The 57,199-nt window shown below is 69.6% G+C and carries 51 protein-coding genes (2 of these 51 cut by a window edge); 25 read left to right on the top strand and 26 right to left on the bottom strand.

The genetic code is table 11. The features are described from left to right. The 3 genes in view from SK803_RS24705 to SK803_RS24695 are tightly spaced (at most 24 nt apart) and all read right to left on the bottom strand, a layout consistent with a single transcriptional unit that may run on beyond the window. A protein-coding gene (locus tag SK803_RS24705; RefSeq protein WP_319968459.1) for a flavin reductase family protein crosses the window boundary here: on the bottom strand, positions 1-148 show its 5' end (the start). Its footprint begins 371 nt before the window's first position; 148 of the gene's 519 nt are visible here — the first part of the coding sequence; its start codon is at positions 146-148; its stop codon lies off the left edge, out of view. A 10-nt stretch (positions 149-158) separates the two neighbouring features. Further along, positions 159-2,240 carry a tetratricopeptide repeat protein gene (locus tag SK803_RS24700; RefSeq protein WP_319968458.1) on the bottom strand — a complete coding sequence of 694 codons (2,082 nt, stop codon included), beginning with the start codon at positions 2,238-2,240 and terminating at the stop codon, positions 159-161. Positions 2,241-2,264: 24 nt separating this feature from the next. Continuing rightward, positions 2,265-3,470, bottom strand: coding sequence for a hypothetical protein (locus tag SK803_RS24695; RefSeq protein WP_319968456.1), 1,206 nt, complete (start codon positions 3,468-3,470; stop codon positions 2,265-2,267). Positions 3,471-3,771: 301 nt separating this feature from the next. Between SK803_RS24695 and SK803_RS24690 the strand changes: the two genes are divergently transcribed. The 3 genes from SK803_RS24690 (at position 3,772) to SK803_RS24680 (ending at position 7,244) form a co-directional block, all read left to right on the top strand. After that, complete coding sequence (locus tag SK803_RS24690) at positions 3,772-4,728, top strand: threonine ammonia-lyase (protein WP_319968455.1); 957 nt, start codon at positions 3,772-3,774, stop codon at positions 4,726-4,728. A 148-nt stretch (positions 4,729-4,876) separates the two neighbouring features. Continuing rightward, positions 4,877-6,172: an MFS transporter gene (locus SK803_RS24685; RefSeq protein WP_319968454.1), complete on the top strand. Its 1,296-nt coding sequence runs from the start codon at positions 4,877-4,879 to the stop codon at positions 6,170-6,172. A 265-nt stretch (positions 6,173-6,437) separates the two neighbouring features. Continuing rightward, positions 6,438-7,244: an RCC1 domain-containing protein gene (locus SK803_RS24680; protein WP_319968453.1), complete on the top strand. Its 807-nt coding sequence runs from the start codon at positions 6,438-6,440 to the stop codon at positions 7,242-7,244. On the opposite strand, the gene SK803_RS24675 is transcribed toward SK803_RS24680, so the two are convergent. The 4 genes from SK803_RS24675 to SK803_RS24660 are packed head-to-tail and all read right to left on the bottom strand — an operon-like array spanning position 7,228 to position 12,607. Further along, complete coding sequence (locus SK803_RS24675; RefSeq protein WP_319968452.1) at positions 7,228-9,609, bottom strand: bifunctional salicylyl-CoA 5-hydroxylase/oxidoreductase; 2,382 nt, start codon at positions 9,607-9,609, stop codon at positions 7,228-7,230. The two genes, SK803_RS24680 and SK803_RS24675, sit on opposite strands and share 17 nt — an antisense overlap. Next, on the bottom strand, positions 9,606-11,195 hold the full coding sequence (locus tag SK803_RS24670) for an AMP-binding protein (protein WP_319968451.1): 1,590 nt from the start codon (positions 11,193-11,195) through the stop codon (positions 9,606-9,608). Before SK803_RS24670 ends, SK803_RS24675 begins: the two co-directional genes overlap by 4 nt. Positions 11,196-11,216: 21 nt before the next feature. After that, the gene (locus tag SK803_RS24665) at positions 11,217-12,104 is read right to left on the bottom strand and encodes an acyl-CoA thioesterase (protein WP_319968450.1); all 888 of its coding nucleotides are present in this window, start codon (positions 12,102-12,104) and stop codon (positions 11,217-11,219) included. A gap of 20 nt (positions 12,105-12,124) precedes the next feature. Further along, positions 12,125-12,607, bottom strand: coding sequence for a cupin domain-containing protein (locus tag SK803_RS24660; protein ID WP_319968449.1), 483 nt, complete (start codon positions 12,605-12,607; stop codon positions 12,125-12,127). Between the two features lie 40 nt (positions 12,608-12,647). On the opposite strand from SK803_RS24660, the gene SK803_RS24655 reads away from it, so the two are divergent. From SK803_RS24655 to SK803_RS24635, 5 genes are all read left to right on the top strand, one after another. Then, positions 12,648-13,061 carry a RidA family protein gene (locus SK803_RS24655; protein ID WP_319968448.1) on the top strand — a complete coding sequence of 138 codons (414 nt, stop codon included), beginning with the start codon at positions 12,648-12,650 and terminating at the stop codon, positions 13,059-13,061. A 33-nt stretch (positions 13,062-13,094) separates the two neighbouring features. Next, a complete protein-coding gene (locus SK803_RS24650) occupies positions 13,095-13,976 on the top strand; it encodes a fumarylacetoacetate hydrolase family protein (protein WP_319968447.1) in 882 nt (293 codons plus the stop codon). Continuing rightward, positions 13,973-14,848, top strand: coding sequence for a PaaX family transcriptional regulator (locus SK803_RS24645; protein WP_406601575.1), 876 nt, complete (start codon positions 13,973-13,975; stop codon positions 14,846-14,848). Before SK803_RS24650 ends, SK803_RS24645 begins: the two co-directional genes overlap by 4 nt. Before the next feature lie 84 nt (positions 14,849-14,932). Continuing rightward, positions 14,933-15,643 carry a Scr1 family TA system antitoxin-like transcriptional regulator gene (locus tag SK803_RS24640; RefSeq protein ID WP_319968446.1) on the top strand — a complete coding sequence of 237 codons (711 nt, stop codon included), beginning with the start codon at positions 14,933-14,935 and terminating at the stop codon, positions 15,641-15,643. Positions 15,644-15,660: 17 nt separating this feature from the next. Then, a complete protein-coding gene (locus tag SK803_RS24635) occupies positions 15,661-15,870 on the top strand; it encodes a DUF397 domain-containing protein (RefSeq protein ID WP_319968445.1) in 210 nt (69 codons plus the stop codon). An 80-nt stretch (positions 15,871-15,950) separates the two neighbouring features. Here SK803_RS24635 and cyaB read toward each other — a convergent pair whose 3' ends face one another. The 3 genes from cyaB to SK803_RS24620 are packed head-to-tail and all read right to left on the bottom strand — an operon-like array spanning position 15,951 to position 19,714. Further along, positions 15,951-16,502 carry a class IV adenylate cyclase gene (gene cyaB / locus SK803_RS24630; RefSeq protein WP_319968444.1) on the bottom strand — a complete coding sequence of 184 codons (552 nt, stop codon included), beginning with the start codon at positions 16,500-16,502 and terminating at the stop codon, positions 15,951-15,953. Beyond that, positions 16,499-17,557 carry an aldo/keto reductase gene (locus SK803_RS24625; RefSeq protein WP_319968443.1) on the bottom strand — a complete coding sequence of 353 codons (1,059 nt, stop codon included), beginning with the start codon at positions 17,555-17,557 and terminating at the stop codon, positions 16,499-16,501. The genes cyaB and SK803_RS24625 overlap by 4 nt, the downstream gene beginning before the upstream one ends. Positions 17,558-17,575: 18 nt before the next feature. Further along, the gene (locus tag SK803_RS24620; RefSeq protein WP_319968442.1) at positions 17,576-19,714 is read right to left on the bottom strand and encodes a B12-binding domain-containing radical SAM protein; all 2,139 of its coding nucleotides are present in this window, start codon (positions 19,712-19,714) and stop codon (positions 17,576-17,578) included. A 166-nt stretch (positions 19,715-19,880) separates the two neighbouring features. Here SK803_RS24620 and SK803_RS24615 point away from each other — a divergent pair, with 166 nt between their 5' ends. After that, complete coding sequence (locus tag SK803_RS24615) at positions 19,881-21,116, top strand: helix-turn-helix domain-containing protein (RefSeq protein WP_319968441.1); 1,236 nt, start codon at positions 19,881-19,883, stop codon at positions 21,114-21,116. A gap of 11 nt (positions 21,117-21,127) precedes the next feature. Beyond that, on the top strand, positions 21,128-21,784 hold the full coding sequence (locus tag SK803_RS24610; protein WP_319968440.1) for a YdcF family protein: 657 nt from the start codon (positions 21,128-21,130) through the stop codon (positions 21,782-21,784). Between the two features lie 169 nt (positions 21,785-21,953). Here SK803_RS24610 and SK803_RS24605 read toward each other — a convergent pair whose 3' ends face one another. Beyond that, complete coding sequence (locus SK803_RS24605) at positions 21,954-23,210, bottom strand: toll/interleukin-1 receptor domain-containing protein (RefSeq protein WP_319968439.1); 1,257 nt, start codon at positions 23,208-23,210, stop codon at positions 21,954-21,956. Positions 23,211-23,360: 150 nt separating this feature from the next. Here SK803_RS24605 and SK803_RS24600 point away from each other — a divergent pair, with 150 nt between their 5' ends. From SK803_RS24600 to SK803_RS24585, 4 genes are all read left to right on the top strand, one after another. Beyond that, a complete protein-coding gene (locus SK803_RS24600; protein WP_319968438.1) occupies positions 23,361-24,077 on the top strand; it encodes a spermine/spermidine synthase domain-containing protein in 717 nt (238 codons plus the stop codon). 34 nt (positions 24,078-24,111) lie between these two features. Continuing rightward, on the top strand, positions 24,112-25,242 hold the full coding sequence (locus tag SK803_RS24595; RefSeq protein WP_319968437.1) for a VanZ family protein: 1,131 nt from the start codon (positions 24,112-24,114) through the stop codon (positions 25,240-25,242). Further along, complete coding sequence (locus SK803_RS24590) at positions 25,217-25,615, top strand: SRPBCC family protein (RefSeq protein WP_319968436.1); 399 nt, start codon at positions 25,217-25,219, stop codon at positions 25,613-25,615. The genes SK803_RS24595 and SK803_RS24590 overlap by 26 nt, the downstream gene beginning before the upstream one ends. Positions 25,616-25,755: 140 nt before the next feature. Further along, a complete protein-coding gene (locus tag SK803_RS24585; protein WP_319968435.1) occupies positions 25,756-28,374 on the top strand; it encodes a SpoIIE family protein phosphatase in 2,619 nt (872 codons plus the stop codon). 3 nt (positions 28,375-28,377) lie between these two features. Here the strand turns inward: SK803_RS24585 and SK803_RS24580 are convergent, their stop codons facing one another. Next, complete coding sequence (locus SK803_RS24580) at positions 28,378-29,049, bottom strand: hypothetical protein (RefSeq protein WP_319968434.1); 672 nt, start codon at positions 29,047-29,049, stop codon at positions 28,378-28,380. A gap of 307 nt (positions 29,050-29,356) precedes the next feature. Between SK803_RS24580 and SK803_RS24575 the strand changes: the two genes are divergently transcribed. Continuing rightward, positions 29,357-31,324 (top strand): sensor histidine kinase, encoded by a 1,968-nt coding sequence (locus SK803_RS24575; protein WP_319968433.1) that lies wholly within the window; start codon positions 29,357-29,359, stop codon positions 31,322-31,324. Next, positions 31,312-31,944 carry a response regulator transcription factor gene (locus tag SK803_RS24570; RefSeq protein WP_319968432.1) on the top strand — a complete coding sequence of 211 codons (633 nt, stop codon included), beginning with the start codon at positions 31,312-31,314 and terminating at the stop codon, positions 31,942-31,944. The genes SK803_RS24575 and SK803_RS24570 overlap by 13 nt, the downstream gene beginning before the upstream one ends. Here the strand turns inward: SK803_RS24570 and SK803_RS24565 are convergent, their stop codons facing one another. The 4 genes from SK803_RS24565 to SK803_RS24550 all read right to left on the bottom strand — a co-directional run bounded on the left by SK803_RS24565 (position 31,945) and on the right by SK803_RS24550 (position 36,640). Further along, positions 31,945-32,445 carry a hypothetical protein gene (locus SK803_RS24565; protein WP_319968431.1) on the bottom strand — a complete coding sequence of 167 codons (501 nt, stop codon included), beginning with the start codon at positions 32,443-32,445 and terminating at the stop codon, positions 31,945-31,947. Continuing rightward, positions 32,435-33,313, bottom strand: a complete 879-nt coding sequence (locus SK803_RS24560; protein ID WP_319968430.1) for a hypothetical protein — start codon at positions 33,311-33,313, stop codon at positions 32,435-32,437. Before SK803_RS24560 ends, SK803_RS24565 begins: the two co-directional genes overlap by 11 nt. A 148-nt stretch (positions 33,314-33,461) precedes the next feature. After that, complete coding sequence (locus SK803_RS24555; RefSeq protein WP_319968429.1) at positions 33,462-35,570, bottom strand: alpha/beta hydrolase; 2,109 nt, start codon at positions 35,568-35,570, stop codon at positions 33,462-33,464. Next, complete coding sequence (locus SK803_RS24550; protein ID WP_319968427.1) at positions 35,567-36,640, bottom strand: class I SAM-dependent methyltransferase; 1,074 nt, start codon at positions 36,638-36,640, stop codon at positions 35,567-35,569. The genes SK803_RS24555 and SK803_RS24550 overlap by 4 nt, the downstream gene beginning before the upstream one ends. A 105-nt stretch (positions 36,641-36,745) precedes the next feature. On the opposite strand from SK803_RS24550, the gene SK803_RS24545 reads away from it, so the two are divergent. Next, positions 36,746-39,433: a helix-turn-helix transcriptional regulator gene (locus SK803_RS24545; protein WP_319968483.1), complete on the top strand. Its 2,688-nt coding sequence runs from the start codon at positions 36,746-36,748 to the stop codon at positions 39,431-39,433. On the opposite strand, the gene SK803_RS24540 is transcribed toward SK803_RS24545, so the two are convergent. Both SK803_RS24540 and SK803_RS24535 read right to left on the bottom strand, forming a co-directional pair. Continuing rightward, positions 39,401-40,051, bottom strand: coding sequence for a glyoxalase (locus SK803_RS24540; RefSeq protein ID WP_319968426.1), 651 nt, complete (start codon positions 40,049-40,051; stop codon positions 39,401-39,403). The genes SK803_RS24545 and SK803_RS24540 overlap by 33 nt on opposite strands. Positions 40,052-40,136: 85 nt before the next feature. Further along, entirely contained in the window at positions 40,137-40,925 is a 789-nt protein-coding gene (locus SK803_RS24535; protein WP_319968425.1) for a PaaX family transcriptional regulator, read from the bottom strand. 92 nt (positions 40,926-41,017) lie between these two features. Between SK803_RS24535 and SK803_RS24530 the strand changes: the two genes are divergently transcribed. The 5 genes from SK803_RS24530 to SK803_RS24510 all read left to right on the top strand — a co-directional run bounded on the left by SK803_RS24530 (position 41,018) and on the right by SK803_RS24510 (position 46,104). Further along, positions 41,018-41,896: an SDR family oxidoreductase gene (locus SK803_RS24530; RefSeq protein ID WP_319968424.1), complete on the top strand. Its 879-nt coding sequence runs from the start codon at positions 41,018-41,020 to the stop codon at positions 41,894-41,896. A gap of 11 nt (positions 41,897-41,907) precedes the next feature. Beyond that, positions 41,908-42,807, top strand: a complete 900-nt coding sequence (locus tag SK803_RS24525; protein ID WP_319968423.1) for an amidohydrolase family protein — start codon at positions 41,908-41,910, stop codon at positions 42,805-42,807. A 137-nt stretch (positions 42,808-42,944) separates the two neighbouring features. Then, positions 42,945-43,403, top strand: a complete 459-nt coding sequence (locus SK803_RS24520; protein WP_319968422.1) for a MaoC family dehydratase — start codon at positions 42,945-42,947, stop codon at positions 43,401-43,403. 9 nt (positions 43,404-43,412) lie between these two features. Next, positions 43,413-44,729: an MFS transporter gene (locus tag SK803_RS24515; protein ID WP_319968421.1), complete on the top strand. Its 1,317-nt coding sequence runs from the start codon at positions 43,413-43,415 to the stop codon at positions 44,727-44,729. Next, complete coding sequence (locus SK803_RS24510; RefSeq protein ID WP_319968420.1) at positions 44,668-46,104, top strand: acyl-CoA synthetase; 1,437 nt, start codon at positions 44,668-44,670, stop codon at positions 46,102-46,104. The genes SK803_RS24515 and SK803_RS24510 overlap by 62 nt, the downstream gene beginning before the upstream one ends. Here SK803_RS24510 and SK803_RS24505 read toward each other — a convergent pair. Beyond that, the gene (locus SK803_RS24505; RefSeq protein WP_319968419.1) at positions 46,073-46,705 is read right to left on the bottom strand and encodes a TetR/AcrR family transcriptional regulator; all 633 of its coding nucleotides are present in this window, start codon (positions 46,703-46,705) and stop codon (positions 46,073-46,075) included. The genes SK803_RS24510 and SK803_RS24505 overlap by 32 nt on opposite strands. A gap of 97 nt (positions 46,706-46,802) precedes the next feature. Between SK803_RS24505 and SK803_RS24500 the strand changes: the two genes are divergently transcribed. Beyond that, entirely contained in the window at positions 46,803-47,573 is a 771-nt protein-coding gene (locus SK803_RS24500; protein ID WP_319968418.1) for an SDR family NAD(P)-dependent oxidoreductase, read from the top strand. Here SK803_RS24500 and SK803_RS24495 read toward each other — a convergent pair. Next, complete coding sequence (locus tag SK803_RS24495) at positions 47,483-48,160, bottom strand: TIGR03086 family metal-binding protein (RefSeq protein ID WP_319968417.1); 678 nt, start codon at positions 48,158-48,160, stop codon at positions 47,483-47,485. The genes SK803_RS24500 and SK803_RS24495 overlap by 91 nt on opposite strands. Positions 48,161-48,206: 46 nt before the next feature. Between SK803_RS24495 and SK803_RS24490 the strand changes: the two genes are divergently transcribed. Further along, positions 48,207-48,656 (top strand): MarR family winged helix-turn-helix transcriptional regulator, encoded by a 450-nt coding sequence (locus tag SK803_RS24490; RefSeq protein WP_406601572.1) that lies wholly within the window; start codon positions 48,207-48,209, stop codon positions 48,654-48,656. Here SK803_RS24490 and SK803_RS24485 read toward each other — a convergent pair whose 3' ends face one another. The 3 genes from SK803_RS24485 to SK803_RS24475 all read right to left on the bottom strand — a co-directional run bounded on the left by SK803_RS24485 (position 48,657) and on the right by SK803_RS24475 (position 54,080). Further along, complete coding sequence (locus SK803_RS24485; protein ID WP_319968482.1) at positions 48,657-51,116, bottom strand: ABC transporter permease; 2,460 nt, start codon at positions 51,114-51,116, stop codon at positions 48,657-48,659. Next, positions 51,116-51,862, bottom strand: coding sequence for an ABC transporter ATP-binding protein (locus SK803_RS24480; RefSeq protein ID WP_319968415.1), 747 nt, complete (start codon positions 51,860-51,862; stop codon positions 51,116-51,118). Before SK803_RS24480 ends, SK803_RS24485 begins: the two co-directional genes overlap by 1 nt. Before the next feature lie 142 nt (positions 51,863-52,004). After that, the gene (locus SK803_RS24475) at positions 52,005-54,080 is read right to left on the bottom strand and encodes a 2Fe-2S iron-sulfur cluster-binding protein (protein WP_319968414.1); all 2,076 of its coding nucleotides are present in this window, start codon (positions 54,078-54,080) and stop codon (positions 52,005-52,007) included. A gap of 66 nt (positions 54,081-54,146) precedes the next feature. Between SK803_RS24475 and SK803_RS24470 the strand changes: the two genes are divergently transcribed. Then, positions 54,147-54,761, top strand: a complete 615-nt coding sequence (locus SK803_RS24470; RefSeq protein ID WP_319968413.1) for a TetR/AcrR family transcriptional regulator — start codon at positions 54,147-54,149, stop codon at positions 54,759-54,761. Here the strand turns inward: SK803_RS24470 and SK803_RS24465 are convergent. The 3 genes from SK803_RS24465 to SK803_RS24455 all read right to left on the bottom strand — a co-directional run. Further along, positions 54,758-55,705 (bottom strand): SDR family NAD(P)-dependent oxidoreductase, encoded by a 948-nt coding sequence (locus SK803_RS24465; RefSeq protein ID WP_319968481.1) that lies wholly within the window; start codon positions 55,703-55,705, stop codon positions 54,758-54,760. The two genes, SK803_RS24470 and SK803_RS24465, sit on opposite strands and share 4 nt — an antisense overlap. A 79-nt stretch (positions 55,706-55,784) precedes the next feature. Next, complete coding sequence (locus SK803_RS24460; RefSeq protein WP_406601571.1) at positions 55,785-56,396, bottom strand: TetR/AcrR family transcriptional regulator; 612 nt, start codon at positions 56,394-56,396, stop codon at positions 55,785-55,787. Positions 56,397-56,406: 10 nt separating this feature from the next. Further along, positions 56,407-57,199 carry the 3' portion of a fatty acid desaturase gene (locus SK803_RS24455; RefSeq protein WP_319968412.1) on the bottom strand. 608 nt of this gene lie beyond the right edge of the window, so only the last 793 of its 1,401 coding nucleotides appear in the window; its start codon lies off the right edge, out of view; its stop codon occupies positions 56,407-56,409.

Below are 57,199 nucleotides of genomic sequence, written 5' to 3'. Positions count from 1 at the left end.
ACGAGCAGATCGACGAGACGAGCAACCCGCACGGCTGCCCCGTCGGCTGGCGCGTGGTGACCACGGCCAGGCCGGAGACCAGCCTGCTCATGGCCTCGGTGAACGTGGCCACCGGCAGTCCGGAGGCCACGTTCTCCGTTGCGGTCACGGCGATCCTCCTACCTGGCCGTCGCGACGGCGCAGAGTTCCCTGCGCTCCCGCGCGTCCTCGTCGTCGGTGACGGCGAGCACCGCGTCGTAGTCGACGATCGCCGCGTCCAGCTCCCCGGACTCCTCGTAGGCGACCGCGCGGTTGAACCGGGCCTCCGGGTTGTCGTCGAGCGTGATGGCCGTGCTGAGGTAGCTGATCGCGTCGGTGAGCTCGCCGGACGCCACCGCGATCGTGCCGCGGATCGCCCAGGCCTCTGCCAGCCGCTCGTTGCGTCGCACCGCCTCGGCCAGCGCCTCCGACGCCGCCGCGTACTGATCCTGTTCGACGAGCAACTGGCCCTTGAGGCACAACAGGTGGGCGTTGTCCGGTGCCAGTTCGAGAGCGGCGGCGACGTCGCGCCACGCCGACTCGACGTCGCCAAGAGCGAGCAGGAGGCCGGCGCGGTTGATCCTGGCGTCGACGTGCCGCGGATCCAGTTCGATGACGTACCCGAAGTCCGCCAGGGCACCCTCGGTGTCGCCGAGCGCGAGCCGTGCGTCACCGATGTTGTAGTACGCCTCCGGGAACGGCGGTGAGAGGCGCAGTGCCTCGCGGTAGGCGGCGATCGCTTCCTCGTCGCGGCCCAGCCTGCGCAGGATGTTGCCGACGTTGAAGTGGTGCTCCGGGAAGTTCGGATCCCGTTCGAGGACGTAGGAGTAGTCGGCGAGCGCGTCGTCCAGCCGGCCCATCCCGCCGTAGACCTGGGCCCGGTTGTACCGCAGCACCAGGCGATGCAGCTCGTGCTCGTGCGGTTCCAGGTCCCGGTCCAGCCTGGCCATGCCCTCGTTGACCAGTGCGAGCGCCACCTCTGGCTTCTTCTCCCGCACCTCCACCAGCGCGAGCCCGTTGCGGGTGAACACGGACTGGAACGCTTCCTTCTTCGGGTCGGTCACCAGTGACGCGAAGGCGATCGCCTGGTTCATCCACGCGCGTGCCCGGACGTAGTCCCGTTGCGTCTCCGGATAGTGCCGCGCGTGCAGCATCGCGGTCGAGTACGCCATCTCCAGGTGCACGGCCGGATCCGTGGACGCGGCACGTCCCTCGACGTAGAGCGCTTCGGCCTCGTCCGCACGCCCGACCGCCGCCAGCACGATCCCGGTCTGCAGCACGAGGTGCCACCACGTGTCGGGGTCGGCCTCCAGGTCGGCGACCGCCCGTCCGCGCAGGCCGTGGTCCGCGGCGGCCTGGTAGAGCCCGGTCTTGTGGCAGTGGTCCAGGGCGGCGCGCAGGGCCGCGGTACCGGCTCCTGAGGGGTCGCTGCCGTGCTCCAGGTGGTACGGAATGGCGCCCAGGTGCAGCGAGAACTCCGTGGAACGCGCGAGCTGCTCGGCTCGGGCGTCGTGCAGTGCGGCCCTGGCGTCGCCGGGCAGGGCCAGGTAGGCGGCGAGCAGGCGCGGGTCGTCGTCCGTGCCGTCACTGTCCACATAGGCCTGTGCCGGGTTGTCGGGCAACGGGTGTTCCGCGGCTGGGGCTTCCACCACCTGCGCGTGCACGGCGATGGTCTCCGCCAGCGACACGTCGATCTCACCGCGCGGGTCCGCCAGCGGCTCCCGGCCGGTGCCGACCACCACCGTGAGACCGGGGATGTCGGTGCGACGCAACAACACCGCGATGAACTCCTGGTCCGACGGGTCGGCCTGGTGCGCGTTCTCGATCACCAGTGTGCGCGGTCCTCCGCCGAGGGCGGCCAGGTAGTCGCGCAGCACCTCGGCCAGGCCGTTGGCGATGTTGCGGGTGTGCAGCCGCGAGTAGTACCGGGTGCGTTCGTTGTCCTGCACGGCCCATTCGAGCGTGTGCCACGGGCTGGGCACCCTCCCTGCCAGCTCCGGCGTGCTCGTGAGGAGCTCGATGTTGTGCCGCTCCCCCAGTTCCGGGCACCGGTCCAGCAGGTCGTCGGCGATCATGCGCAGCAACGACCCCGCCGCGGTGTACGGCCCGCGCAGCCTCCGGTGGGCGTCGACAGTCGCCCAGATCGGCGGCAGCTCCAGTGCGGCGAGCGCGTGCGTCCGGTCGCGTCGCTGGTCGGCGCGGATCCAGTAGCGGCTGTCCATGGTGCGTCCCTTTCCGTGAATCGCTCAGTGGATGACGTGCTGCAGACGACGGTCGCGGCGCTTCTGCACGCGTTCGCGGACCATGAGCCAGCCGAGCACCGCGCATTGCGCGATCGCCACACCGCCGAAGACGATCGAGTCGAGCAACAGGGCCGTCGGCACGCCGTCACCCGTGATCCGGCCGATCACGCCGGTGGCGAACCGGTAGGCGACGGGAGCGCCGGCCAGCACGAACGTCGTCAGGCTCGCCGTGTAGCCGACGACGACGAGCCACGAGTACCAGCGCGCCACCTTGCGGTCCACGGGATGCAGTTCCGACTCGTCCGTCTCGCTGCGGCCGAGCAGTCGCCTGAACCGGTTGCGGACCATCTGGCGGGCGGCCCCGTGCAGGTCGACGCAACCGAGCACCGTGCTCACGAGCACGTAGATGTCCGTGCGCAGGTAGAAGAAGAACTGCCAGACGACCCGGAGCAGTGCGGCGAACGCGACGGCCAGCAGGAAACGCCCCGCACCCGACAACGTGCCGTCCGGGTGGCGCGTCAGGTCGGCGGCGATGGTGCACACGGCGATCCCGATGACGTCGGCCAGCAACCCGGCGACGATCGGCAGGTACCGCTTGCGCCGCGGCACCGCCACGAGACCGTCGAGCGACGTCTCCAGCACGATGAAGTAGAGCCGCCGCCCGACTCTCAGCCGCGACTTGACGCCGAGCCTGCGCCCGGCCAACGCGTGAAAGGACTCGTGCATGAGCAACAGCGGAATGGCGGCGATGAACAGTCCGACCTGAATCACCATGTAATAGTCGGAGAAGAATATGTTGTGATAACTCGGCCTGAGGCCTGAATCGAACACCATGAGGATCAGCGCCCACCCGGCCAGTGCCGCGTAGACGACCCAGGCCAGCGGCGAGAACAGCGCCGCGCCGAGCCGCGTGAAGCGCACCGGGGTGGTCTCCGCGGCGAGTTCGCCGGACCTGCGGATGAGGTCGAGCTCGTCCAGTCCCGCGACGACGTCCTCGATGTCGACGTCCTCGCCGTAGGTCCGCTCGAACCAGTCGGCCGCCTGGCGCGGCGTGTCGCCCGCGACCAGCCTGCGCACGAGTTCGGCGCCCTCACCGGGGAAGATGCCGTACGAGTCGACGTCGGCGCGGCCGATCGTCACCTCGTCGCCGTCCTCCAGGAACACCAGCGGGTGCAGCGGCACCGGCCGGTCCAGATCGAACTCGGTCACAACGCTCCTCCTCCGGCGAGATGCGCTGGGCACGAGGCCCAGCGCACTCACGCCGAGCCTTAGACCGGCTTGGTGTTGTACTGCGAGCAGGCGGCCGCCGTGAGGCGAACCGGGCCCACCTTGCGCACCGTGATCTTCTTCATCTTCGACGTCTTGGTCTTCTCCATGAGAGCACCTCCTCAGGCTGGAATACCGACACGAGCGAGTCTGCCCGTGCTCTCCAAGAAATCTCCAAGAGCGCTCCAAAATGGAATTGTGCGCCGACGAGATGAACAATTCCCCGATTGGTTAGGGTGGCGGCATGGCTGAGCTGCTGACCATCGACGACGTCCGGGCCGCGGCCGAGGTGATCGACGGACGGGTGCTGCGCACGCCGACGTTGCCCTCGCCGGGGCTGTCCGCGCTGCTCGGCGTCCCGACGACGGTGAAGCTGGAACTGTTGCAGCGCAGCGGATCCTTCAAGACGCGCGGTGCCTTCGCGAAGATCCTCTCCCTGTCCGGCGAGGCACGGGCGGCGGGCGTGGTCGGGGTCAGCGGCGGCAACCACGGCATCGCGCTGGCCAACGCCGCCCAGGAACTGGGCGTGGCCGCCACCGTCGTGATGCCCTCCTCCGCACCCGCCCGGTCGGTGGACATGGCACGCGCTTCCGGTGCGGACGTACGGCTCACCAATGACCTGCCGTCAGCGTTCGCGCTGCTGAACGACCTGGTGGCGGCGGGCGCGACCCTCGTGCACCCCTACGACGACCCGACCGTGGTCGCCGGCCAGGGCACCGTGGGCCTGGAGTTCGCCACCGACGCCCCGCATCTCACCGACGTGCTGGTGAGCATCGGCGGCGGAGGGTTCATCGCGGGCGTCGCGACGGCGTTCCACGCGCTCGTGCCCGGCGTCCGCGTGTGGGGCGTCGAGGTCGAGGGCGCCGACGCGATGCACCAGGCCCTGGCCGCCGGCGGACCCGTGGAGATCACGCCGACGTCGATCGTCTCGACTCTCTCGGCACCTCACGTTTCGCAGCTGACCTACGACCACGCCGTCGCACTGCTGGAGGACGTCCTGGTGGTGTCCGATGCGGAGGCCGTGCAGGGCTCGATCACGTTGGCGGAGAAGCAGAAGGTGTGGGCCGAGCCCGCCGCGGGCTGTCTCGTGGCGGCGGCGCGCACGGTGCTCGAACAGACCGGGCCCGACGTGCGGCTCGGGATCGTGGTGTGCGGCGGCAACGCGACGGTCGCCGACGTCGTGCGGTGGTCCAACGGCTGAGCCGGGAATTCTTGCGGCAGGCCATACCTGAACCACTGTCGCCAGGCTTGCCTGTACAGCGGCGACGGTCACGGCGGAAGGTGTTCGTGCCCGATCCGCCGCCCGGCCACGCTTTCGCGGCACCGGACGCACTGGAGGTTGAAGTGACATGGCTCCCCCACCGCGCAAGGTAGCGCTCGCGACCCTCACCGGCGCGACGCTGGAGTGGTACGACTTCTTCCTGTACGGCACCGCCTCCGCGTTGATCTTCAACAAGCAGTTCTTCCCGTCGCTGTCCCCCGCGGCCGGCACGCTCGCGGCGTTCAGCACGTTCGCCGTGGGCTTCGTCGCGCGCCCGCTCGGCGGCCTGGTGTTCGGCCACTTCGGCGACCGCGTGGGCCGCAAGTCGATGCTGGTGGTTTCGCTCGTGCTGATGGGCATCGGCTCCACGCTGATCGGCGCGATCCCGAACTTCGCCGCGATCGGCGTGTGGGCCCCGATCCTGCTGGTGGCGTTGCGCGTCGTGCAGGGCATCGGGCTGGGCGGCGAGAACGCGGGCGCGAACCTGATGGCGATGGAGCACGCGCCGTCCGATCAACGCAACAGGTACGCGGGCTTCCCGCAGATGGGCACGCCCGCCGGTCTGGTGCTGGCGAACACGGTGTTCCTGCTGACCAGCACGGCGATGTCACCCGCGGCGTTCTCCGCGTGGGGCTGGCGGATCCCGTTCCTGCTCAGCGCGGCGCTCGTGGTGGTGGGCCTGGTGATCCGCCTGCGGGTGACCGAGACACCGACCTTCGCGACCGCGGTCGACCGGCACGACATCGTCCGGTTCCCGTTGCGGCGGGCGTTGTCGGTCGGCGCCGGTCGCCTGGTGATCACGCTGCTCGCGATCGTGGCGAACTCGGCGGTCGCCTACCTGTTCATGGTGTTCACCCTGTCCTACGGCACGTCACAACTGGGGCTGGGCAGGCAGTTCCTGGTGCTCGCGGTGACCGGGGCGTCGGTGCTGTGGCTCGCGACCATTCCACTGTGGACAGCGGTCGCCGACCGCCGGGGCAGGCGCACCATGTTCGTCGTGGGCTCGCTCGCGCTGATGACGTGGGGCGCGGCGTTCTTCCCGCTGCTGAACACCGGCGACCCGGCCGTCGTGCTGCTCGCGCTGGCCGGCATGGGCCTGATCATCCCCATCACGCACAGCGTCCAGGGAGCGATCGTCGCCGACACGTTCCCGGCGAACGTCCGCTACTCGGGGTCTTCACTGCTGCTGCAACTCGGCGCCTTGCTCGGTGGCGGACTGGCGCCGCTGATCTCCACGGCCCTGCTCAACGAGACAGGGTCGTCCTCCGGCGTCACCGCCTACATCGTCGCGGTGTGCGGGATCAGCTTGATCGCCTCGCTCGCGCTGTTCCGGCTGCGTCCGGTGGGCGCGGTGCCCGTGGTCGCACTGAGCGCGGCGTCGTGACGCGGCAGCCCAGGGCTGGGTCTCCCGCGTCGCGGTAAGTAGTCTGCGACCGACGATTCATCGGTCACCAGGCGTTGTTCGGCGGTTCTGAGGGTCCGCCGCCGCCCGAGGCCGTGGTCGGGGGCTGGGGGGCTGATGGCTGGGCGGTCGGGTTTCTTGGACGTGACCATCGACTCTCACCGCGTCACCATCGCGGCAGCTCACCGTCGTCCGCGGCGCCGTCGAGGGCTGGAGCGACAAGGCGGGCGACTGGGGCTGGGAACCCGTGGAGATCCCCGCCGGCGCGTCCAGCGGCGTGATCGCGATCGACGCGGGCAGGAGCCACGTGCTGGCGTTGAAGTCGGACGGTTCCGTCCTCGCCTGGGGTGAGGACTGGGGGTATGGGCACCTCGACGTCCCTCCTGAGGCGCTCAGCGGAGTGGTCGCGATCTCCGCCAGCGCGCGCAACAGCGTCGCGTTGAAGTCGGACGGTTCCGTCATCGCGTGGGGTTCGCCGGACACGGGGCTGAACGACGTACCGGCAGCGGCCCGGCAGGGTGTGGTGCCGATCTCCGCCGGAGAGAACCACGGCCTGGCGTTGAAGTCGGACGGCTCCGTCGTGCAATGGGGCTGGAACTACGAGCAGCCGAACGTGGTACCGGCGGAGGCACTGAGCGGCGTCACCACCATCTCGGCCGGCCCGTATCACAGCATGGCCTCGAAGGCCGACGGCACGATCGTCATCTGGACCCAGCACTCCAACACTCCGTGCTGGTTCACGAGGATCGTGCGCAACGCGGTGGCCGTGGCCGGGGGATACCAGTCCTGTCAGGTCTTGCTGAACGACGGCTCGGTGATCTCGGAGAGCTGGCCGGACGGCCTCAACAACGGTCCGTTCCCCGTACCGCCCGCCGCGCAGAGCGGTGTCGTCTCGGTGAGCAGCGGCTACAACCACAACCTCGCGATCAAGGCGGACGGCACCGCGTTCGGCTGGGGGCACAACGCCGACAGCCAGGCCACGGTGCCCGCCAAGTACCGCGACGTCATGGCCGTCGCGCCCGGCAAGGACTTCAGCATCATCCTGCTGGAATGACACCACTCACGAGCGGGCGGTGCGGAGTCCAGCGCAGGTGCACGTTGCGGTCCGGCGCGTCCGCCCGCAGCAGGGACAGGCGCGGGCGGACGGCGTCGGTGCGCGCGGTCGGCGGCTTGCGGCTGCCCGCCCGGTACTGAACGGGCCACTGCACGTCGCGGTAGTCCTGTTCGGCTGCCGCGTGCAGAGTCCAGTGCGGGTCGTACAGGTGGGTGCGGCCGATCGCGCACAGGTCGGCGCGGCCGGCCAGCAGGATGGAGTTGACGTCGTCGTAGGAGGCGATGGCGCCGACGGCGATGACCGCGGTGCCGGTGGCCGCGGCCGCTTCGTGACGGATCCGGTCCGCCAGCGGGGTTTGGTAGGAACGGCCGTACGCCGGACGTTCGTCCGCCGTCACCTGGCCGGAGGAGACGTCGATCGCGTCCGCGCCGTGGGCGATGAAGGCGCGGGCGATCTCCACGGCGTCGTGTTCGGTGTTGCCGCCGTCGGCCCAGTCGGTGGCGGAGATGCGCACGATCATGGGGCGCTCGGCCGGCCACACCGCGCGGACGGCGTCGAACACCTCCAGCGGGTAGCGCAGCCGGTTCTCCAGCGAACCGCCGTAGGAGTCAGTGCGCTGGTTCGAGATCGGTGAGAGGAACGACGACAGCAGGTAGCCGTGCGCGCAGTGCAGTTCGAGGAGATCGAAGCCCGCGTCGGCACCTCGGCGGGCGGCGGCCACGAACTCGGCGGTGATGCGGTCCAGGTCGTCGCGGCCGACTGGGCGCGGGACGGGTGAGCCGGGGCCGTACGGCAGCGGTGACGGACTGATCGTCTCCCAGTTGCCGTCGGGCAGCGGCTCGTCCATGCCCTCCCACATCAGCCGGGTCGAGCCCTTGCGGCCGGAATGGCCGAGCTGGAAACCGATCCGGGCGGTGCTGCGCTCGTGCACGAACGACACGATCCGCGCCCACGAGTCGCGCTGCTCGTCGGTCCACAGACCGGTGCAGCCGGGCGTGATGCGGCCCTCCGGCGAGACGCACACCATCTCCGTCATCACCAGGCCCGGCCCGCCCATGGCCTTGGATCCCAGGTGCACCAGGTGGAAGTCGCCCGGCACGCCGTCGACGGCCGAGTACATGTCCATCGGCGAGACGATCACGCGGTTCTTCAGTTCCAGCTGTCCCAGGCGGAACGGCTGGAACATCGCCGGCGCGGTGGTCTCCAGTCCCTGGGAGGCGGCGAAAGCGGCGTCGACGCGGTCGGCGAAGTCCGAGTCGCGGGTGCGGAGGTTGTCGTAGGTGATGCGGCGGGACCGGGTCAGCAGGTTGAAGCAGAACCGGGTCGCCTCCTGCCCCACGTACATGCCGATGTTCTCGAACCACTCCAGGGACGCCTGGGCGGCTCGTTGCGTGGACTCGACGACAGGGCGCCGTTCGGCCTCGTAGGCCGTCAGCGCGGTCTCGACGTCCCGGTGTTCGTGCAGGCAGGCGGCGAGGGCGAGCGAGTCCTCCATCGCCAGCTTGGTGCCGGAGCCGATCGAGAAGTGCGCGGTGTGCGCGGCGTCGCCGACGAGGACCAGGTTGCCGTCGTGCCAGCGTTCGTTGCGCACGGTGGTGAAGCTGAGCCACTTCGAGTTGTTCGCGAACACCTGGTGCCCGGCCAGTTCCGCGGCGAACAGCTCGCGGATCCGTTCGACGGCACGGTCATCGGAGACACCCGGCGGGAACTCCTCGGCGGTGTCGAAACCGGCGCGGCGCCAGACGTCCTCGTGCATCTCGACGATGAACGTGGAACCGCTGTCGGAGTAGGGATAGCCGTGGACCTGCACGGTGCCCCACTCGGTGTCCTTGATGAAGAACTGGAACGCCTCGAAGACCAGGTCCGTGCCGAGCCACATGTACTTGTTGTGCCGCCGGTCCAAAGTGGTCCGGAAAACGTCCGAAGAGGACTGCCGGACCAGCGAGTTGACGCCGTCCGCGCCGACCACCAGGTCGTGCGACGCGCGCAAGGCACCCACATCCGGAGCGGGCGTCGAGTAGTGCACCACCACGCCCAGATCGCGGCACCGCTGTTGCAGCAGGCCGAGCAGCTCCTTGCGGCTCATCGCGGCGAACCCCTGCCCGCCGACGGTGTGGCTCTCGCCTCCGACGTGGATGTCGATGTCCGTCCACCGGGCGAACCGGCGGGACATGGCGTCGGCGAACTCCGGGTCGGCGTTCTCGATGCCGCCGAGCGTCTCGTCGGAGAACACCACGCCGAACCCGAAGGTGACGTCCGGGGCGTCACGTTCCCAGACGGTGATGTCGTGCGCGGGGTCGAGCTGCTTCATCAACGCGGCGAGGTACAGGCCACCGGGGCCACCGCCGACGATCGCGATCTTCACGCCGGCTCCTCGTCCTCGACGATCTTGCGCAGTGCGAACCGCTGCAGCTTGCCGCTGGCGTTGCGCGGCAACGAGGTGCGGAACCGCACGTCGCGCGGGTACTTGTAGGGCGCGATGGTCCGCTTCACGTGGTCCTGGATCTCCCTGGCCTTCGCCGCGTTCCCCTCCACGCCGTCACGCAGCACCACGAAGGCACACACGATCGAACCGCGTTCCTCGTCGGGCTTGGCGACGACGGCGGATTCCAGCACGTCGGGATGGGTGTCGACGGCCTCCTCGACCTCCGGGCCGCCGATGTTGTACCCGGAGGAGACGATCATGTGGTCGTTGCGGGCGTGGTAGTGGAAGTAGCCGTCCTCGTCGCGGTGGAAGACGTCGCCGGTGACGTTCCAGCCACCCACCACGTAGTCCTTCTGGCGCGCGTCGTCGAGGTAGCGGCAGCCGACCGGGCCGATGACGCCGAGCCGGCCCAGCTCGCCGGGGCCGAGCTCCTCACCGTCGAGACCGAGAACGGTCGCGCGGTAGCCCGGAACCGGCTTTCCGGTGGCGCCGGGCCGGATGTCGTCCCCGGCGGCGGAGATGAAGATGTGCAACAACTCCGTGGCACCGATGCCGTCGATCACCTTCAGCCCCAGCCGGTCGTGCAGCCGTTGCCAGGTCTCCTGCGGAATGTGCTCGCCGGCCGACACCGCGGCCCGCAGGCCCCTGAGCTTCTCTTCGATTCCATCGCGCAGGATCGCCTTGTACGCCGTCGGCGCCGTCGCGAGCACCGTGACTCCGTGCTGCTCCACCAGATCCGCGACCTGTGCGGGGGTGGCGGCCTCGGTCAGCAAAGCGCAGGCACCGGCGCGCAACGGGAACACGACGAGCATGCCCAGGCCGAAGGTGAAGGCGAACGGCGCGGTGCACGCCACGAGGTCGTTCTCGTTCAGCCGCAACACGTGCCGGCCGAAGGTGTTGTCGATGGACAGGATGTCGCGGTGGAAGTGCACGGTGATCTTGGGTGTTCCAGTGCTCCCGGACGTCGGAGCCAGCAGCGCCACGTCGTCGGCCGCGGTGTCGACGGCGGTGAACTCCCCCGACTTCGTCCCAGCACGTGCCGCGAGGTCGTCGTATCCCACGACCTTCAGCGACGACAGGGCCTCGTCCAGGTCCTCGGCGAACCTGTTGTCCACCAACGCGATCGACGGGCGGGTCCGCTCGACGATCGGCGCGAGTTCACGAGCCCGCAAGGCGGCCATCGTCGTCACCACGACACCGCCCGCCTTGAGCACACCGAGCCAGGCGGCCACGGTCCACGGGTTGTTGGGCGAGCGCAGCAGGACCCGTTGTCCTGGCAGGAGATCGAAGTCTTCGGTCAGCACCTGCGCGACCTGGTCGGCGCGGGTCCGCAACTCGCCGTAGGACCAGACCTCCCCGGCCGGCGTCCGCACCGCGGGGCGGTCGGGGCCGAACGTCGCGACCGGCACGTCGATCAGTTCGGTGGCGGCGTTGAGGCGTTCCGGGTAGCTCAGCTCCGGCGTCGTGAACTCGATGGTCGGCCACAGCGCCGATGGAGGGAGGTGGTCGCGAGCGAAGGTGTCCATGGTGAGTCCTTCCCGGGCGGGTCAGGAAGCGCGGATCATGCCCTCCTGGGCAACGGTGGCGAGGTGACGGTGATCGCGGGTGAAGAAGCGCCCGCAACCCAGGCCGCGGCCCGAGTCGGCGGCGACCGCTTCCTGCACGTAGAGCAGCCAGTCGTCGACCGATCCCTTGCGGTGGAACCACATCGCGTGGTCGAGGCTCGCGGTGACCAGGCCTGGCCGGGCCCACGGCAGGTCGAGCACCCGCAGCACGGGTTCCAGGATCGTGTAGTCGCAGACATAGGCAAGCGCGGCCAGGTCTCGCTGGGCGTCGGTCAGTCCCTCGACCGGGCGCAGCGGGTCGAACGGCCTGATCCACACCGCCTGGTGCGGGACCTTCTCACCCTCGACGGCGAGGTAGACCGGGCCGGGCACGTGCCGCATGTCGAAACTGCGCCCGCCGGACCAGTAGGCCTTCGACACCTCGGTCATCGAGCCGCCGGTCAGGTCGGCGAGGTAGTCCGCCGAGCTGGGCAGGTCGTCCGGGTCGGGCAGCTTCTCGGTGAACTCGGCCTGGAAGGTGCCGCTCGGTTCGCCCGCGGCGAAGTTCGCCAGGCAGACGTAGAGGGGCTTGCCGTTCTGGTAGCCGCGAACCTGGCGGGTGCTGTAGCCCCGGCCGTCGCGCAGCACCTCCACCTCGTACCGCACCTCCGCGCCGATGTCGGCCGGGCGCAGGAAGTAGCTGTGCATCGAGTGCATCGTCTTGCCGTCGGTCACCGACCGCATGGCCGCGGCCGCCGCGGCGGCGACCAGATCGCCGCCGTAGGCCTTGGGCCACGGGCAGGGCTGGGTGACGGCGGTGAAGGCCAGGTCGAAGTGCTCCGGCTCGGCCTTCCGCAGCGTGATGGCCTCGGTGAAGATCCCGGAAGTCATCCCGGAAGTCATCGCCGGGGTCATCGGGTCAGCCAGTCGCGGAGGTCCTCGTCCGGGACGTCGTCGAGGTTCACGACGATGTTCTCCGGCGTCCGCGTCGTCATCCACGTCAGCGGGTTGTTGCGGTCGAGGTTGCACTCGATGTGCGGCAGGAAAGGCGGCACGAACACCCAGTCGCCCTCCTCCATGTCGAGGTAGTCCTCGAACTTCTCGCCGAAGTAGATCCGCGCCCGGCCAGAGAGGACGTAGCCGCCGGTCTCCGCCTCGCCGTGGTGGTGCGTGACCGAGCGGTAGCCGGGTTCGTTGGTGACCTTGCCGAACCACAGCTTCGTGGCCGGGGTGTGCTGGGCGCTCACCCCGGAGATCCGGATCGCGCCACCGGAGTTCGCGGTGTCCGGGTTCTCCGCACCACCGCGCGTCACCACGGGCGCGACGAGCCCGCTGGGCAACCGGTACATCGAGTTGTCGCCTTCGAGCTGGTACTTGCTCAGGTCGGGCTCCATATCTCGTATTCTTCACGACCGTCAGATAGTGTCAATACTCATGAGGCCTGTAGCAGTGAACCCGGCCAGCCTGCCCGCTCCGCGCGGCTACTCGCACGGCACGCTCGCCGGCAACACGCTTTACCTCGGCGGGCAGACCGCCCTCGACGCCGACATGAAGATCGTCCCCGGCGGGATCGTCGAGCAGTTCCGCCAGGCGTTCGGCAACGTGCTGACCACCCTGCGCGAGGCGGGCGGCGAGCCGGAGGACCTGGTCAGCATCACGATCTACCTCACCGACATCCCGGACTACCAGGCGCACGGCAAGGAGATCGGCAAGGTGTGGCGCGAGCTCGCCGGCCCCGTCTACCCGGCCATGGCGGGCATCGGCTGCACCGCGCTGTGGCAGCCGGAGGCCCTGATCGAGATCCTCGGCGTGGCCGTCATCCCGGACGACCGCCTGGCCAAGCCGTAGCGTTTTCATGATCAGCGAAATGGGGACGCAATAGTGAAGCTCGCTTCTCTGACCGTCGGCGGCGTGCGCCGGGCCGGTGTCGTGGACGAGGCGGAGCAGTCGATCACGCTGCTGACCACCACCGTCGACGACATCGTCCGCGGCGGTTCACCCGGTGAACGCGGCGAGGTGCTGCGGCTGTCCGAGGTCCGCCTGGAGTCGCCGTTGCACCGCTTCAACCGCGACGTCCTGTGCACCGGCTGGAACTACCTGGACCACTTCGAGGAGTTGAAGGGCAAGCGCGGAGGACAGGAGCCCGCGTCCCTGCCCGAGCGCCCCACCTTCTTCACCAAGGGCCCGGACACGGTCATCGGCCCGGTCGACGACATCGCCTACGACCCGGACATGTCCGCGAAGTGGGACTACGAGGCCGAGATCGCGATGGTCATCGGCCGCGACGGCCGGTCGATCCCTGAGGAGAAGGCCCTGGACCACGTGTTCGGGTTCCTCGTCGCCAACGACGTGTCGCAGCGCGATCTCCAGCGGGCGCACGGCGGGCAGTGGCTCAAGGGCAAGAGCCTCGACGCCACCATGCCGCTCGGCCCGTGGCTGACCACGGCCGACGAGATCGACGACCTCACCGGCCTGCGGGTGCAGTGCGAGGTCAACGGACAGCTGCTGCAGAACGCCTCCAGCGGGCAGATGGCGTTCTCCTTCGCCCGGATCATCGCCGAGCTCAGCCACGGCATGACGTTGCGTGCCGGGGACGTGATCCTCACCGGCACCCCCAGCGGCGTCGGGAACGCCCGCGAGCCCCAGATCTTCCTGCGCGACGGCGATCTGGTGGTCACGCGGGTCAGCGGGCTGGGCGAGCTGCGCAACACCGTCAGGCGGACGGATCTCAGCGGGCCGGGCGATAAACTCACCGGAAGCTGATCACGGGGAAGGACGAGCCACTGAACGTCGCGGACACGACCGCGGAGCTCGACTCGCCGGCCCTCGCCGGGCGCGACCGGCTCGGCCCGCTCATCATCACGATCTTCGGCCTGTACGCGCGGGGCGAGCACAACTGGCTGTCCGTGGCGTCCGTCGTGCAGCTCATGGCGGACCTCGGCGTGGAGGGCCAGGCCGTCCGGTCCTCGATCTCCCGCCTGAAGCGCCGTGGGGTGGTCCGCAGCGACCGCCGTGACGGCGCCGCGGGGTACGCCCTCGCCGAGCCGACCCTGGAGACGCTCGCGGAGGGCGACGCGCGGATCTTCGAGCGCCGCCGGGCGACCGCAGAGGACGGATGGCTCGTGGTCGTGTTCTCCGTGCCCGAGTCCGAACGGGAGAAGCGCCACGCGCTGCGCACCAGCCTGACCCAGCTCGGTTTCGGCACAGCGGCGCCCGGCGTGTGGGTCGCACCGGGCAACCTCGCCACGGAGACCCGCCGGACCCTGGCCCGCCGCGGGCTGGCCGAGTACGTCGACATCTTCTCCGGCCACCACTTCGCGTACGGCGATCTGCGCTCGAAGGTGCGCGCGTGGTGGGACCTGGACGAACTGGCCGACCTGTACGCGGACTTCGTGCGCCGCCATCGCCCCGAGCTCGACGCCGGCGCCATGACCCCGGAGCAGGCGTTCCAGATGTACGTGCCGATGCTGACCCAGTGGCGGCGCCTGCCCTACAGCGATCCCGGTCTCCCCCTCTCGCTGCTGCCGCCGGGGTGGAACGGCGTGACGGCGGAGGCGTTGTTCGAGGAGCTGAACACCAAGCTCAGCGCACCTGCCCGTGAACACGCGCTGGCCGTGATCCACGGTCGCGGCTGATTTGCCGCATCATCGTGTTGATCGACCCCGGACTCAGGCGTCTAACTGGTGTCGGGGGTTGGGTGGCTGACGGCAAAGGACACCATGAGGTCGGTACGCGGGGGACAAACCTCGCCGGTGCGCGTGCAGGAGCTTTTCGACCAGCACTACCTGGGGCTGGTCCGCATCGCGGCGAGCGTTGTAGGTGACCGGGAGACCGCGGAGGACGTCGTGCAGGACGTCTTCGCGGCGCTGCCCTCGAACATGGACAACCCGCGCGGCTATCTGACGACCGCGGTCTTCAACAAGTCCCGGTCGGTGCTGCGCAGGAGGAAGGTCGCGCTGCGGTACCGGGTGGTGCCCGACCAGCCCCCTGCCGAGAGCGCCGATCAGCACGCACTGCGTGCCGACGAGCGCGAACGGGTGCTCGCCGCCATTCGCGGGCTGCCTGATCGCCAACGGCAGGTGACGCTGGTTCTCCACGAGAACGCGGTCTTCACCATCGCCGGAGATCGCGAGACGACGGCATCTCAGGCTCGGCACGCCTTGGACCTGGCTGAACGAGGAATGATCGCCCTGCGGCTGGTCGAGAGAGAAACCCCTTTGACGATGGCCCTTCTGATGCCGTTCACCATCTTCGTCGAGGCCGGAACCGGCGAGATCTCAGCCTGGAACGACAGCCTCACCGACACGACGCGAGCTGACAAGCCTGGCAGCGTGGATCATCTCGTCGCGGCGTTCGAGGACGTCCTGGACAAGTCACTTCCGTCCGAAGCGTCGTTGGCTCGGCTGGCTAACCTCGTCACGCAACTGTGACACCCAGCAGAGGAGGGATGCGATTGATCCCGGACACGAAAGGAGCAGCGGACGGGTGGCGCTGGCGCAAGGCCTCGGCCAGCGGTAACACCAACGGCGCCGACTGCGTCGAGATCGCCGACCAGCGCGACTTCTTCGCGGTCCGCGACTCGAAGAACGCCCATGGCGCGATCTTGACGTTCGAACCGGACGCGTGGACTGCCTTCCACGCCTGGCTCGTTCGCTGATGATCGCCCTTTGCCAGCGGAGCCGCGTCAGCGCTGGCTGACGCGGCTCTCCGTTCAGAAGCAGCTCTCCACGCAGTTGGTCAGCGTTGGCGACCGAGCAGGATGTGCGGATACCCGCGCTTGATCTGCTCGCCGAGTTCGACGTCAAGCTCGGCGATGAACTGGTCGAGGTACGCCAGAGCTCCCTCTGGAGTCTGTTCCGCTTCCTCGGCCTTGTACTCGAACTCGACGAACGTGCCCGCGCCTTCGACGTGGTCGAAGGCGATCTCCATGTCATCGAGAGTCCAGGCCTCGCGGGTCTTGTTCACCGTGACCAGCGGCGGGAAGCCGAGGGCTTCGAGCATCCGGCGGATGGCTTCGACATCGCCGACCGAGGACTCGAACTCGTCGGCGTGCGCGCGGCCGGCGGGCCAGAGCTTGTAGTTGATGGAGGCGTTGCCCTCGTTGTCGGTGCGTACACGCAGCCACTCCGAGATGGCTTCGGGCTCGGTGAAGTCACGGTGCGGCGCGTTGTGGTAGGAGTCGACCTGGTTGGTCGGATCGCCGGCCTTGGCTCCGCGGTTGACCAACTTTGCCTTGAGGTCTTCCGCGTCGGGCAAGGCGTACTTCTTCTCGACCTCGATGTACCTCACGTCAGGTCGCCTTCCTCGCTAGTGGTGGGGTGCAGGAGAGTCCGGATCTCGTCGAGCTGGTCGTCGGTGAGCGGGTCGCCGAGACACGTGACGTTCGTGTGGATTTGTGCAGCGTGGCGGAAGCCGGTGAGCACGATCGAGTCGGGTGCCGATTGCAGGACGTAGCGCAGCGCCACGCGAGCCAGTGTCGCGGAGTTGTGCCCGAAGCGGTCTCGCAACGGCGCGAGCTTGTTGGACGCGGCCCGCAAAGCCTCCGCGGTGAAAGCCGGGTCAGTGCTGCGGTGGTCGGTGTGGCTGAATGTCGGTGGCTGATCGGGGTCATAGCTCCCCAGGAGCACGCCCTGGCCGAGCGCCTGCTTGATCAGCACGCCGACGCCGTGGAGACGGGCGAACGCGAAGATGTCGGTGTCGTCGGGGTCGTAAAGCGGGCTGAGCAGGTTGAACCGCGCTTGCACCACATCGGGTGCGATTTCCCGGAACAGCTTGAGAAACCGTGCCGACTCCGCAGAGTGCGGTCCGGTTCCGCCCGCCCACTGTTGGGCGAAGACGTGCGGGGCGCGCATGCCGATCGCGCCGACGGCACCGTCGGCATGCCACATGCGCATGAGCTTGATCGCGTCCGCGAGGTACCGATCATCGTCACCGAAGTCGTTGCTGTGGAAGAAGTAGACGTCGAGCCGGTCGGTGCCGAGGTTGGCCAGCGTCGTGTTGAACTGGTGCCGCATCTGATCCGGGTGGTACGGGTGCTGGCCCGTGCCGGCGAAGTATCCGACTTTGCTGGAGATGACGAGGCCGTCGCGGCCGACTTCGCGCACCAGGCGACCGAGGAGACGTTCCGAACGGCCGAGGCCGTAGACGTCGGCGGTGTCGTAGAAGGTCACGCCGAGCTCATGTGCCTTCAGCAGCGCGGCGAAAGCCTCGTGTGGATCGACGTCGTCCCAGCCGATCGGGACGCCGTCGTTGGCCCTCGGGCCGCCGATGGTCCAGCAGCCGGCACCGATCGCCGAGACTTCTTTGTCCAGGCCGGGAAGGACCCGGCGTTCCAGGGTGGCCACAGTGCCGTTTCTCCTTTGTCAGGTGCCACACGGATCGCCGGCGTTGATGAGCGTCCACTCGTGGTTGAGCATCCAGCGGTCGTGTTCGCGCGCCAGGATGTCGCGCTGCTCAGGGGGAAGGTCATCGAGCACGGCGGTGACGACAGGTTCCAGCGAGCCGCGCAGTTCGCGGATCATCACCTCGACCACTGCGGCGCACACCTCGTCGAGTTGCTGCCGATCCGCGGCGTTCACGTCGGTTGCGTCCAGGGCGTTGAGCATGCCGCCGAACAGCAAGTAGGCGGCGTCTTTGAGCACCCGACGCAGCTCTCGTACACGGTCGCAGGCGGGACCGCCGAGGATCTTCTCCAAGCTCTTGAGCGTGTAGTCGAGCGGGAAGTTCCGGTCGATCCACAACTGCGCCCAGCGGGCGAGAATGCCGATGCGCCAGTCCTGGTAGCGGGCCTCGACGCGGCCCATCGACGGGTCGGGCCGACCGGTGAGGCCTTCCTTCTCGGCTCGGCGGGTGTAGGCGGCACCGATCAGACACTCCATACCGACGAGCATGTAGCTGATGCCGTGGTAGAAGGGTCGGCCGGTCGTGTGCTCGGCGACCCATCGCTCATCGCGCACGCCCTCGACGATCTCCTCGGCGGTGAGGTGCGGTTGCGGCTTCATCAGCAGGTCGGTACGGCCCTGAAAGGCGTAGGTCGCGTGCAGTTCCGCAGGGGTCATGAGTTGGTCGAAGGTGATGTAGGTGAACCGGGGCGGCACGCCCAGTGCGGTAAGCGTTCGGATCGCCAGGACGTTCTGCTTGCCGGTGGTCTCCTTGTCGAACCGCTCGAGGATCGAGGTGACGCCGGATTCCACCCCGAACAGGCACCGACGCAGCCCACGGGCGACCAGGCCACGCCACATCTCGGCACGCTCCCGGTGCCAGGTGTGGTCACGGTCGAGGCGCACGACCTGGTCCACCCGGCAAGATGTCTCCCAGGAAAAGCCCGCCCTGGCCAGCAAGTCCGCGGCAGCGATCGCCCGCGGCACCGCGTCATCGCCGCGGCCGATGAACTCCTCGTCGACCAGGTAAACGGTCCTGTTGCGGTGCGGGTGCCTGTCGAAGACCGCGCCGATCTCGCGCAGCGTCCAGCGCAGCGATTCCGGCTCAGCGCCGAACCACTGTCCTTTGTGGCCTCGTGGACAGAAGGAGCAGAAGTTGGTGCAGCCTCTGCTGAATTCCAGCTGTGCTACCCCGTTGCAGGTGAGGGTGAGATCCAGCAGGTCGAGTTCCGGGAGGATGTCGGCCTGCGCGAGGTTGGGCACAACAGCGTTGCGCCGACGGGCGATCGCCATCGTCCCGGCGCCGCGGGGAGCGCCGATGTAGCCGGCTCCGCGAACCTGATCCAGGGTGAGGTCCTTGTGCCAGTGCGACAGCACGTCGGCGATGGTGGGCTCGCCCGCACCGCGGCTGATGATCAGGTTCGGGTAGCGCTCCAGCAGCATCGACTCGTTGCGCGCGGTGAGGCTGCCTCCGGCGACGAACATCGGCGGGGTGTCCATGGCGTTCACCGCGTCGAGCAGCTCGGTCATGAGGTCGTGCTGGCCGAAGGTCGCGGAGATCCCGAGGATGTCGACTTGTCCTGAGTCAACGCGCTCGATGATGTGGTGCAGCTGCGCACCGAGTTGCATGTCCATCAACTCGACCTGTCCGAGCAGGGCGGCGCGAACGGCGCGGGCGAGGTCGGAGATCGCCAGCGGGAACCTCGGCAGTGGGAAGTGCTCCGGGTGATAGAGCGCGGCCAGCAGCAACCAGGGCCGCAACAGCCGATGCACGCCTTCGGTACTGATCTCGGCATGGGACAGCCATCCGTCCGGATCACGGATGTGCAGGTGGTCGGCGGCCCAGGCCGGCCAGGTTCGGGTGCGGTGGGGTTGCCCGGACAGGTCGGCCGCGGTCCACGTGCCACCGGGCTCGTGTTCGATCAGCACCAGTCGCCGGTCCAACGTGCCGGTGACGACGACCGTCCGGCCGTCGACACACTCGACAATCGCTTCCCGGACCCGGTCGGGTTGAGCAAGCGGAACCGTCCACGGCCCCGCGCCCACGGTAGGCGCCGTACCGGTGACATGTGCGATCGTGTCGACGAGCCGAACACGGCCAGACTGACGCGAATCACGCATCAGAGTCCCCCACGGATGTCGTCGCGCCTGAAGAGTGATGGAAGCGCCGTGCTGGCCGGTCGGGGGCACGACCAGCACGGCAGGTGATCACGCTAGGTACGCCCGGCGGTGTGAACCGGGAGGATTTCTCTGGGGTCGTCACCTACGGCAATGCGAGGGTGACGCTATGCGGGGAATGACCGACGGCATGACGATCGGGGAACGCGTCGCGTTCTACCGGCAGCGGCGGGGCCTGACGCAGCTGGTCCTGGCAGGGCTCGTGGGTCGCACCGAGGACTGGATGCGCAAGGTCGAGCACGATGTGCTCCCGCTGGACCGGCTCTCCGTGCTGCGCCGCCTTGCGAACGCGCTCGACGTCACCCTTGGCGACCTGATCGGTGAGCCGGTGCTGATGGCGTGGGCCGACGAGCCGGGCCGGCGGACCGTCCCCGCGCTCCGGGCGGCACTCATGGACCACCGCCAGTTCCTCACCGGACCGCAATCAGGAGAACCCGTCCGCCTCGGCACGTTGGCCAGCGACCTCGACAGGCACTGGAGCGACTACCAGAACTCCCGCTACGCCCGGCTCACAGAACGCCTGCCGCTACTGATCACGGATGCTCAGGCTGCCTGCCAGCACTACGGCACCACCAGCGACGACGGACTCCGCGCGCACGAACTCGCGGCCAGTGCGCACCAGCTGGCCGCTGCGTTGCTCACCAAACTCGGCGAAGCCGACCTCGCGGCGATCTCCGCGAGCCGCGGCCTGACCGCCGCCAACACCAGCGGCAGCCCCTTGATGATCGGATCGCTGTACCGGTCGGTCGCACACGCGCTGTTGTCCATTGGCGAGTTCGAGCAAGCCGTCGCGCTCACCCGCGCGGCCGCAGACCATCTCGAGCCCGGCCTCCGCACCGCCACACCGGAATACCTGTCGGTCTACGGGACGCTGCACCTCGTGGGCGTGGTCGCCTCCTCCCGCCGCGAGGACCGAACCGACACCACCTCGTTTCTCTCCGAGGCCGACGAGGCCGCGGCCCGGCTCGGCCGCGACGCGAACTACCTGTGGACCGCCTTCGGTCCGACGAACGTCAAGATCCACCGGGTCACCGCGGCGATGGAACTCGGCGACGTCCAGATCGCCATCGACCTCGGTCCGCGTGTCGACACCCGCGGCCTACCCACCGAACGACGCGTCCGCCACGCCATCGAGACCGCCCGCGCCTACGTCCGGTGGAACCGCATCGACGACGCGCTCGCGGTGCTGCTCGCCGCCGAACACGACGCACCCGAACAAGTCCGGTACCACCGGTTGTCCCGCATCCTCGTGCGGGAAATGATCAGGCTCCCCCGACCCGTCTCCGGCGCCGTCGAACTGGCCTCCAGGATGGGGGTGCGAGGCACCGACCCCCGTCAGCCGTAAGGTGGCTGGCCATGGCGACCACCGTGCTGCCCCAGGACCTGCGAGCTGATGTCGAAACCCTGTGGGCATACCACGACATGGGCCACGAGCCGCGCCGCTGCGATGTCGGCATCGGCCTGGGCAGCCACGACTTGGGCGTCGCCACCCACACCGCCGAGCTCTACCACCAGGGCATGTTCCCGCGCATCGTGTTCACCGGCGCCAACGCGCCCACCACGATCGAACGTTTCCCCCGCGGCGAAGCCGTGCACTACCGCGAACACGCCATCGCCCTCGGCGTCCCGCCCGAGGCGATCACCATCGAGACCCAGGCGACCAACACCAGCCAGAACCTGACCAACAGCCGCGAAGTCCTCACCGAGGCGGGCCTGCAGCCCGCGTCGATCATGCTGATCTCCCGGCCTTACCAACAGCGACGCGCCTATGCCACCTGCCGCAAGGTGTGGCCCGAAGTCGACGTCGTGTGCGCCTCTCGGCCGATGCCGCTCGACGAGTACATCGCCAGCATCGGCGACGTCGATCGAGTGATCAACATGCTCGTCGGCGACACCCAGCGCATCGCCGAGTACGCCCGACGCGGATTCGCCATCGAGCAGGACATGCCCGACGAAGTCGACGCCGCCTACCAGCGACTCGTCACGGCCGGATACACCAGCCGCCTCATCTAACTGCCGCTGCTGTCCTCAGTCCGTCCCAGGGCCCGAGTCCAGTACGCAGGACTTCGACCGGGCGATGACAACCGCGTCCTCGTAGGCCAGCCCGATCAGAACAAATATCCAGAGGCATCGCCGCACGCGTCGAACCGAACATATGTGCGAATCCGGCGCGACCGATGCCTCAGCGGGATCCGACGGCCGAGGCGGGAACGAAGCCGCACGACTGCTTCCACACCGAGACCAGGTACCACTCGCCGCCCGCCACCTGGCCCCGCACTTCCAGGGTGAAGCCGCCGTTCTCCTTCGTGTCCGTCGCACCGACCCTGACCTCCCGCGCGTCCGCGACCGGACGTTCCCGGGCGATGACGTCCTGCTGGACCGGAGGGGCGTTCTCGTACGGGATCGGCGTGATCACCGTCGGCTTGTCGCACACCTCGAAGACCAGGCCGTCGCAGAACTCGTAGTGCTTCAGCCGGAACTTGCTGTCCCGCAACGTGTAGACGGTGTAGAGCGGTTCCCGGCTCACGGCGAGTTCCGAAACGATGATCTCCTTCGTTCCGTCCGCCGCGGCACGCACCCGCGGGGTCGACGTGCCGAGCAGTTCCAGCACTCGCACGTACGCGCCGGGCGAGGTGGTGCGATAAACCTCGAACGCGCACCCTCCCGAGCCGCAGAACTGCATGGTCTCGTTCCTGACGAAGAACTCCATGAGCCCGTCGTTGTCGAAGTCGTCGACACGGGTGATGTTCAGCTTCACCTGGATGCCGGGCAGGTCGGTCTTCGTCACCTCTCCGGTCATCCACTCGACGAACTGGGCGCGTTGCTGTTCGGGGCTGCGCTTCTCGGCCTCCTGCTGGCGCACCAACGCCCAGCCCACCACGCCGCCGACCACGAGGACCAGCGCGCACCACAGCGCTGCGAGCTGGCGCAGGTACCGGACATGCCTGCGCCACAACGCTTCGAAGCCCACGTCGAGCACGATCGCGGCGACCCGCACGAGGTCGCGGCGGGTGAGTCTCCGGCCGCCCCGCACGTCCACCCAGAGCGGTTCGTCGACGTGGTCCAGCGCGGCCGGCAGCTCGGGATCGCGGGTCGAGTCGCCGACCGCGACGATCACCAGCCGCTTCGGGTCGTGGTTCGTCAGGAAGTGCTCGACCTCGAGGTTGACGTAGTGCGACCGCGCGGATGCCGGTGACGCCAGCAGCACCATCGCGGGCGCCTCGTCGATGGCGGTGCGCAACCGTTCGCCGAGCGGTCCGGACGCGGCCATCTCGTCGTCGTCGCGGAAGACCGGACGCAGCCGGCGACCCGGCGGGCCCTGCGGATCGGCCATCCGCCGGGCGTGCCGCGGCACCACGAACCGCTCCAGCTTCCGGTGCAGTGAGACCGCTCTCGACCGGTCGGACCACGAGTACGACAGGAATGCCCAGAACCGCAAGTGTCTCCCCCTTCGCATCACATGACTCGCGGCCCGCCCCCGTGCCGTCACGGCGTGGAATCACTCGCGGACGCACCGCGTCCATTCTTGCGTGCTTCCCGAGGGCACTCACCCGAACGTGTCCTGGTCCTGGAGGTACCGTGCCGTCGCATGAGTGCTCGGTTCCAAGAACTCGACTACCGCCAGACCCCGCTCGGTGAGCTCACCCTGCGCCGCCGGCTCGATCCCGGCAGCGGCAGGGAGATCCACGAGATCAAGCTCAACGACGAGTTCCTGATGTCGAGCCTGTTCACCGTCGCCGAGGTCGAACTGGCCCACCTCGCACTCGCCGAACTGCCGCGGGAACCGCTGAACGTGGTCGTCGGCGGTCTCGGACTCGGCTACACGGCACAGACCGTGCTGGAGGACCCCCGCGTCGGGTCGCTGGTCGTCGTCGACGCGCTCGGCGAGGTGATCGAATGGCACCAGCAGGGACTCATTCCGGCCGGCAAGGCGCTGGCCGCCGACGAACGGTGCCGGTTGCTCCACGGCGACTTCTTCGCGCTGCTCCGCTCCGGGCAGGGCTTCGATCCGGAGACGCCCGGCAGGCGGTTCGACGCGATCATCGTCGACATCGACCACTCACCTCGCCACCTGCTGCACCCGAGCAACGCCGACATGTACCTGGCCGAGGGCACGCGCCGACTCGCCGAACTTCTCAGTCCCGGCGGGGTGTTCGCGCTGTGGTCCAACGACCCGCCGGACGACGAGTACACCGCCACCCTCGCGGCGGTCTTCACCGACGTGCGCGCGGAGGTCGTCAGCTTCCCCAATCCCTTGCAGGACAGGGATTCCACCAACACCGTGTACCTCGCGAAACGCACTTGATCGACTGCGTCCGTTCGGCGCATCTTCGCCGATCGTGGTTTGCCGGCACGACTCACCGGGCACTGGGCCGTTCATGATGGCGTCGTACTGGGAGACCGCTCGGACGGGGTTCCTGGCGTTCGTGGGCATCGGGCTGTTGGTGCTCGTGCCCGTGGTGTTGTTGCACTACTTCCGGTTCAGGCGGGTGGAGCCGCGGCGGGCGTTCGTGTTGTACGGACTGCTCGCCTACGGCCTCGTCGCGCTGGCGCTGATCTTCCTGCCGTTCCCTGCCGACCCCGCGCGGGTGTGCCAGGGCGACCAGATGCTGTCCATGGTCCCGTTCCAGTGGTGGACCGACATGAGCAACAACATGTCGGCGTACGGACGTTCCGGCATCGCGGCGATGGTGACCTCGCAGGCGTTCCTGCAACAGTTGTTCAACGTCGTTCTGTTCATCCCGCTGGGAGTGGTGCTGCGCAAGGCGTACGGCAAAGGGCCGCTCGCCGTCATCGCCATCGCACTGGGTGTGTCGCTGGCCGTCGAGGTGGTGCAGTACACCGGCAACTTCGGCTACTACGCGTGCCCGTACCGGATCGCCGACGTGGACGACCTGATCTCGAACACCTTCGGCGGCCTGCTGGGGTGGATGGTGGCGCCCGTCGCGCTGGTGGTGCCCAGGGTTCCCGGGCACGACGAGTCGGCCGCGCCGATCGGCACCGTGACCGTGCCGCGCAAGCTGCTCGGGCTGGTCGCCGAGCTCATGGTGGTGCTCGTGATCGCGAAGCTGGTGCTGCACTCCGACCTGCGGTGGGCCCTCTGCGTGCTCGTGGCGTTCCGCGTCGTGCTGCCGGCCGCGGCGGACGGGCTGACCATCGGCGGATGGCTGATGCGCTACCGGGTCCGCAGCGAGGACGGCTCGCGCGCCAACCCGCTGCAGATCGCGTTGCGCGAGCTGCTCGGCGTCACCGGCCTCATGACCTACGCGATCGTCGTGTCGCCGCTGATCGACATCGGCCGGCTGGACGTGATCGTCGTGGGACTGTTCGCCGTCGGCGCGTTCGTCGTCCCGGTGTTCCAGCGCGACCAGCGCGGCTGGCACGAGAACGCGGCCAGGACGCGCAACGTGTTGACCGGTCGCGCGGCCGGGTACCCCGACCGCCATGACGACCTACACGCACTCGGCTGAGGCCGACATCGCGGCCGACACGCTGTTCGGGTTCCTGGCCGAGCCCAGGAACCTGCCCCGCTACTTCCCGCAGATGACCGCCGCCGAGCCCGAGGGTGGCGAGCAGGTGCACGTGGAGGCCGAGGTGCACGGCCACCACGTCGAGAGCGAGGCGTGGGTGCGGCCGGACGCCGAGCGGCGGCGGCTCGAGTGGGGTGCGGAGGGTCCGGACGACTACCACGGTGAGCTGCAGGTCGACGAGCTGGCGCCGGGACGGTCGCGCATCACGGTGAGCCTGCACAGCGTGCGCGAGGCTCAGGACGACGAGGTGCAGCGCGGGCTCGAACAGACCGTCGCCGTGCTCACTCAGACCGCGGCGGCCGATGACCGCTGAACCACAGGGCAGGCGACCGTTTTGCCCAGTAATGTCGTTCTTGTCCGCTGAGGTGCGCTTGAGCAGACAGGCGCCCACCTCCGCCCGGTTCAGCCCTGCCGTGGAGATGACCGGCCAGACCGCCCCGGAGGCTGCCCGACATGAGTGACCCGGAACTCGCCGCGCTGGTGGACGATCTCGCGGTCGTGGTGTGGCGGGGTGACTCCGGCGATCGTGCCCTGACCTTCCTGTCCCGCTCCGTCGAGAGACTCCTCGGTCATCCCCGGCAACGCTGGCTCGACGATCCCGGCTTCTGGGCCGGGATCACGCATCCCGGCGACCGGGAGGCGGCCGAGCGGCTCCGGTGGGACTCGGACGCGGACTACGAGTCGACCTACCGGGTCACCACCGCGTCCGGCGATCTCGTGTGGTTGCTGGAGAAGACGCGGGTGCGCGGGACGAGTCGCAGCGGCGTGCTGATCGACGTCACCGAACGGCAGGCGGCTGTGCAACGGCAGCGGTTCCTCGATCTCCTCGACCACGAGTCACAACTGCTCGACAACGCCGACGAACTCATGTCGCTGGCGACGAGGTTGCTCGGCGAGCACCTGAACGTCGACCGGTGCGCCTATGCCAGGACCGAAGCCGACGAGAACCACTTCGTCATGAGCGGCGACCACGCGACGGGGCTGCCTCCGTTGCCAGGACGGTTCGCGATGCGGGAGTTCGGCAACGGCGCGCTGGCGGCCATGCGCGCGGGCGAACCGTGGGTGGTGGTCGATTCCCTGAACGACCCCCGGCTCGACGCGGAAGACCTCGCCGCGTACCGGGTCACCGGCATCCGCGCGGTGATCTGCCTGCCGTTGTTGCGCGGCGGGCGGTTCGTCGCCGCGATGGCCGTGCACCAGGCCAGCGTGCGCAAGTGGACCCAGGACGAGATCGACCTCGTGTCGGTCGTGGTCAACCGCTGCTGGGAGTCGACGCAACGCGCGCACGCGGACCGTGCGCTACGAGACAGCGAACAGCGTCACCGGCAGCTCGTCGAACGGGCCACCGACGCGATCTGGTTGCTGGACCACGACCTGACGTTCGTCGCCGTGAATCCCGCCACCGGGCATCTGCTCGGCTACGAGCCGGACCAGTTGCTGGGCACCGCGGTCGCCGACCTCGTCGTGGACGGGCTTCCCTCCGACCTGTCCGCGTCGCACGTGGTGACCATGCGCCGCGCGGACGGCACCGACATCGCGCTGGAACTCAGCGTCCAGCCCACGCCGACGGGTCTGCAGGCGATCGGCCGGGACGTGACCGAACGCCGCCTGGCAGAGGCCGAACGGGAGAGGCTGCTGCAACGCGAGCACGAGATCGCCGCCGCGTTGCAGGAAGGCCTGCTGCCGCGCGAACTTCCCGTGCTGCCCCGGCTCACGACCGCCGCCCGCTACCTGCCGGCCGCCGAGCACTCGCAGATCGGCGGCGACTGGTACGAGGTGGTCCCGATCGGCGCGACGCGCGTCGGCCTGTCGGTGGGCGACGTCGTGGGCAAGGGACCCGCCGCCGCGGCGGTCATGGGTCAGCTGCGCAGCGCGTTGACCAGCTATCTGCTCGACGGCCACTCCCCAGCCGAGTCGTTGCGGCGCCTGGACGCGTTCGCCGTCCGCGTGAACGGCGCGGTGGGCAGCACCTGCGCGTGCCTGATCTTCGACTGGACCACCGGCGAACTGTGCTGGGCCGCGGCCGGTCATCCACCGCCCGTGGTGATCGAGCCTTCCGGGGCACGGCTGCTGCCGGCCGACGTGGGCGAGGTGCTCGGGGCGGGCGGCCCCACCCTGCGCCGTCAGCGCACCGCCGCCTTCCCACCGGGCGCCTCGGTGGTGCTGTACACCGACGGTCTGGTGGAACGCCGCGACGAACTGCTCGACCAGGGCATGCGGCGCCTGGCGGACGTGGTGAACGACGCGTCCGCCCTCGACCCGGCGGCGCTGGTGCGGCGGATCGTCACCGAGATGCTGCGGGACGGCCAGTCCGACGACGTGGCACTCGTGGTGGCACGACACCTCCCCGCACCGCTGCACCGCCACCTGCCCGCTGTGTCCGCCGAGCTGTCACCGCTCCGGCGAGCCGCGACGACGTGGGCCGCCGTGGCGGGCCTGTCCGAGGACGCGATCTACGACCTGGAGCTCACGCTGGGCGAGGCCGCGGCCAACGCGGTGGACCACGCCTACCCGAACGGCGGCGGCTCGTTCGACACCACTCTGGAGTGCACCGGCCGCGGGGTCCGCGTGACCGTCGCCGACCAGGGCCACTGGCGCCCGGCACCGGAGGACAAGGGCTACCGGGGCCGCGGCCTGACGTTGATCAGCACGATCGGCAACGAGGTCGAGCTGGACACCTCCGACGGCGGCACGACCATCCGCTTCCACGTCCCCGCCGAACCGAACACCCAGACCACGCCGCCCCCGGCACGTCCTCCGGCAACGGCGACCGGCCTGACCGACGGCTCCGACGACCACGTCCAGCTGGTGCTGCTGACCGGCGACCTCGACACCGCGACCGTGGACGACCTGCGCGCACCGCTGCTCGCCCGAGTGGAGGCAGCCGACGACCGGCCGGTCGAACTGGACCTCACCGGCCTCGACTACCTCAGCAGCTCCGGCGTCGCACTGTTGTTGCAAACCATGGCCTACGCGAAGGAACGCGGCCGCGTTCTGTCCATCGTGGCCGGTGCGGGCAGCGCGCCCGCCCGCATCCTCGACCTGTCCGGTCTGGCCCACACCACGCGGTGACCGCTACTCGGCCGAGCACCAGGCGTAGTAGCCGACGGCGATCGCGCCGGCCGCCATCGGGACGGCGGTCAGCAGGCCGGCCACCCCGTTGCCGGGGATCACGAAGGTGAGCACGATCGTCAGCGCGGCGATGGGCACCCACTTCGGCACGGCACGCGAGCGGAACAACCCAACGCACTGCAACACCGTGCCCAGCAACACCAGCACAGCACCGGGAATCATCAACGCGAACAGGTGCGCGTCGTCGTTGGCCGCCGCGATCACCGCTTCGCCCACCGCCTTGTCGACGCCAGGGTCGGTCGGGTAGAAGTACGCCGCCGCCCAGCCCGCGACGCCGGCCGCCTGCAACCCGCCACCCGTCCACATGAGCGCGGCACCCCAAGTCGCCCAAGCGCTCCCGCGGCGCCGCACGATCAGCATCGTCGCCAACGCCTGCAACGGCACGTTGAGGACCTGCATGGCCGCCAGCCCGGTGAGCAGCGTCCACCACAGCTCGCGGTTCGCCGCGATGTCGGCGTACGAGTAGGTCTCGCCGCCGCCGGCCGGTTCGGGCCAGAGCAGCCCGCCCGCGGTGGCGGCGACGGACGTGACGGCCAGGACGACCGCGAGGACGGCGACGCGCCCACGCGTGGAGGTCGCGGCGGTGTCGGGCGCCGCGGTGATGTCGACGGACATGGTTCCTGCCCTTCTGCTGGGGGTGTTCGGGGATCCGGGGAACGTTTTGTGGCTGGCGGGGAGTGGCGAACGAGGCCGGACGACATCGGTCCGCGCTCTCCAGCAGTTCCGCGGAGGCGTTCGCGGCCCCGCAGGCCCGGTGAAGCAAGCCCGGACCGCCTCGATCCACGCCCCACCAGTCCCACGGAGGCTTTCGCCGCCCCCAGAAAACCCTCGAACCCACCCCGCCCACATCGGTACCGCCCCGGAACCCCACCTCCGTGCTGACACGGAGGCCAAGGCGTCACAGCGGCCTTACCCTGGGGCGATGACATGGCCGCGGGCATTCGCGCTGGGCCTGCTGAGCCTCGCCGCCGCGATGACGGCAGGCGGCAGCTGGCTCCTGTTCCGCATGTCCCCGAGTGACCTGACCGCGGCGTTCGCCGGCTTGGCGGCACTCGGCCTGGCCATGGCGGCACTCGGCGTCACCATCGCGTTCCGGGTGCGCGCCAACCCCGTCGGTCCGCTGCTCGCCTGGGTCGGCGCGATCCTCGTCTTCCTGACGACGCGTGACGTCTACTACCGCAGCTGGCTCGACGACCCCGCCTCCGTTCCGCTGGACCCGCGCGTGGTCGCCTTCTTCAACGAGAGCGGCTGGTGGTTGCTCGCCGCCGTGGCGTTGCTGCTGCTGTACTTCCCGGACGGCGCGCTGCCTGGTCGCAGGTGGACGGTCGTGCCGCCGTTGGTCGTCGGGCTCGCCCTCGCCCAGCAGGGTTTCGGCATGGTGCCGCGGGAACCGTTCACCTCACCGATGGAGGGCCTCGCCCATCCCTGGGGCCCGCCGTCCGATGTGGTCCACGTCCTCAGCTTCGTGGTCACCATCGCGCTGGTGCTGGCCTTCCTGGCGTCCGGCGTCTCGCTGGTGCTGCGGTTCCGCCGGTCCTCCGCGCTCGTCCGGGCACAGCTGAAGTGGCTGGCGTTCGCGGGGCTGGCGACGACGGCCTATCCGGTCGTGTGCCTCGCGGAGATCGTGGTCACCGGCCGAAGTGGGGTCGTGGCAACGGTTTTCGGCGTGGTGACGATCGTGGCGCTGTTCTGCTCGGTGGGTGTCGCCATGCTGCGCCACGACCTGTACGACGTGGACCGCGTGCTGGCCGACGCCATCAGTTACACGATCGTGCTGCTGGTCCTCATCGGGGCGTATGCCTTGTCAGCGCTCGCGATCGGGCTCGTGGTGGGCCGTGACTCCCCTGCGGCGGCGGCCGGTGCCACGGCGGTGTGTGCCGTGCTGCTCGCCCCGGTGCGGCAACGTCTGCAACGAACCATCGACCGGCGGCTCTTCCCGCGGACGAAGGCGGCGCTGCAGGCGATCGACGATCTGCAACATCGGGTGCACACCCAGGCCGCGCAGCCGGAGGAGCTCGAGGAGGCCCTGCGCACGGCGTTGCGCGACCCGACGCTCCGGGTGGGTCTGCTGCTTCCCTCGTCGACCGGCTTCGTCGACGCGAACGGTGCGCCGGTGGCCGACACGGGGCTCGTCCCGATCACCCTTGGTGGCACGCAGATCGGCGTTCTCGCCTCGTCCACCACCACTCCGGCCGTGTTGCGGGTCGTCGCTTCCGCCGCCGCCAGCCTCGTCGAGGTCTCGCGGCTGCGCGGGGAGCTCGCGACGGCGTTGCGCGAGGTCGAGGCCAGTCGCGCGCGGCTCGTTCAGGCGGGCGACGCCGAGCGGCGGCGGCTTGAGCGCGATCTGCACGACGGCGCCCAGCAGCGGTTGGTGTCGCTGGGCATGGCGATGCGGCTGGCCCAGCGGCAGTTGCCGACCGGGTCGGTCGACGTGCACGTGCTGCTCGACCAGGGCGTCGCCGAGCTGGCCACCGCGATCGCCGAGCTCAGGCAGATCGCGCACGGCCTGCGTCCCACCAGCCTCGACGACGGGCTGCACTCCGCTCTCGCCGCGCTCACGAACAAGCTGCCGGTGCCGGTGGCGTTGGAGATCATGTCCGAACCGCTGGCCGACGACATCGCGACCACCGCCTACTTCGTCGCCGCCGAGGCGATCACCAACGCCGCCAAGCACGCGCGCGCCAGCACGATCACGGTCCGCGTGACCCAGCAGGCGGACGAGGTGAACGTGTGGGTGAAGGACGACGGCTGCGGTGGTGCCGACCCGAGTGGTGGCTCCGGGCTGGCCGGGCTGGCGGACCGCGTCGCCGCACTGGGAGGTTCGTTGCGCCTGAACAGCAGGCCGGGTGGCGGCACGACGATCCAGGCGGTGCTGCCGTGCGCATCGTGATCGGTGAGGACTCGGCGTTGTTCCGGGAAGGCCTCGCGAGCCTGCTGTCCCACGCGGGGCACGACATCGTGGGCCGCGCAGCCGACGCGGACACCCTCGTGACCGTGGTGGCGGAGACCGAACCCGACCTGGCCATCGTCGACGTGCGGATGCCGCCCAGCCTGAGCGACGACGGTGCCAGAGCGGCCCGCCAGATCAGAACCGCCCAGCCCGAGGTCGCGATTCTGCTGCTCTCCCAGCACGTCGAGACCCGGCACTCCGTCGACCTGGTCAGCCAGGGCGGGTTCGGCTACCTGCTCAAGGACCGCGTGCTCGACGTCGACGACTTCCTCGAGTCGATCGCGCGCGTCGCGTCCGGCGGGTCGGCTCTCGATCCGGAGGTGGTGGGCAGGCTGCTGGGCCGGCGCACCACCGCGGCGCTCACCCCGAGAGAACGCGAGGTGCTCGGTCTCATGGCCGAGGGCTGCACGAACGTGGCGATCGCGCGGAGGCTGTGGCTCAACGAGCGCACCGTCGAGACCCACGTCGGCAGCATCATGGCCAAGCTCGGGCTGGCCGCCAACGTGGAGGAACATCGACGGGTGCTGGCCGTGCTGACCTACCTGGCCGAGTACAGCTGATCAGGTCAGCAGCTCCGCGATGTGCACCACCTGCTGCGGCGTCCACGACTGGTGCCCGCCGCCGTACAAGATCACGCGAACGTCCTCGTCCACCGTCACCTCGGCCACTTGACCGACCGGCCCGATCGAGCCGTACAGCCGGACGAGGTCACCTGGCGACAGTTCGTCCGCGTACACCGTCTCCACGTTGACGGCTGCGGACGCCGGCCTCACCCGCGTGATGAGCAACCACCACGAGACACCGCACACCGCGGGAGTCGTGAGCACCAGGACACCCGCGACGACGGGAAACCTGCTCACCAGCACGGCCGCGCCGACCGCCGACCACAGCAGACCCACCAGGGCGGCGATGTGCGGCGAGCTCACCGGATGGTCGCCGACCTGGAGCCAGCCCGTCGTGCGCACCCAGCCGTGCGGCGTCAGGCCACGCGGCGGCTTGCCGTTCGCGAGAGCGGGGGCGGTGTCGGCGTCGGCCGGTTTGGTGAAGAGATCAGTCGGCACGTCGCCACCTCAGCTGGTTCTTGCCGTTGCGCTCGCAGACTATTTCGTTGCCGAGCGGGGACCTCCTGCGCGCGCCCTCGATGAGGCACGGCTTGCCCAGCCTGGCCCTCATCCACTCGTCGTCGGACGGCGGGGACGAGGTGGTGGTCGTCTTCTCGGGAGGGTCGGACGGTTCCTCGGGGTGGGACGACGTCACGGGCGGGGCCGTCGTGGTCGTCGTGGTCGGGACCGGCGTGGAGGAGGTCGACGAGGGCGCGCTCGACGACGTCGCCGTCACCGCGCCGGGGGCACAGGCGGCCGCCCACACACCGCGCCGTTCCACCCGAGCGGCGGCCTCGACCGACACCAGCTCGCCGCGGGTCGACATGTCCGCCATCGCCGAGCCGTCGTGCACGACCGTCCGCGCGTAGTCCGCCCCGTCCGGCAGTCGCACGTCGACCGGAACCTGAGTGCTCCCCGGCACGCCGTCCTTCTTGACGGTGAGCCACACGGTCTTGCCGCGCAACAGGTTCTCGGCGCTGGTGCGGGATTCGTCCAGCCAGCAGCCCGCGATCCGGCGGATCCCGGCGACCTGGGCCTGGAACAACAGCCCGGTGGCAGGTTCCACACCCTCGAACGAGTCCACGCCGGACACCGCGCGAACGGTCACCTCGAAGTCGTCGCCCCTGCGCACGGATTCGATCCCGGAGTTTTCGTGCTCCCCGGGAAGTTCATCACCGACGAGACCTGCCGCACCGGTGGTGACGAGCACGCTGAGCACACCAACGCACATGATCGCGAGTCTCGCCGGCTGGCCGGTGCGCCACCACAGGCGGCGGACCAGCCCCGGACGTGGCTGGGGAACGTCGGACTCGGACGTGGAAGACAATGGCGGTCCCGACTCGGTGTGGTTCAAACAATCCCTGACACAAATTGGCTGGCGATCGTTGTCGTCGACGCAGTGTCATCACCACAATCGGCACCGTCAAGACGTGAAAATGGTTCAATCGAATATCTGTCGATTCTTCACAGAACACTCAAAGTAGTTCCGCCAGCAACAAGGCGGCACGTGAGGCACCGTCGGTTTCTACCGGCCGGTAACCAACGTCACGCCCGATTTCCCCGGCCATCGCGCCGGCGAGTGCTTCCCGGTCGACGACCTCGTCGTAGGCCATGCACCGACCCGCTCCATAACGGGCGAGCCGGTGCCGGACGTGGAAGTTCTGCTCGAAGTGGTGGCGCAGCGGCACGAAGATGAACGGGCGCCGGTTCGCGGTGAGCTCCATGCACGTCGTCAGCCCGCCCTGGACCACCGCCAGATCGCAGGCGGCGAGATGCCGGTGCAGATCCGGCAGGTAGCCGCGCATTTCCACGCCGTTGTGCCGGGGCAGAGCAGCCGGATCGATCCGCGGTCCGGTGACGACGAGGAATCTCAAGCCCGGCACCAGTTCCTGTGCGGCAGGCACCGCGTCGAGCACCCGGCGCAGCAGCGACTCCCCCACGCCGGAGCCACCGACCGTGACCACGCACAGCTTCTCGTCCGGCCGCACGCCGATCCTCCTGCGCACCGCCGCGCGCTCGTGCTCGTCCGGAGGGTCGAAGCCGGTCACGTAGCCGGAGAAGTCGAAGTTCTGCTCGGTCCACTCGCGAATCGCGGGCAGCCCCTCGCCGAACGGCAGCGAGACCACGTCGTCGGGGTTGCCGACGAAGATCGACCGGTCGCGCACGCGGCGCAGCCGTGCCCGTTGCTCGATCATCTCGAGGTTGTAGTCGGCGGTCAGGCGTTGCTCGCGCGCGCCGCCGTCGGGCATCGGGAGCCAGCCGACGAAGTCGGTCAGCCAGGCGAACGCGCTGCGCTTGAGCTGCGGGTTCTCGTGCAGGAAGTGGTCGGCCTCCCACGCCTCGTCCCCGATGACGAGGTCGTACCGCTCGGTGCCGAGAAGGTCCTCGAACACCATGAAGTTGTTCACCAGCACCGCGTCCAGCCGCCGGAACGTCTCGAACACGTGCAGGTCGTGCTCTCCCGCGTCGTCCTCCACGTGGGTCGACTCGGTGGCGAGCCAGTCAGACGCCGGGTGGATCCTCTCCCCCGCCGGGCCGAGCACCTCGGTGACGGGGTGCTGCGCGAGCCAGTCGATCTGCAGGTCCGGACGCAGTTTGCGCAGCTCGGAGGCGATGGCCAGATCGCGCCGGGCGTGCCCGAGCCCGATCGGTGAGCTCAGGTACAACGCGCGCGGTGGCCTGCTGAGCGCCCTGGACGACCGGGTGCGCTTGACGACCGGGTGCACCCGGTCGACGAAGTCCCTGATCAGCAGGTTGATCCGCACCGGATCGCGGGCGTGCACGCCGTGCCCGGAGCCGTCCAGCAGCACCAGCGACCCGCCGGTCAGCTCGGCGAGGCGTTCCCCGATCGCGTGCGGGCGGATCTGGTCGTCGGTGCCGTGGACGACCAGCACGGGGCAGCGCACCTGGCGGCAGCTGTCCTCGATGGACCCGGAGGCGAGCCGGCCGGCCGTGGTGTCCACCAGCGTGGCGGGCTCGACCTGGTGCGCCCACCGCACGGCGTCCTCGATCTGCTTGGTGGAGTGCGGTTCCGGGAACATCCTGGCGAAGAACCACTCGACGAAGTCGTCGTACCCGCCGTCCAGCCAGTGGTGACGGTTGTACTTCACCCCGCCCTCGGTCGACTCCCAGGCCTGCCGCTCCTGGGCCTGGGCGCCGATGAGCGATCCGCTGGCCGGGGCGATGGCGACGATGCCGGTGACCCGGTCCGGGTGCTGCGCGGCGGCGAGCACCGACCACGCGTCCCCGCGCGACAACGCCACCAGCACCGCGCGTTCGGTCGCCGTGGCGTCCAGGACCGCGATCGCGTCGGCGGCGTACTCGGTGTCCAGGTAGGAGGCCGCGCCGGGTGGACGGTCCGACTCGCCGCTGCCCCTGCCGTCGAACGTGACCACCCGGAAGTGCCGTGCGAGATACGGCACCTGCGCCTTCCAGAACAACGACGGCACGATCGACCAGGTCGGCATGAGCAGAACCGTTGGCCTGCCGGGATTGTCGTAGACCCGGAACGCGAGCCGCACCCCGGCGCGCTCGGCGAACCCGGTCTGGTCCGCCTCGCGGACCGGGCGCGGCTCGGCTGTCACGGCCGGACTTCGAGGACCTGGTTGAACGGCGTCTGGGCCACTCCGGCGAACCGGGTGAACCCGCCGGCGACCGCCACGTCGCGGATGCGCGCGGGGCCTGCCTGGGTGCCCAGCGCGAGGCCGACGTCCTGGGACAACGATGCCGGCGTGCACAGCAGGGTGGAGAAGCCGTAGTAGGTGCGGCCGACCGGGTTGAGGTTGTCCTCGACGTGATCGCCGGCCATCGGTTCGACGATCATCCACGTGCCGTCGGACGCCACCGCGTCGCGCACGTGGCTCGCGGCCCCGACCGGGTCGCCCATGTCGTGCAGGCAGTCGAACATGGTCACGAGGTCGTAGCCCGTGCCGCTGAAGTCCTTCGCGGACGCCACTTCGAACGTCACGCGGTCACCGACACCGGCGGCGTCCGCCCGTTCGCGCGCGATCCGGATCGACTCGGGGTGGTAGTCGGAACCGGTGAAGGTCGAGTTCGGAAACGCCCGAGCCATCAGGATTGTCGATGCGCCGTGCCCGCAGCCGACGTCCGCGACCCTGGCGCCGGCGCGCAGCTTGGCGGTGACGCCGTCCAGCGCGGGCAGCCAGCCGTCGATCAGGTTCGCCTCGTAGTTCGGCCGGAAGAACCGCTCACAGCCGATGTGCACGTCGGTGTTGTGCTCGTGCCAGCCGACACCGGACCCGCTGCGGGCCGCGTCCAGCACACGTCCGGCGTCGTGCACGGTGCCCAGCGCGATCTGGAACATGCCCGGCAGGAACGCGGGGCTGTCTTCCACGGTCAGCGCCACCGCGTGCTCGATCGGCAGCGTGTACCGCGCGGTGGCGGGGTCGTAGGTCACGTAACCGCCGGCGGCCTGGGCGTTGAGCCATTCCCGCACGTACGGCTCCGCGGTGCCGCTGCGGTCCGCGAGTTCGGCCGGGCTGATCGGGTCGCCGGACGCCATGGCGCGGTAGTAGCCGAGCTTGTCGCCCATGACGACGAGCGCGGCGTTCAGCGTGGCGCCCACCTCGTCGACGGCCCGGAACACGAACGCCATGAGCTTGTCGGTGTCGACCTCGGGTCTGGTAGTGGTCATTCGACCTTCCCTCCTGTGAGGGTCGGAACCTATGAGCGCCAACAGGACTGTCGCATCAGGTGCCCCACCTAGTGGCGAACCCGACCTAGACTCCCCCGTGTGCTGATGGGGCGCGAGTCCGAACGCCGACAGATCGAGCGGCTCGTCGCGAGTGCGCGGATCGGGCACGGTGGCGTCCTGGCCATCACCGGCGAGCCGGGAGTCGGCAAGACCGCGTTGCTGCACCACGCCGCCTCGTGCGCGACGGGGATGAACGTCCTGTGGGTGGCCGGGAGCGAACCCGAGCGCGAGATCCCGTTCGGCGCGCTGCACCAGGTGTTGCGTCCCGCACTGGACCGCATCGAAGAGATCCCTGCACCTCAGGCGCAGGCGCTGTCCGTGGCCCTCGCGCTGAGACCGGGAGCGGCGGGTGACCGTTTCGCCGTCGGTGCCGCCACGTTGAGCCTGCTCTGCCGGTTCGCCGAGGAACGGCCGGTCGCCGTCCTGCTCGACGACCTGCACCTGTTCGACCGGCCGTCCGCGGACGCGCTGGCGTTCGCCGCCCGCAGACTCGTGGCCGACCCGATCGTGCTGCTGGCGACCTCGCGCACCGCGGCGTCCGACCTGCCCGCGCTGCCCCTGTCCGGCATCGATCTGGCAGCCGCGGGCGAACTGGTCTCCAGCCGTTCCGACGGCACGGTGTCCCCCGAGCTGATCGCGCGGCTGCACGTGGCGACCGCCGGAAACCCGCTCGCGCTGATCGAGCTGGCGACCAGCGCGCACCGACTCGAACACACCTCCCCCGAGGCGCCCCTCCCGGTGTCCGCCGCGCTGGCCGACGGCTTCGCCTCGCAGGCGCGGTCGCTCAGCGCGTCCGGGCAAGCGGCCCTGACCGTCGCCTCGGTGGCGGGCAACGACCTGCGTGTGGTCGCCGGGGCGTGCTCAGTGCTCGGCGTCGCCGTCGACGCGCTGGGCGAAGCCGAAACCGCCGGCCTGGTCCAGATCTCCGACGGCCGTGTGGAGTTCCGCCATCCCTTGATCCGCGCGGCCGTCTACGGCGACGCCGCCCCCGAACACCGCCGCGCGATCCACCGAGCCGTGGCCGAGGCGTTCGGCCCGCACGACCCCGACCGGCACGCCTGGCACCTCGCCGAGGCGACCCTGGGCCCCGACGCCCGCACCGCCGATCTCCTCGTTTCCGCCGCACAACGAGCCCACGAACGAAGCGCCCACGAGGTAGCCGCAGCCGCCTACGAACGCGCCTCCCGCCTGACCCCGGACGTCGCACGCCACGCCGCGCTCTGCGTGGCAGCAGCCGAATCCGCCTGGCTGGCCGGCACCACAGCGCACGCCGTAGCTCTGCTCGACCAGGCAGGCGACCTGACCGACCCCGCGATCCGGCTGCGCTCGCTGGAACTGCGCGGCGCCATCGCGGCCCGCACCGGTTCCCTGACCGAGGCCCGCGACCTGTGCCGGGCCGCGGCGGGACGGGCCGCCAGTCCCGACGAAGGCGTCGTGCTCCTGGCCGACGCGGTGAACGCCTGCTTCTACCTGGGCGACACCACGTCCGCCGTAGAACTGGCCCACTCCCTGGAAAACCTGCTCGACCAGGTCACGTCCCCACGAGCAGTAGGCCTCGGCCAGATGGCAGCAGGCGTCGCACGCGTACTGGCCAACCGCGGCGGCGCCGCCCAGATCCGCACCGCCACCAACCTCCTGGCGACCTCCGACCTGCTGCACGACGACCCGCGCAGGGCGTGGTGGCTGATGATCGGCCCGCTGTTCCTGCGCGACGCCGACTCCGGCGCGGAGCTGCGCCGCATCGTCTCCCAGGCCCGCGCCGAAGCCGCCGTGGGAACCCTGCCGTCCCTGCTCTTCCACGTGGCCCGCGACGAGGCCACCACGAACCAGTGGGTCCGCGCCGAGGCGACCTACGACGAAGCCACCCGCCTGGCCAGGGAAACCGGCCACGACACCGACCTGGCGATGTGCCTGGCAGGCCTGGCCTGGCTGCAAGCCCGCCTCGGCGACGCGGCGCGCTGCCGCGCCCTGGTGGCGGAAGCCCTGCCGATCTGCCGCGCCCGCGACATCCACATCGGCCGCGTCTGGTCGCTGTTCGCGTTGGGAGAACTGGAACTGGGCCTGGGCGACCCGCACAGAGCCCTGATCCACTTCGAGGAGCTGGCCACCCTGCTCTCCTCGCTCGGGCTGACCGATCCTGACCTGTCCCCCGCGCCCGAACTCACCGATGCCCTGGTGCGTCTGGGCCGAAGCGCGGACGCACGGCAGGTCGCGCAACGCTACGGCGCCGAAGCTGCGGCGAAGGGCCAGCCGTGGGCGATGGGCCGAGCCGAGCGAACCCTCGGCATGCTCAGCGCGAACGGCGACCTCGACACCCACTTCGAAGCAGCCCTCCAGTTCCACTCGCGCACCCTGGACAACTTCGAGACCGCGCGCACCCACCTCGCCTACGGCGCCCGCCTGCGCCGCGCCCGCCGCCGCGTGGACGCCCGGCCCCACCTGCACGCCGCACTGGAGACGTTCGAGAACCTGCGCGCCGTCCGGTGGGCGGATCTGGCCGCGATCGAGCTCGGGGCCACGGGCGAGACGATCCGACGCCGCGCGCCCAGCTCGTCGCAAGCCCTTACGCCGCAGGAACTTCAGGTATCGCTGTTGCTGGCGGAGGGCAAGACGACTCGTGAGGTGGCGGCCGCGTTGTTCTTGAGCCCCAAGACGATCGAGTACCACCTGCGGAAGGTGTACACGAAGCTCGGCATCAGATCACGCGCTGAACTCGCGACTCGGCTGCCCTGACTGGTTCGCGGTCGGGAGGGCCTCCCAGACGAACCCGTCCGGGTCGGTGAACGGTTCGGTGGCACCGCTCACCACGATCCGGTGCGATCCGGTGCCCTCAGGAGCCACTCCGGCGTCCTTGGCGAGCGCCCGCCGCCGGTACAGCGCCAGCTTCACCGAGCCCGGCGAGGCGAACTCCACGTACATGCGGCCGAAGCTCTTGGCCACGGAGAAGCCCTGGTCGAGGTAGTACCGCTTGCTCGCGGCCACGTCGGCGACGCCGAGCAGGAGCACGACGTCGTCGATCAGCCCGGTGGCCGGACCGGTGTCCTTCTTGGCCGAGGTCGCGACCTTCCAGATGGCGCCGTCCGGAGCCTGCACGACCCCGCCGTAGCCCCAGATGGACTTCGCGGCGGGCTTCAGCACCGTCGCGCCGGCCTCCACCGCGGCACCGATCAGCGAGTTGACGTCGGCGGGCTGCGCCACCGTGAGAGACAGGGTGTAGCCGCGGAAGCCGGTGGACGATTCCTGCCCTGCACGCAGCCGCAACCGGGAGTCGAGAGCGAAAGCGTTGGCGTAGAAGCGTTCCGCGGCGGCGAGGTCGGCAACTTCGAGGGTGATCGCGTCGATTGAGGTCATGCCGGAAACGCTAGGCGCGGCGTGGTGATCGGTGCTTCTCGATTCCTGACCGGTCTCCGATCACCCGCCGAGCGCGGGTGACTGGTCAGACCTCGATCGCCTCGATGGCCGCCGCGGCCAGCGGCGCCGCCGTCTCCGCGTACCGAGTCGCCAGCCCCTGGAACAACTGCTCCGCCTCGATCGCCGGCCAGTCGTCAGCCAGCAACTCGGCCGGCAGGTGCGGATCCTGCCGCACCAGATCGAGCCAGTCCGCGTGCAACAACAACTGCCGCGCCAAGTCGTCCGGCAACGAGTCCGACGGGTCGCGCCACCGCGCCAGAAAGTCCTGGTAGCGAGCAGCGATCGCACCCGTGTCGAAGGCGCGCGTGGCCAGGTCAGCGGCCTCGGTGGGTTTGGCGTGCTGAGCGGTGAAGACCGTGACGTTCTCGGTCAGGCCCAGGTCGGCGACCATCTCGGCCACGTCGCGGGCGCCGGGCGCGATCCACAGACCGTTCTGCACGGGGCCGAAGCCGGCCCATTCCAGTTGCGAGCGCAGGTCGTGGCGCTCGCCCCGGCGGCCTTCCGGCAGGGAGAAGCCCACCAGGGTCCAGGTGCCGTCCCAGTCCCTGTTCACGGCGCCGCGTTGCCAGATGCGGCGTTCGCCGTCCTGGAGGACGTCCTTCGCCCGGGGCGTCAGTCCGAAGTAGACCTTGCGGCCGTTGCGGTGCTTCTCCAGCAGGCCCCGGGAGGTCATGCGGGACAGCGTGGAGCGAACGGCCTCCTCCGAGACGTCCACCCGGCCGAAGACGTCGATCACGCTGCCCGAGTAGACCGCGATGTCGCGGCCCAGCACGTACAGACCCAAAAAGTTCAGCATCAACGACTGCGGCGTCACGCCTGTCACGATACATGTTGGGCACCATCTAGACGAGCGTCACAGATTTGCCGTACGTTGGATCGAGTCGCCCAACGGAGAGGACTCGTCGGATGGATCTGTCGGGAAAGGTCGCGGTCGTGACCGGCGCCGGACGCGGGCTGGGGCGGGCGTACGCCGAAGCCTTGGCGCGCCACGGGGCTCACGTCGTGGTCAACGACGTGGACGAGAGTGCCGAGGAGGTCGCGGCGAGCATCGCAGGCTTGGCCGTGGTCGCGCCGGTCGGGTCCACCAAGACCGCGGAACGGCTGGTCGCCGCCGCCGTCGAGGAGTTCGGACGGCTCGACGTGATGGTCACGAACGCGGGCATCCTGCGCGATCGGGTGCTCTGGAAGATGAGCGACGACGACTTCGACGCCGTGATCAACGTGCACCTGCGCGGCACGTTCACCTGCGCGCGGGCCGCGGCGGTGCGGATGCGGGAGCAGGGCGACGGCGGCCGGATCGTGCTGATCTCGTCGCCTGCCGGGCAGCGCGGCAACTTCGGGCAGACCAACTACGCCGCGGCGAAGGCGGGGATCACCGCGATGGCGCGGACCTGGGCGTTGGAGCTCGGGCGGTCGGACATCGCGGTCAACGCCGTCGTACCGGTCGCCGCCACCGAGATGACCAGGACGATTCCGGCGTTCGCGCCGTTGATCGAGGAGTCCGAACGGACCGGGGTGCCGCTGCCAGCCTGGGTGCGCAGGGACGAGGGGCTCGGCACGGTGGAGGACGTCGCGGAGCTGATCGTCTTCCTCGCCTCGGACGCGGCGAAAGGTGTTACGGGACAAGCGATCGGCGTCGGTGGCGACCGGCTCGCGCTGTGGGCGCACCCCGCCGAGAAACAGGTCCAGTTCGCGGACGGTGGCTGGCGGGCAGGGGCGATCGCCGAGCGCTGGCACGAGTTCGACGCCGAGACCTACGGCATCCCGGCCCCGGTGGCGCCGTGAACAGTCCCAGGATGAACGTGGACGACCTGGTCGCGATCGACGTCCACACGCACGCCGAGATCTCGGGCGACGGCCACAGTTCGCTCAGCCCCGCGCTGATCGAGGCGTCCGCGAAGTACTTCAAGGCGGCCCACCGCCAGCCGACGATCGCCGAGACCGCGCAGATCTACCGCGAGCGCAACATGGCCGCGGTGATCTTCACGGTCGACGCCGAGCACGCCACCGGCCATCCGCGCATCGCCAACGAGGAGATCGCCGCGTCCTGCGCCGAACACTCCGACGTGCTGATCCCGTTCGCGAGCGTCGACCCGTGGAAGGGCCGCACGGCAGTAAGAGAAGCGCGCAGGCTCGTCGAGGAACACGGCGTGCGCGGCTTCAAGTTCCACCCCAGCCTGCAGGACTTCTCGCCGGACGACCGGATGGCCTACCCGCTCTACGAGGTGATCGAGGAACTCGGCGTCCCAGCGCTGTTCCACAGTGGACAGACCGGGATCGGCGCCGGCGTGCCGGGTGGCGGCGGGATCAGGCTCAAGCACTCCAACCCCATGCTCGTGGACGACGTCGCGGTCGACTTCCCGCACCTCAGGATCGTGCTCGCGCACCCGTCGTTCCCGTGGCAGGACGAGGCGCTCGCCGTCGCCACGCACAAGCCGTTCGTGTACATCGACCTGTCCGGCTGGTCGCCGAAGTACTTCCCGCCGCAGCTCGTCCGCTACGCCAACACCGTGCTGCAGGACAAGGTCCTGTTCGGCTCGGACCACCCCGTGATCACCCCGGACCGCTGGCTCGCCGACTTCGCGAAGCTGGAAATCAAGGAAGAAGTCCGCCCCAAGATCCTCAAACACAACGCCGCCCGCCTGCTAGGACTAGGGCCTGCTTCAGGGGCCCATGTCCGCGATAGGCGGGCCTGAGGCGGCCCCTGGGGGCACGGGCGGACGAGCCACATGCAACACCGGCATGCGGCTCGTCCGCCCGCACCGCCAGGAACCACCTCAGGCGCGCCTCTCATCGAACGAGACCCCTGAAGCAGGCCCTACAAGGAGGACGCATGACCACCACCGTGCACGGGCTCGAAGAGCTCAAAGCCCTGGCAGGGAAAGACCTCGGCTACACCGACTGGCTGCAGATCGACCAGGGCCGCGTCGACACCTTCGCCGACGCGACCGACGACCACCAGTGGATCCACACCGACCCCGAACGCGCCGCCACCGGACCGTTCGGCGGCACGATCGCGCACGGCTACCTGACGCTGGCGCTGCTCATCCCGCTCATGACCGAGCTGCTCGACGTGTCGGGCGTGCGGATGAGCCTCAACTACGGCCTGGACAAGGTGCGCTTTCCCGCTCCCGTGCCGGTCGGCGCCAAGATCCGGCTGAAAGGCCAGGTCGCCGGCGTCGAAGAGGTCAAGGGCGACGGGGTGCAGCTGACCATCGACTTCGCGGTCGAGATCGAGGGTTCCGACAAGCCCGCGTGCGTCGCACGCGGCGTCTACCGCCACTACGCATGAGGTGAAGTCATGGCGACAACAACGCAGTTACGCCGTGCGGTCGCGTCGAGCTTCCTCGGCAGCGTGATCGAGTACTACGACTTCCTGCTCTACGCCACGGCTTCCGCGGTCGTGTTCAACAAGGTCTTCTTCTCCTCGCTGGACCCGCTGGTCGGCACGATCGCGAGCTTCGGCACGTTCGCCACCGGCTACCTCGCCCGCCCGCTCGGCGGTGTCCTCTTCGGACACTACGGCGATCTGCTGGGCCGCAAGAAGATGCTCGTGCTGACGATGAGCCTGATGGGTGTGGCGAGCTTCCTGATCGGCCTGCTGCCCACCTACGCCCAGGTCGGCTGGCTCGCCCCGGCGGGACTGATCCTGCTGCGGGTCGTGCAGGGCATCTCCGTCGGCGGCGAATGGGGTGGCGCGGTCCTCATGTCCGCCGAGCACGCGACCAGCAGGCGCGGGCTGTGGGCGAGCTTCACCAACGCGGGCGCGCCGTGCGGCATGGTGTTGTCGACCGTCGCGCTGACCGGCACCGCCGCGTTGGTCGGCGAGCAGGCGTTCCTCGAGTGGGGCTGGCGGGTGCCGTTCCTGCTGAGCCTGGTGCTGCTCGGCATCGGCCTGTTCGTGCGCATGAAGGTCGAAGAGACGCCGGTGTTCCAGGCCCAGCGCAAGCGCACCTCGGCTCCGCTCGTCGACGTGCTGCGCAACCACCCCCGCACGCTGTTGCTCGGCATCGGGGTCGGCCTCGCGGCGTTCGTCGCGCAGTCCACGCTCACGACGTTCGTGCTCGCGTACGGCGTCCAGGCGGGCAACAGCAGACAGGCGATCCTGAACGCCCTGACGCTGTCGTCCGCGCTCGCGGTGATCGGCATCATCGGCTGGTCGGCGGCATCGGACAGGTTCGGTCGCAGGCCGATCGTGCTCGCGGGCGCGGTGCTGATGGCTGCCTTCGGGTTCGCACTGTTCCCGTTGGTGGACAACGGTTTCATCGTCATCGCGCTCATCCTCGGCCAGGCCGTGATCCATCCGATGATGTACGGACCGCTCGCCGCGCTCTACAGCGAGCTGTTCAGCACGGGCAGCCGCTACACCGGCGCCTCGCTCGGCTACCAGCTCGCGGGCCTGGGCGCGGGTCTCGCCCCGTTGCTGTTCGCGCAGGTGCAGAGCGTGGCCGGCACCGGCGCGATCCCGTTCATCCTCGCGGCGTTCTGCGTGCTCACCGTCGTCTGCACGGTCGCACTGCGCGAGACCAGCAACACCAGCCTGACAGGAGACAGGGATGCGGAACGCGGGACTGGGCAGCTGGCCACACCGCCGCGCGCGCATGGCGCCGAAGCGTGAGGCGTTCACCTACAACGGAATCTCCACGACCTACGAGGAAGTAGCGGCACGCACGACGAAAGTCGCGCGACGGCTCGAAGAACTCGGTGTCCGCCACGGTGATCGCGTCGCGTACCTCGGCCCCAACCACCCTTCGTTCGCCGAGACGATGTTCGCGGCGCACCAGCTGGGCGCGATCTTCGTCCCGCTGAACTTCCGCCTCACCCCCGCGGAGATCAACTACCAGCTCGGTGACAGCGGCGCGCGCGTGCTGATCCACGCGCCGTCGCACCACACCGAGCACCCGCGCGCCATCTCGCTCGACTCGTACGAGGACTGGCTCGCGGACGGCTCGGAGGAACCGCTCGACGTGCCGGTCGGCATCGACGAGCCCGCCCTGATCCTCTACACCTCCGGCACCACGGGCAGGCCCAAGGGCGCGATGCTCAGCCACGCCAACCTGCTGTGGAACACGTTCAACCTGATGATCGGCGTCGACGTCGCCTCAGACGACGTCGCGCTGGTCGCCGCCCCGCTCTTCCACGTCGCCGCGCTCACCCAGACGCTGCTGCCCACCTTCATCAAGGGCGGGCACAGCGTGATCACCCCGCGCTGGGACGTCGACGAGTGCGCCGACCTGATCGAGAAACACCGCGTCACCTGGATGTTCGGCGTGTCCACGATGTACGCCGATCTAGCCGCGTCATCGCGCTGGCCCGCCACCGACCTGTCGTCGTTGCGGGTGCTGTTGTGCGGCGGGGCGGCGGTGCCGGACGCGGTCATCCGCACCTACCAGGACCGCGGACTGGTGTTCTGCCAGGGCTACGGCCTCACCGAGACCTCGCCCGGCGCGTCGTTCCTGGAGGCGGCCGACAGCGTGCGCAAGGCGGGTTCGGCGGGCACCCCGGTGTTCTTCGGCGACCTGCGGCTGGCCGACACCGGCGAGATCGAGGTGCAGGGCCCCAACGTCACCCCTGGCTACTGGAACGACCCGGTCGCCACCGCGGCCGCGTTCACCGAGGACGGCTGGTTCCGCACCGGCGACATCGGGCGGCTCGACGACGGCCATCTGTACGTCGTCGACCGGCTCAAGGACATGTTCATCTCCGGCGGTGAGAACGTGTACCCGGCCGAGGTCGAGAACGCGATCACCGACCACCCGGACGTCGCCGAGGTCGCGGTCGTAGGAGTGCCCGACGCACGGTGGGGCGAGGTCGGGCGCGCGTTCGTGCGACCCCGCGCCGGCGCCGACGTCAACGCGGCCGGACTGCGGGAGTTCCTGTTGCCGCGCCTGGCGAAGTACAAGATCCCGGTGCACGTCGAGGTGGTGGCCGAGCTGCCGCGCACGGGTTCCGGGAAGGTCCTCAAGCCCGCGCTGCGCCGGTTGCCGCTGTGACCGCGTGGCGGGCCAGGATCGTCTGGACCGCCTCGTCCACCGAGTGGGCCATGGCCTTCTCGGTGGGCGCCCAGTTCATCAGCAGCATGCGGGGCCAGAACGCGAAGTTCGAGATCATGCCGAGGAACTGGGTCGCGGCGAGGATCGGGTCGTCGACGCGCAGCGTGCCCGCCTCGGACTCCGCGGCGAGGTAGTCGCGGACAGCGTCGAAGAACGGCTGTTTGCCCAGTTTGAACTGGGTCTGGCCGAGCTCGGGGAACCGCGGCGCCTCCGCGATGACGATGCGGAACAACGCGACCATGCCGGGGCGCGTCAGCAGCGCGACGTACCGGTTGCCGAGGATCGTCAGGCCGTTGCCGGGGTCACCGGCCGGTGGGGTGAGCGCGCCGTCCTCGGTCCGCCAGTAGTCCGTGACGATCGCGTCGAACAGCTCGGCCTTCGTCGGGAACTGCTTGAACAGCGTCGCCTTCGACACCCCGGCGGCGTCGGCGATGCGCGCCAGCGAGGTCTTGTCGTAGCCGGACTCCAGGAACAACGCGGTCGCGGCGTCGACGATCGCCGTCCGCTTCTGCTCCGCCAGGCGCTGGTGGTAGGTCGACACCCTCCCAGTATGCCATGAGGTGAGTCACTTGACTCACCATCACCGATCCGCCTATCGTCCCGAGGCGAGTCACTCAACTCACCACTGGAGAGAAACGATGGGACGCTTCGACGGCCGCACGGTGTTCGTCACCGGCGCGACGAGCGGAATGGGCGCGAGCCACGTGCGCGGCTTCCACGCGGAGGGCGCGCAGGTCGTGATCGCGGCACGGGACGAGCAAGCAGGCGCGCGGTTCGCCGAAGAGCTGGGCGAGCGGGCGTTCGCCGTGCGGCTCGACGTGACGGACGAGGCCGAGTGGATCACCGCGACAGCGGCGGCCGAGGAACGGTTCGGGCCGCTGTCGGCGCTGGTCAACAACGCGGGTGCGCAGCATCGGGCAGCGCTGATCGAACAGACCTCGCGCGAGGTCTGGGACGGCGCGCTGGCAGTGAACCTGACCGGACAGTTCCTCGGGATCAAGCACGTCGCGTCTTCGATCACGCGCGCCGGCGGCGGGTCGATCACGAACATCGCCTCGACCATGGGCAACGTGGGCCAGGCGTACTACGCGCCGTACGTCGCCAGCAAGTGGGCGTTGCGCGGACTGACCAGGACCGCCGCGCTCGAGCTCGGCAGGAACCGGATCCGGGTGAACTCGATCCACCCCGGCGTGGTGTCCACGCCGCTGATCACCGAACCGGTTACCGCGGGGCAGCCCGCGATCGGCGACCTCTACTCCCCCGCGCCGTTCGCCGTGCCCAGGCTCGGCGACCCGGCCGAGGTCACCGCGCTCGTGCTCTACCTGGCCTCGGACGACGCCGCGTTCGCGACCGGGTCGGAGTTCGTGCTCGACGGCGGATTGCTGCTCGGACCGGCACTGGCCGCGTAGCCCGTCCACTCGGGCGAACGCCCCAGGAGCGCGAGGATCCGATGCAGCGGATCCGCGTCGTCGTCCACGGCCAGCGCGGGCCCGAACGCCGCGCCCGGTTCCAGCCGGTTGTCGCCGTCCGGCACCGCGAGCGCGATCCGCAGCGCCGGTCCGGCCAGGTCCGGGGCCAGGTGGTGGTCGAGCCCGAGCGAGCGGGCCACGTCCCAGCCGTGCACCACGTAGTCGATCAGGTGGAAACTGATCGCCTGGGCCGCGGGGAAACGCGACACCGGACGGAACTCGGGCAGTTCGAACTCCCGTTGCGGCACTTCGGGTTCGGCGAAAGCGGCAAGGACGTCCTCGGCGGCGGCGGTGTAGCCGGCCACCGTGGCAGGACGGACCTCCCAAGCCGCGTGTTCTCCTCCCCGGCCCCGCGCCGCGGCGGCGAAGCCGTGGTGCTGGGCGGTCATGTGGGCGAGCAGGTCAGCGAGCGTCCACTCGGCACAGGGCGTGGGCCGGCCAAGATCAGCGGCCTGGACCTGGGCCACGACGGCGACGCTGGCCAGCACTGCCGCACGGTGGTGGGCCAGCAGGTCATTAATAGGCATGCGCTTACGATATGCACACGCATATCGTAAGCGCAAGGCCGCTATCATGGTGATCGTGAACGGCCGGCGACGAGACCTCGCGGCGATGATCGCGCCGCTGCAACGAGCGCTGGTCGCCGCCGAGCAGCCGGTGTTGCGCGCGCACGGCCTGAGCATGTGGGGCTACGTGGTGCTCGACGCCCTGGACGGCGAACCGGTGCGCACCCAGGCCGCGCTCGCCGAGTTCATCGGCGCCGACAAGAGCCGCATCATCGCCGTGCTGGACGAGCTGGAGAACGACAACCTGCTGGAGCGCACCCGCGACCCCGCGGACCGGCGCGCCCGGTTCGTCGCCATCACCGACGAGGGTCGCCGCAGGCACGACGCGGTCCAGGCCGACATCCAGCGCAACGAGGAGCGCGTGCTCGCCCGGCTGCCTCCCGCTGACCGGGCGGCGTTCCTGCGCTCGCTGGCCGCGCTCTCCGCACTGCCGGCCAGCGAGATCCTCGGCGACTGACTACTCGGACATGCCCGCGACGATCGACGCGCGGGCCGCCCGGCGCGCCGGTAGCACGGCAGCGAGCACACCGGCGATCCCGACGGCGACGAACAACGCCGCCAACTGTCCGAACGGGACGGACACCACCATGCGCAGGTCGTCGTCCTGCGACACGGCGAGGACGAGCAGCACTGCCGCCGCTCCCCCGACCACCGTCCCCAGCACCGCACCGGTCAACGCGATCAGGCTGGACTCGACCACGAGCACGCGCCTCAACTGAGCGCGAGTGAAACCCAAGGCGCGCAACAGGGCCGACTCCCAGGTCCGTTCGATCACGGACAACGTCATCGTGTTCGCGATGCCGAACAGGGCGGTGAGCACCGCCAGCCCGATCATCGCCCAGACGAACGCGAGCAACTGGTCGACCTGAGCGGTGAACTCGGCCCGGACGTCGGCGAAGCTCACGACCTTCGCCGTCGGCACGTTCTGCGTCGCGGCGCCCAGCAAGGCCCGGCCGTCGGCACCGGCGGCGGTCTTGACGGCGATCGTGTCGACGCCGTCACCGGGCCACAGCGCGCGGTCGGTGAAGGAGTCCGCGCCACCGGCCGGTTTGATCACGGCGATCACCCGCAGGGTCATGGAGACCTTGTCGACGGACGCGGTCAGCTCGCTGCCGACGTCCGCGTGCAACCAGCGCGTCGCGTCCTCGGTCAGCACGATTCCGTTGTTCCCCAGAGAATCCAACGAGCCGCGGACCACCTCGGGGCGGATCAGGGTGCCGAGCGAGCCGGGCGTCACGGCGGCCATGTCGAGCCGGCGGCTTTCACCGCCCTCGCCCACCTGCAGCGGCAGCCGGGTTTCCCCTCCAGCCACCTCGACGCCGGGGGTGGTGGCGATCTGGTAGAGCAGCGACGTGGGCAGCTGACGGTCGCTGACCGCGCTGCGCACCTCGTAGTCGGCCGGGAACTGGTTCTCCAGCTCGCTGTCCCTGGTCTCCTTCACGCTGGTCGCGATGACCGTCAGCATGGTCACGACCGAGACGCCCACCAGCAGCGCCGCCATCGTGGCGGCGGTGCGGCGCGGGTTGCGGGTGGCGTTGCCGACCGCCAGTGCCGCCGGCATGCCGGAGAAGGGCCGGCCCAGCGCCCGGATCACCGGGCCGACCAGCAGCGGCCCTGCCGTCACCACGGCGGCGAGCAGGACCAGGCCCGTGCCGATCGCCAGCGTCATGGCGAACTTCGGCCCCGAGGACTGAGTGAGCGCCACCACGGCCAGCAGCGCGGCGATCGAGGCCAGCACGATCGCGACCACCGCCCGCGCCCGGCCGGTGCGCGCGACCTCCTCGCGGCTGTCGACCTGCGTGCGCAACACCTCCATCGGGGACACCCGCGTCGCCCGGCGGGCAGGGACCAGCGCGGCCACCAGCGTCACGCCCAGACCGACGGCGAACGCGGCCGCCACCACCGGCATGCCGACCGGCAGCCGGACCGGCGATGAGGCAAGCACGGACTGGAGTGCCGCGGCCAGGCCGATTCCGGCGGCGAGGCCGAGCACCGACGCGAACACGCCGACCACGGCCGATTCGAGCAGGACGGACCGGAAGATCTGTTTGCGCTCCGCGCCGATGCTGCGCAGCAGGCCGAGTTCGCGGGTGCGCTGGGCGATGAGGATCGTGAAGGTGTTCATCACGACCATCGCCGCCACGATCAGCGCGACCACCGCGAAGAGGGTCATGGCCAGCGCGATGTCGTCGGTGCCGCCGTGGCGCGCGAGCAGTTCGTCGGTGTACGCGGCGCCGCCGGAGACGTGGATGTTGTCGCCCAGCGCGGCACGCAGCCGTTCGGCGAGCGTCGCCTGGTCCACGCCGGACGAGCGCACGACGATCTGGGCGTCGTAGGCCGGTGTCGCCGGGTCGAGGAACGGCGTGATGTCGGGCAGCAGAACCTGTGCGCTGCCAGGACGTTCCATCGTGCCGCTGTCGTAGATGCCGCTCACGGCGAACCGCACCGGCACCGAGTCGCGGCCGAGCAGCACTAGTTCCGACCCCACCGCGATGCCCCGGTCGCGTGCGGTCTGCTCGCTGACGGCGATCTGCCCGGCGGAGGGCACCGTCCCCTGCGTGATCTCCTGCGGGCGCAACACCGGATCGGCCGCGAGTCCGACCAGATCGGCCTCGTCCGCGCGTCCCTGCGCACCGATGACCGGCACCGGCACGGTCTGCCGCAACTCCGCGACCGCGACCCCGTCGACCGCCCTGACGGCGGCGAGGTCCAGCGGCCCGTACACCATCGACTCCACCACGGCGTCGACTCCGCGCGCCGACCGGGCGAACTCGTCGCGCATCGTCGCCTGGAGCGCGTCGGCCAGCACCATCGTGCCGGACACGAACGCCACGCCGACCACGATCGCGATCGCGATCGACGACAGCACGAGGCGCGCGAACCGCGCCCGGATCCCCGCCAGGGTCGTCCGCAGCATCACGCCCCCAGCCTGGAGAGCACGCTCAGCACGGACTCGGGCGTCGGATCGTAGATCTCGCCGACCATCCGGCCATCGGCGAGCAGCACCACGCGGCCGGCGTAGGACGCGGCGATCGGGTCGTGCGTCACCATCACCACCGTCTGCCCCAGCTCACGGACGGAGGTGCGCAGGAAGTCCAGGACACCGGCACCGGTGCGGGAGTCGAGGTTGCCGGTCGGTTCGTCGGCGAACACCACGTCCGGCCGTCCGACCAGGGCCCGTGCGCACGCGACACGCTGCTGCTGGCCGCCGGAGAGCTCGCTCGGCTTGTGCCGCAACCGATCGCGCAGCCCGAGCAGGTCGACGATCGTCGCGAACCACGCGCGGTCCACCTCACGACCGGCCAGCCGCAGCGCGAGGAGGATGTTGTCCTCCGCCGAAAGCGTCGGCAGCAGGTTGAACGACTGGAACACGAACCCGATCTTGTCCCTGCGCAACCGGGTCAGCCTGGTGTCGTTCAACGACGTCAGCTCGGCCGATCCGATGTGGACGGTGCCGGAGTCGGCCCGGTCCAGCCCGGCCAGGCAGTGCAGCAGCGTGGACTTCCCCGACCCGGACGGGCCCATGATCGCGGTGAACTCCCCCGCCCGGAACTGGACGCTCACACCGTCGAGCGCCCGCACGGCGGTCGGCCCGCTGCCGTAGACCTTCACCAGTTCGCGGGACGAGACCGCCCCGCGAACCTCTACTTGGGACACTGTCATCACATCTGCTCCGTCTCGTCGGGATTCGAGCGGCCAGACGGCGACGGCGCGGTGCCCGGTTCTCTCAGAGCTGCTTTGTGACGCACACCACAGCAGAACGATTGCTTTCGCTCAACACTGAAACTATAGAGCTAAAAGAGTCTCACAGGTCGACGCTCAGGGTTACGTCGGTCATCGGCACACTGGTGCAGGTGAGGATCTGACCGGCGGCTTTCTGCTGTGTGGTCAAGCAGTTCGGCTCCTGCTGCGACACCTTGCCCGCCAGCAGCTTCACCACGCACTCCCCACAACTGCCCACCGTGCAGGAGTAAGGCATCGGCAAACCGGCCGCGAGCCCGGCGTCGAGCAACGTCTGACCCGGCTCGACGACGGCCGACCCGCTGCCCTCGACAAGCATCCGCTGAGGCGAAGCAGATCCAGCCATGGCAACCGGTCCGCTGGTGTACCGCTCGGCGTGGACGCGATCGTCCTGCACGCCCAACGACTCCAGCGCCTCCCTGACGGTGTCCATGAGCGATTCCGGGCCACAGAGGTAGTACCGCGCGTCAGCGGACAGCGCGAGGCCACCGGCCCACCGGCGGACGGCGGCACCGTCGAGCCTGCCATCGCGAGACGTCACCACGTGCGTCACAGAGAGCCGGTCATGCTCGGCCAGCCGAGCCAACTCGGCGGCGAAGATGGTCTCGTCCACAGTCCGATTGCTGTAGAGCAGGGCGATGCGGCGGTCAGTCGACGACGCGAGCAGGGTGCGGATCATGCTCATCATCGGCGTCACACCACTACCCGCCGCGATCAGCACGACGTCGTGACCGGCCTGCTGATCCACGTGGAAGGCCCCTGACGGACCACGCACGAACAGCCGGTCCCCCACCGCCAACTGGTGGACGTGGCCCGAAAATCGACCGCCTTCGACCCGTTTGACGGTGATCTCCAACCGGGGTGCGCCCGGCACCGACGACGCCGAGTAGGGCCTGCGCACCCGACGGCCGTCGATGTCGGTCACCAGCGTGAAGAACTGGCCCGGCCGGAAGTCGAACGCCTTGCCGTCCTCCAGCACCAGCGTGACGACGCTGGGTGTCTCCCGGCGCACCTCGACGACCTGCACCTCGCGCAACGGGTCCTCAGAAGCGGTGGGGCGGGGCGGGAGGCCGGCTACGTCGTATCCCTCCTTGCGCAGGCCCCAGCGGTAGGCCAGGTTCATCAGCGCCCGCACCCACCTGGCCGGCACCAGTCGCGCCACCCCGGCCAGCCGGCTGCCGGAGTTCGCGGCGAGGTGTTCGCCCGCCAGGGCCATCAGGTCCGGCACCTCGCCGGGGTCGACGTGGGCGGTCCACAGCCGCGCCTGCGTGATCGCGTCGTTCGTGGTCAGCTCGGCTGATTCGACGTCGACGAGCAGCGCGGCGTGCGGTGGCATGCCGCGCAACGACAACGGCTCCAGCAGGGCGGGGTCGACGGTGATGGTTCCCCTGCCTCGGACGTGCAGCACGCCGGTGCGTCCTGGGACGAGTGCGGCGAGCGAGAGCCGGTCGTCCTCAAGCAGGTTGTGGAGCGTGTCCGTGCGCTTGTTGCCTTTCCGGTCCGCGATCACGAGGGTGCGGTCGTCGATGATTCGCGCGACCGCCTGCTGATCTCCGCGCGGGCTGGTGTCGCTGCCGCCCGACGAGTCCCATGTGGACAGCGCCAGGAACGGTGCGGTGGCGAGGAAGTCCGCGACGCCGGGCAGAGCGAGCGGTCCGTCGCCGTCGACCGCCACAGCGGGTTCGGCCGGCGAAGGTGGTTGCCACAGGCCGGAACGCAGAACGGCCTGGGCGCAGTGCACGTACACCTCCTCGATGTCGAAGACCACCTCGGCGTCACCAGAAGCAGAACCGTTGACTCGCAAGGTCTCCCCGACGCCGGGCAGGAGGAAGAGCAGCGACGCGGGTCCGTCAGGGGCGCCGGGTTCGTTCAGCGGGAAGGAGATCCGCGTCGGCGAAAGCACCCGCGCGAAACCGGGTTTGCCGCCGACGAAGGTCGTCCTGCTGGTGCCGGCGGCGTCCCGGTGACCGAAGCCGGCGATCGGGCTGCGGGCGAGCACCGACACGCAGCCCTCGTCGAGCGCGCCGACCTGCTTCAGCATGATCATCGACGGCGGCCGCCCGACGACGGCCTCGATCTCGCCCGCCGTGCGGAGCCGGTACGCAGCGTTCGGCTCGGCAACCTTGTTTTCCCAGCTCATGACACTATTATGAGCTTTTGCTCAGGTATTGGGTACTCGCTTTTCGAGGACCCAGAGGAGGACACCGTGCCGTCGGCCGACCGTCAGCTAGAACCACGTCGCAAGCCTCGGCAGGTCCGGGCGGAGCTCACCCGCGACCGCATCCTGACCGCGGCTGCTCACGTTTTCAGCGAGCACGGGTACGCGGCGGGCACCACCAACCGCATCGCCGAACACGCCCGCATCTCGATCGGCTCGCTGTACCAGTACTTCCCGAACAAGGACGCGATCCTCGCCGAGCTGCTGGTGCGGCACGTCGACCGCGGCAGCTGGAAGCAGGCAGAGGAGGTCGACCTCTCGCCGGGAACGCTGGAATCGGTGGTGCGAGCGCTGGTCCGCGACGCGATCGACAACCACCGCGACGATCCCCAGCTGCTCCGGATCATGGTCGAGGAGGGCCGGTTCTCGCAGGAGCTGCGCGACACCATCACGCGGCACGGCGCACAGCGCGTCGCTCAGGTTCGCGACGTGTTCGCCCGGCACCCTGACGTCAACGTGCGGAACCTGGACATCGCCGTCGACCTCATTGTGTTCACGGTGGAGCTGAACACGCACCGGCTCGCGGCCTTTCCGCAGACCGTCGCGGTCGAGACGGTCGAGAACGAGCTCGTGGACATGGTGACGCGGTACCTGCGCGGCTAGGAGATCCCCGTCGCGTTCGTGCAGTAGGACCAGAACGTCTTGACGTCCTGGTGCTTCTCGCCCGTGGTGGGCAGGTAGTGAGTGGGGCGTTCGCGCCGGTCGTGCCAGAAGCGGCCGCTGCGAGGTGCGGGACTGGTCGCGGCCAGCCAGACGACGGTGTCCGCGCCTTCCTCGGCGTTGCGCAGGAATCCCTTGGTCAGGCGGTGAAATCCCGGCAGCGAGCCGGCGACGCCGGGCGTGTCGGCCCAACCTGGGTGCATGCCGTGCACGCCTACAGGCGCGTATCGCTCGGCCAGCAACGGCACGAGTGTGACCTGCATGCGTTTCGTGCGCGCGTACGCCGTTGCGCCGCGGTACTCGCCATCGCGGTATTCAGGGTCGTCGGCGTGGAGACGTTGGGTGTACATACCGCCCGACGACACGAACACGACTCGTGGATCCGGTGACGCAGCGAGCAACGAACTCAGCAGATCGGTCAGCAGCAACGGGCCGAGCACATGTGTGGCGAACGTCAGCTCGTGCCCGTCCGCGGTGGTGGTGCGCTCCGACGGCATGATGCCCGCGTTGTGCACCAGGACGTCGACACGTTCGAACTCCTGCAGCATCTCGCCGGCGAAGCGGCGCACGGAGTCCAGGCTCGACACGTCGCAACGCCGGATCAGGACGACGGCCGCGGGCACCTCGGCGATGATCGCCGCGCGTGCGGCCTCACCCTTGGCCTCGTCGCGCACCACCAGCACCACCGCGGCGCCGAGGCGGGCCAGGCCCAGCGCGGTCGCCCTGCCCAGTCCCGAACCCGCGCCGGTGACGACGGCGAGACCGCCGCGCAGCACTCCGGGCTGTGGATCATCGGCGGGCCAGGTTCGTTTGCGGAGCTGGTACCCCAGCCTCGAATAGCCGGGGATCACGAGCCGGTCCGTGACGGTGTCGAGCACGCGGGACATTCCGCTCACCGGATCTCTCCCCTGCTGGTCGTGGCTCTTCCACGAGGTGGTTCGGCCGAGCCACCCGCTCCGGTTCGCTTCAGCCGTAGCGGAGGGGTTTCCTCGCGGGCTCCTCAAGTACCCGCGAGGCGAGCCAGGCAAGCCCGTCGGCGGTGCCGGCCGGGGTTCCGGACGGCTGGACGACGTGGCTGAGCACCGTCCGGGTGACGATGTCGATGAGGACGTCGATCTGGTCCTTCGTCAACGCCGGCCGGTACGCCTCGACCCGCTCGGCGAGCATCGCCTTGACGTCGGCGAGCAGGGTTTCGGCGTGGGTGGTCAGCAGCGGCACCAGTTCGGTGTCCGCGCCGTGCGTCGCCGAGGCGATGGCGCGGACGAGCAGGTTGTCGCCGGCGAGTTCGAGCACGTCGCGCACGGCGTCGTAGATCGCTTCGACGAGGTTGTCGGCGTGCCGGTCGAACGCGTCGCCGATGGCGGTGAGGAACCTGCCGAGTTCGTGGGCGAGCATGGCGTCGGCGAGCGCGTTCTTGGAGCCGATCTCGTTGTAGACGGTCTGGCGGCTCACCCCGACGTGCTCGGCGAGCCGCGTCATGGTGACCGCGGCCCAGCCCGTTCGCGCGGTCATCTCGATCGCCGCCTCGATGATCGGCTGGCGGCGCTGACCGCCCGCGGCTGGAGATGTCCCGCTCATGACCACGATCCTAGGCGGTGCTCACCCGTCCCTGCTCCACGAAGTCGATCTTCTCCCGCACTCCGCAGTCCGGGCAGCACCAGGAGTCCGGGATCGCCGACCAGGGCGTACCAGCGGGGAAGCCTTCCCGCGGATCGCCGGTCGTCTCGTCGTAGACGTAACCGCAACCAGGACACATCCCGCCCGCCGTCGCATCGCCGCGAGTGTCGGCGACGACTTCCTCGTGGATGCCGACGCCGCCGTACCGCGCGAGCACCTTCGCGCGCTTGGCAGGCTGGATGTTGGCCAGCGCGATGTCGCCACCGAAGTGGGCGTGCACCCGCGGGTCCATCACGCGGCGCCACAACGGCGGCACGAGCGCCAGCAGGATCATCCCGGCGTACCCGGTCGGCAGCACCGGCGACTCGGCGTAGTCCCGCAGCGTCTGGTAGCGCCGGGTCGGGTTGGCGTGGTGGTCGCTGTGCCGCTGCAGGTGGTACAGCAGGACGTTGGTGGCGATGTTGTTGGAGTTCCAGCTGTGGCTGGGATCCACGCGTTCGTACCGGCGGCGGTCCGGCGCGCCCACCTTCTGGCGCAGCATCCCGTAGTGCTCCATGTAGTTCACGACCTCGAGCAGCGAGAACCCGATCACCGCCTGGATCACCAGGAACGGCAGGACGCCCACGCCCAGCCACGCGATCATGCCCGCCCACAGCACCGCCGACATCAGCCAGGCGTTCAGCACGTCGTTGCCCAGCCGGAACGGGTGCCGGTCGCGCCGCCCGTAGCGCTTGCGTTCGAGCCGCCACGCCGACTTCAGCGAC

It is taken from the genome of Lentzea miocenica (assembly GCF_033949945.1).
GTDB classification, from domain to species: Bacteria; Actinomycetota; Actinomycetes; order Mycobacteriales; family Pseudonocardiaceae; genus Lentzea; species Lentzea miocenica.
Note: the sequence above shows the minus strand (reverse complement) of the source record. Positions and strands in the feature narration are given on the sequence as shown.

What these genes read in the sequence shown, in the direction of transcription:
- SK803_RS24700 (WP_319968458.1), bottom strand. Translation starts at nt 2,240, where the DNA reads ATGGACAGCCGCTACTGGATCCGCGCCGACCAGCGACGCGACCGGACG.
- SK803_RS24690 (WP_319968455.1), top strand. Translation starts at nt 3,772, where the DNA reads ATGGCTGAGCTGCTGACCATCGACGACGTCCGGGCCGCGGCCGAGGTG.
- SK803_RS24685 (WP_319968454.1), top strand. Translation starts at nt 4,877, where the DNA reads ATGGCTCCCCCACCGCGCAAGGTAGCGCTCGCGACCCTCACCGGCGCG.
- SK803_RS24670 (WP_319968451.1), bottom strand. Translation starts at nt 11,195, where the DNA reads ATGGACACCTTCGCTCGCGACCACCTCCCTCCATCGGCGCTGTGGCCG.
- SK803_RS24665 (WP_319968450.1), bottom strand. Translation starts at nt 12,104, where the DNA reads ATGACTTCCGGGATCTTCACCGAGGCCATCACGCTGCGGAAGGCCGAG.
- SK803_RS24660 (WP_319968449.1), bottom strand. Translation starts at nt 12,607, where the DNA reads ATGGAGCCCGACCTGAGCAAGTACCAGCTCGAAGGCGACAACTCGATG.
- SK803_RS24655 (WP_319968448.1), top strand. Translation starts at nt 12,648, where the DNA reads ATGAGGCCTGTAGCAGTGAACCCGGCCAGCCTGCCCGCTCCGCGCGGC.
- SK803_RS24640 (WP_319968446.1), top strand. Translation starts at nt 14,933, where the DNA reads ATGAGGTCGGTACGCGGGGGACAAACCTCGCCGGTGCGCGTGCAGGAG.
- SK803_RS24635 (WP_319968445.1), top strand. Translation starts at nt 15,661, where the DNA reads ATGCGATTGATCCCGGACACGAAAGGAGCAGCGGACGGGTGGCGCTGG.
- SK803_RS24620 (WP_319968442.1), bottom strand. Translation starts at nt 19,714, where the DNA reads ATGCGTGATTCGCGTCAGTCTGGCCGTGTTCGGCTCGTCGACACGATC.
- SK803_RS24615 (WP_319968441.1), top strand. Translation starts at nt 19,881, where the DNA reads ATGCGGGGAATGACCGACGGCATGACGATCGGGGAACGCGTCGCGTTC.
- SK803_RS24610 (WP_319968440.1), top strand. Translation starts at nt 21,128, where the DNA reads ATGGCGACCACCGTGCTGCCCCAGGACCTGCGAGCTGATGTCGAAACC.
- SK803_RS24600 (WP_319968438.1), top strand. Translation starts at nt 23,361, where the DNA reads ATGAGTGCTCGGTTCCAAGAACTCGACTACCGCCAGACCCCGCTCGGT.
- SK803_RS24590 (WP_319968436.1), top strand. Translation starts at nt 25,217, where the DNA reads ATGACGACCTACACGCACTCGGCTGAGGCCGACATCGCGGCCGACACG.
- SK803_RS24585 (WP_319968435.1), top strand. Translation starts at nt 25,756, where the DNA reads ATGAGTGACCCGGAACTCGCCGCGCTGGTGGACGATCTCGCGGTCGTG.
- SK803_RS24580 (WP_319968434.1), bottom strand. Translation starts at nt 29,049, where the DNA reads ATGTCCGTCGACATCACCGCGGCGCCCGACACCGCCGCGACCTCCACG.
- SK803_RS24575 (WP_319968433.1), top strand. Translation starts at nt 29,357, where the DNA reads ATGACATGGCCGCGGGCATTCGCGCTGGGCCTGCTGAGCCTCGCCGCC.
- SK803_RS24550 (WP_319968427.1), bottom strand. Translation starts at nt 36,640, where the DNA reads ATGACCACTACCAGACCCGAGGTCGACACCGACAAGCTCATGGCGTTC.
- SK803_RS24545 (WP_319968483.1), top strand. Translation starts at nt 36,746, where the DNA reads ATGGGGCGCGAGTCCGAACGCCGACAGATCGAGCGGCTCGTCGCGAGT.
- SK803_RS24540 (WP_319968426.1), bottom strand. Translation starts at nt 40,051, where the DNA reads ATGACCTCAATCGACGCGATCACCCTCGAAGTTGCCGACCTCGCCGCC.
- SK803_RS24530 (WP_319968424.1), top strand. Translation starts at nt 41,018, where the DNA reads ATGGATCTGTCGGGAAAGGTCGCGGTCGTGACCGGCGCCGGACGCGGG.
- SK803_RS24525 (WP_319968423.1), top strand. Translation starts at nt 41,908, where the DNA reads ATGAACGTGGACGACCTGGTCGCGATCGACGTCCACACGCACGCCGAG.
- SK803_RS24520 (WP_319968422.1), top strand. Translation starts at nt 42,945, where the DNA reads ATGACCACCACCGTGCACGGGCTCGAAGAGCTCAAAGCCCTGGCAGGG.
- SK803_RS24515 (WP_319968421.1), top strand. Translation starts at nt 43,413, where the DNA reads ATGGCGACAACAACGCAGTTACGCCGTGCGGTCGCGTCGAGCTTCCTC.
- SK803_RS24510 (WP_319968420.1), top strand. Translation starts at nt 44,668, where the DNA reads ATGCGGAACGCGGGACTGGGCAGCTGGCCACACCGCCGCGCGCGCATG.
- SK803_RS24500 (WP_319968418.1), top strand. Translation starts at nt 46,803, where the DNA reads ATGGGACGCTTCGACGGCCGCACGGTGTTCGTCACCGGCGCGACGAGC.
- SK803_RS24495 (WP_319968417.1), bottom strand. Translation starts at nt 48,160, where the DNA reads ATGCCTATTAATGACCTGCTGGCCCACCACCGTGCGGCAGTGCTGGCC.
- SK803_RS24490 (WP_406601572.1), top strand. Translation starts at nt 48,207, where the DNA reads ATGGTGATCGTGAACGGCCGGCGACGAGACCTCGCGGCGATGATCGCG.
- SK803_RS24485 (WP_319968482.1), bottom strand. Translation starts at nt 51,116, where the DNA reads ATGCTGCGGACGACCCTGGCGGGGATCCGGGCGCGGTTCGCGCGCCTC.
- SK803_RS24480 (WP_319968415.1), bottom strand. Translation starts at nt 51,862, where the DNA reads ATGACAGTGTCCCAAGTAGAGGTTCGCGGGGCGGTCTCGTCCCGCGAA.
- SK803_RS24475 (WP_319968414.1), bottom strand. Translation starts at nt 54,080, where the DNA reads ATGAGCTGGGAAAACAAGGTTGCCGAGCCGAACGCTGCGTACCGGCTC.
- SK803_RS24465 (WP_319968481.1), bottom strand. Translation starts at nt 55,705, where the DNA reads ATGTCCCGCGTGCTCGACACCGTCACGGACCGGCTCGTGATCCCCGGC.
- SK803_RS24460 (WP_406601571.1), bottom strand. Translation starts at nt 56,396, where the DNA reads ATGAGCGGGACATCTCCAGCCGCGGGCGGTCAGCGCCGCCAGCCGATC.